Source organism: Bifidobacterium thermophilum (genome assembly GCF_037482445.1).
Lineage (GTDB): Bacteria > Actinomycetota > Actinomycetes > Actinomycetales > Bifidobacteriaceae > Bifidobacterium > Bifidobacterium thermophilum_B.
In genome coordinates this window covers 230,685-280,032 of record NZ_JBBHLY010000002.1, presented here as the reverse complement: position 1 = coordinate 280,032, position 49,348 = coordinate 230,685, and the positions used below count along the sequence as shown (strand labels likewise).

Annotated in this window: 32 protein-coding genes and 1 pseudogene (1 of these 33 running past the window's edge); 20 read left to right on the top strand and 13 right to left on the bottom strand. The window is 62.5% G+C overall.

All coding sequences use genetic code 11. The features are described from left to right. Positions 1 to 332 precede the first annotated feature (332 nt). The 4 genes from WD012_RS02775 (at position 333) to WD012_RS02760 (ending at position 6,508) form a co-directional block, all read left to right on the top strand. The gene (locus tag WD012_RS02775) at positions 333 to 2,099 is read left to right on the top strand and encodes a leucine-rich repeat domain-containing protein (protein ID WP_339562257.1); all 1,767 of its coding nucleotides are present in this window, start codon (positions 333 to 335) and stop codon (positions 2,097 to 2,099) included. A gap of 168 nt (positions 2,100 to 2,267) precedes the next feature. Next, positions 2,268 to 4,136, top strand: coding sequence for a glycosyltransferase family protein (locus WD012_RS02770; protein WP_339562256.1), 1,869 nt, complete (start codon positions 2,268 to 2,270; stop codon positions 4,134 to 4,136). A 170-nt stretch (positions 4,137 to 4,306) separates the two neighbouring features. Beyond that, a complete protein-coding gene (locus WD012_RS02765; RefSeq protein ID WP_339562255.1) occupies positions 4,307 to 5,143 on the top strand; it encodes an ABC transporter permease in 837 nt (278 codons plus the stop codon). Positions 5,144 to 5,155: 12 nt separating this feature from the next. Continuing rightward, positions 5,156 to 6,508 (top strand): ABC transporter ATP-binding protein, encoded by a 1,353-nt coding sequence (locus tag WD012_RS02760; protein WP_339562254.1) that lies wholly within the window; start codon positions 5,156 to 5,158, stop codon positions 6,506 to 6,508. Positions 6,509 to 6,625: 117 nt separating this feature from the next. Here the strand turns inward: WD012_RS02760 and WD012_RS02755 are convergent, their stop codons facing one another. The 4 genes from WD012_RS02755 to WD012_RS02740 all read right to left on the bottom strand — a co-directional run bounded on the left by WD012_RS02755 (position 6,626) and on the right by WD012_RS02740 (position 11,862). After that, positions 6,626 to 8,656 carry a glycosyltransferase gene (locus tag WD012_RS02755; protein ID WP_339562253.1) on the bottom strand — a complete coding sequence of 677 codons (2,031 nt, stop codon included), beginning with the start codon at positions 8,654 to 8,656 and terminating at the stop codon, positions 6,626 to 6,628. 79 nt (positions 8,657 to 8,735) lie between these two features. Further along, on the bottom strand, positions 8,736 to 9,818 hold the full coding sequence (locus WD012_RS02750; RefSeq protein ID WP_339562252.1) for an LTA synthase family protein: 1,083 nt from the start codon (positions 9,816 to 9,818) through the stop codon (positions 8,736 to 8,738). Continuing rightward, positions 9,773 to 11,191, bottom strand: coding sequence for an LTA synthase family protein (locus WD012_RS02745; protein WP_339562251.1), 1,419 nt, complete (start codon positions 11,189 to 11,191; stop codon positions 9,773 to 9,775). The genes WD012_RS02750 and WD012_RS02745 overlap by 46 nt, the downstream gene beginning before the upstream one ends. A 230-nt stretch (positions 11,192 to 11,421) precedes the next feature. Then, a complete protein-coding gene (locus WD012_RS02740) occupies positions 11,422 to 11,862 on the bottom strand; it encodes a hypothetical protein (RefSeq protein ID WP_339562250.1) in 441 nt (146 codons plus the stop codon). Between the two features lie 306 nt (positions 11,863 to 12,168). Between WD012_RS02740 and WD012_RS02735 the strand changes: the two genes are divergently transcribed. Next, positions 12,169 to 13,581: a tyrosine-protein kinase domain-containing protein gene (locus tag WD012_RS02735; protein ID WP_339562249.1), complete on the top strand. Its 1,413-nt coding sequence runs from the start codon at positions 12,169 to 12,171 to the stop codon at positions 13,579 to 13,581. A gap of 193 nt (positions 13,582 to 13,774) precedes the next feature. After that, entirely contained in the window at positions 13,775 to 15,748 is a 1,974-nt protein-coding gene (locus WD012_RS02730; RefSeq protein WP_339562248.1) for a hypothetical protein, read from the top strand. A 790-nt stretch (positions 15,749 to 16,538) separates the two neighbouring features. Here the strand turns inward: WD012_RS02730 and WD012_RS02725 are convergent. Beyond that, positions 16,539 to 17,549 carry an aggregation-promoting factor C-terminal-like domain-containing protein gene (locus WD012_RS02725; protein ID WP_339562247.1) on the bottom strand — a complete coding sequence of 337 codons (1,011 nt, stop codon included), beginning with the start codon at positions 17,547 to 17,549 and terminating at the stop codon, positions 16,539 to 16,541. Positions 17,550 to 18,044: 495 nt separating this feature from the next. Further along, positions 18,045 to 18,380: a thioredoxin gene (trxA, locus tag WD012_RS02720; RefSeq protein ID WP_339562246.1), complete on the bottom strand. Its 336-nt coding sequence runs from the start codon at positions 18,378 to 18,380 to the stop codon at positions 18,045 to 18,047. Between the two features lie 176 nt (positions 18,381 to 18,556). On the opposite strand from trxA, the gene WD012_RS02715 reads away from it, so the two are divergent. From WD012_RS02715 to WD012_RS02650, 14 genes and pseudogenes are all read left to right on the top strand, one after another. Beyond that, complete coding sequence (locus WD012_RS02715) at positions 18,557 to 19,183, top strand: DUF4916 domain-containing protein (RefSeq protein ID WP_339562245.1); 627 nt, start codon at positions 18,557 to 18,559, stop codon at positions 19,181 to 19,183. Positions 19,184 to 19,262: 79 nt separating this feature from the next. Next, positions 19,263 to 20,168 carry an alpha/beta fold hydrolase gene (locus tag WD012_RS02710; protein WP_339562244.1) on the top strand — a complete coding sequence of 302 codons (906 nt, stop codon included), beginning with the start codon at positions 19,263 to 19,265 and terminating at the stop codon, positions 20,166 to 20,168. Positions 20,169 to 20,170: 2 nt separating this feature from the next. Then, a complete protein-coding gene (gene nudC / locus WD012_RS02705; RefSeq protein WP_339562279.1) occupies positions 20,171 to 21,274 on the top strand; it encodes an NAD(+) diphosphatase in 1,104 nt (367 codons plus the stop codon). 106 nt (positions 21,275 to 21,380) lie between these two features. Continuing rightward, positions 21,381 to 23,051 carry a L,D-transpeptidase family protein gene (locus tag WD012_RS02700; protein WP_339562243.1) on the top strand — a complete coding sequence of 557 codons (1,671 nt, stop codon included), beginning with the start codon at positions 21,381 to 21,383 and terminating at the stop codon, positions 23,049 to 23,051. 245 nt (positions 23,052 to 23,296) lie between these two features. Then, positions 23,297 to 23,710, top strand: a complete 414-nt coding sequence (gene gcvH / locus WD012_RS02695) for a glycine cleavage system protein GcvH (RefSeq protein ID WP_339562242.1) — start codon at positions 23,297 to 23,299, stop codon at positions 23,708 to 23,710. A 308-nt stretch (positions 23,711 to 24,018) separates the two neighbouring features. Next, a complete protein-coding gene (locus tag WD012_RS02690) occupies positions 24,019 to 25,188 on the top strand; it encodes an App1 family protein (protein WP_339562278.1) in 1,170 nt (389 codons plus the stop codon). Between the two features lie 55 nt (positions 25,189 to 25,243). Next, complete coding sequence (locus WD012_RS02685) at positions 25,244 to 27,652, top strand: S9 family peptidase (protein ID WP_339562241.1); 2,409 nt, start codon at positions 25,244 to 25,246, stop codon at positions 27,650 to 27,652. Positions 27,653 to 27,837: 185 nt separating this feature from the next. Beyond that, positions 27,838 to 28,820, top strand: a pseudogene (locus WD012_RS02680) (3-isopropylmalate dehydrogenase). 180 nt (positions 28,821 to 29,000) lie between these two features. Further along, positions 29,001 to 29,642: a TM2 domain-containing protein gene (locus tag WD012_RS02675; RefSeq protein ID WP_339562240.1), complete on the top strand. Its 642-nt coding sequence runs from the start codon at positions 29,001 to 29,003 to the stop codon at positions 29,640 to 29,642. 22 nt (positions 29,643 to 29,664) lie between these two features. Continuing rightward, positions 29,665 to 30,780 (top strand): lipoate--protein ligase family protein, encoded by a 1,116-nt coding sequence (locus tag WD012_RS02670; protein WP_339562239.1) that lies wholly within the window; start codon positions 29,665 to 29,667, stop codon positions 30,778 to 30,780. A 70-nt stretch (positions 30,781 to 30,850) separates the two neighbouring features. Further along, complete coding sequence (locus WD012_RS02665; protein WP_339562238.1) at positions 30,851 to 31,570, top strand: Crp/Fnr family transcriptional regulator; 720 nt, start codon at positions 30,851 to 30,853, stop codon at positions 31,568 to 31,570. Positions 31,571 to 32,189: 619 nt separating this feature from the next. Then, positions 32,190 to 34,316 carry a transglycosylase domain-containing protein gene (locus tag WD012_RS02660; RefSeq protein WP_339562237.1) on the top strand — a complete coding sequence of 709 codons (2,127 nt, stop codon included), beginning with the start codon at positions 32,190 to 32,192 and terminating at the stop codon, positions 34,314 to 34,316. A 273-nt stretch (positions 34,317 to 34,589) separates the two neighbouring features. After that, positions 34,590 to 35,717: an NADH:flavin oxidoreductase/NADH oxidase gene (locus WD012_RS02655; RefSeq protein ID WP_339562236.1), complete on the top strand. Its 1,128-nt coding sequence runs from the start codon at positions 34,590 to 34,592 to the stop codon at positions 35,715 to 35,717. 143 nt (positions 35,718 to 35,860) lie between these two features. After that, positions 35,861 to 36,475, top strand: a complete 615-nt coding sequence (locus WD012_RS02650) for an FHA domain-containing protein (protein ID WP_339562235.1) — start codon at positions 35,861 to 35,863, stop codon at positions 36,473 to 36,475. A gap of 108 nt (positions 36,476 to 36,583) precedes the next feature. On the opposite strand, the gene WD012_RS02645 is transcribed toward WD012_RS02650, so the two are convergent. From WD012_RS02645 to WD012_RS02615, 7 genes are all read right to left on the bottom strand, one after another. Then, positions 36,584 to 37,351: a variant leucine-rich repeat-containing protein gene (locus tag WD012_RS02645; protein WP_339562234.1), complete on the bottom strand. Its 768-nt coding sequence runs from the start codon at positions 37,349 to 37,351 to the stop codon at positions 36,584 to 36,586. A 30-nt stretch (positions 37,352 to 37,381) separates the two neighbouring features. After that, positions 37,382 to 38,251, bottom strand: coding sequence for a PP2C family protein-serine/threonine phosphatase (locus tag WD012_RS02640; protein ID WP_339562233.1), 870 nt, complete (start codon positions 38,249 to 38,251; stop codon positions 37,382 to 37,384). Next, entirely contained in the window at positions 38,248 to 40,692 is a 2,445-nt protein-coding gene (locus WD012_RS02635; protein WP_339562232.1) for a transglutaminase TgpA family protein, read from the bottom strand. Before WD012_RS02635 ends, WD012_RS02640 begins: the two co-directional genes overlap by 4 nt. After that, positions 40,689 to 41,909 (bottom strand): DUF58 domain-containing protein, encoded by a 1,221-nt coding sequence (locus tag WD012_RS02630; protein WP_339562231.1) that lies wholly within the window; start codon positions 41,907 to 41,909, stop codon positions 40,689 to 40,691. The genes WD012_RS02635 and WD012_RS02630 overlap by 4 nt, the downstream gene beginning before the upstream one ends. A gap of 46 nt (positions 41,910 to 41,955) precedes the next feature. Then, positions 41,956 to 43,206 (bottom strand): AAA family ATPase, encoded by a 1,251-nt coding sequence (locus tag WD012_RS02625; protein WP_339562230.1) that lies wholly within the window; start codon positions 43,204 to 43,206, stop codon positions 41,956 to 41,958. Further along, on the bottom strand, positions 43,196 to 49,252 hold the full coding sequence (locus tag WD012_RS02620; RefSeq protein WP_422614346.1) for an Ig-like domain-containing protein: 6,057 nt from the start codon (positions 49,250 to 49,252) through the stop codon (positions 43,196 to 43,198). The genes WD012_RS02625 and WD012_RS02620 overlap by 11 nt, the downstream gene beginning before the upstream one ends. A gap of 87 nt (positions 49,253 to 49,339) precedes the next feature. Beyond that, positions 49,340 to 49,348 carry the final stretch of a serine/threonine-protein kinase gene (locus tag WD012_RS02615; protein ID WP_339562229.1) on the bottom strand. The gene runs 1,425 nt beyond the window's last position, so the window shows 9 of its 1,434 coding nt (coding positions 1,426-1,434); its start codon lies beyond the right edge, outside the window; its stop codon occupies positions 49,340 to 49,342.

The following is a 49,348-nucleotide window of genomic DNA, read 5'->3' as shown; positions in this document are numbered from 1 at the left end:
TCCTCCACCGGCTCGACAACCTCAAGAAGTAGCCGGCCGGCGTCAAGCCTGTCTGCAAAGGCCTCGCGGAAGCTGCCCAATATGCTTCCGCGAGGCCTTCTCATTCGTAATATCCGACCTGCGGGGTCTTGGCCCGCCGCCTCGGCAAGTAAGACAGACTCAGCTGTAGCATAGTTCGCAATATGAGTGATCGGCCACGCATGGCGTTGCCACAACGGGTTGCCACAGCGGTTGTTCCTCAATGCGTATGCGTTAAGGAGTCAGTCGTTGGAGGTAGCTTTATCGTGGGTTTATGTTGTGTCCGTTGAGAAAAGAGCGAGGAAGGATTGTCCATGAGAGCTGGACATAGTGCAGGACTTGTATTCCATATGGTGCCGGTTGTGATTGCGGTATGCATGTCGCTGGCGATGGCGCCAGCAGCATCCGCCGCAGACGTGGATGGTTCATCATGCTCGGTAGGAGTAAGTTCGATTGCCCAGTGCTTCCCGGATCGGAATCTTGCCGATGCGGTCGCTGAGGCTAATTCAAAAAGGCCGAGTGACGTATTCACCCAACAGATTATTGACAACACGACAACTTTGAGACACGCCGCTGAAGATTCAACGCACACGAATGTCGATGCCAGTAAGTCTATTACAAGCCTGAAGGGCATTCAGCGCCTGCAACGCGTCAGGGAAATCAGCTTATGGGGGGAAGGGATTCATGATTTATCACCGCTGTACAGTCTTCCTCAACTATCCATACTCTGGATTGGGAAATCTGACAAGATAGATGTCACGCAGATTTCACGGCTTACACAGTTAACTGAATTGCACCTTTATGCGGATCATATTTCCGATGTTTCTTCGCTGAACAGACTGGGCAAGGTAAACTCCCTGGATTTATCCGACAATGGCATAGCAAATGTGGCAGCGCTATCCAAGCTAACGAATCTGGTCTCGTTGAATCTGGGGGCCAATCAAATCTCTGACATATCTCCCTTGCAGAATTTGACGAAGCTGAATGATCTGGATCTCGGCGAGAACGATATTACCGACGTGACGCCGCTGTATGGATTGACGGGCTTGACCTCGCTTGATCTTTCAGGGAATGACATCACTGACATCCAACCGCTTCGACAGCTGTCGAAGCTTCAGATACTTTCGCTTGGTTCCAACAGGATTCGCGATGTCAAGGCGTTATCTGGGCTGTCCAATCTGATGCGGCTATCGCTCTCGGATAACGATGTTTCGGATATCACTCCGATCAGTCGCCTTACCAAATTGGTTGTTTTGGGACTGAGCGCGAATAGGATCGCCGATTTTTCTCCGGCTTCCAAACTGCCTCATGTCATTGATCATTACTTGTATTCTTCTCACCAGCGTATTGGAGCGGCAAGCATGTCGGTGAAGCTGGGTGGCTTGGTGAGTTTGCAGGCTGCTAAGGGGCGCGACGGCAGGTATATGCCGATAGCCGGTTCGTCTCCTAGCGGCGCGACACTGGATCAGAACACCGGCAAGGTGACTTGGCGGAACGTATCGGCCTCAGGAATCTACTCGTACACGTTCGGTGATAAGAACACGGATCCTGATTACACTGGCGGGGTTTCGGTGTGGGTGTCAGTGCCGGGGACTTCGGTCACACTTCGCGACGTCGCTGTCTCCGATGTTTCTTCGCACGGGCCGGATGTCCAGTGGCTGGCGAATGCCGGCATCTCGAGTGGGTATCCTGATGGCACGTTCCGTGGGATGCTGCCGGTGTATCGCCAGGATATGGCGGCGTTCCTTCGTCGTGAGGCAGGACGACACGGTGACGACATCGCGTCCAGTGCGGATGCGGATACAAAATTCAACGACGTGACGGAAGATACGCCGCATGTGATCGATATTTCATGGCTGGCCCGTACCGGTATCACGACAGGTTATTCCGATGGCACGTTCCGTGGAATGCTGCCGGTGTATCGTCAGGATATGGCTGCGTTCCTTCGTCGTGAGGCGGTGTTGATGGGTGTGCCGGACGCTTCCTCGTGGAAGCCGTCGGACGCGGATTGGAGGCGGTTCCGTGATGTGTCGCGGGATACGCCGGCCGCGTTCCTCCACCGGCTCGACGGGCTCAAGTAATCGATAACAGTTAGGGGCCGCAAACCGCAATGTGCGGCCCCTAACTTGCCGAGAAGGCGATTGCCTCCAATTCTCACAGCTGGGTGTTGAGATGATGAATCCAGTATTAGGGGTCCCTTACTCCTATGATAAAGATTGTATTTGATTCGTAACCGAGTAGAGGTATCAATGCCAACCATCAAGTTCGCCAACATTCTGTTGGAAAAAAGCTCCCAATCGCTGAGCTACCCCTCGCTATATTGCCGCGCCGACGGAGAAATCGTGAAGGACAAGACCAGCGGAGAGTGGACGCTCTATGATGCCGGCAGCTACGATTTCACCACCTACTTCAACTCACTGTCAGTGGCAAAGCTGCAAAAATATACGCGGGCGACATCCGGCAAGCTGCATCTGGAACTAAAAGGTGCGGCCACCCGCATCCAGCAGACCAAGGGCGGTGTGTTCTCGGCGCATTCGGAGCCGGTCGGAGAACCATTCGCTTTGCCGTCTAGCGACACATGGCAGACTCTGGACATTGACCTGCAAATCGATGACGATGCCGTAATCGTCGGCTTCATCATCGATACCGAGGGAGCTGTGCAGATCCGCAACAGCTACTATCAACTTGAGATCGATGGTGACTTCCGGCCGGTCGAACTGGCGCTTGCCACCACGACCTTCAAGAAGGAAAGCTTTATCGAGCGTAATATCGCCCTGATCAAGGAACATATCTTCGCATCCGGGGAAGATATCGCCGATCATTTCCACATGTACGTTATCGATAATGGTCGTACGCTCGATGTAGACAAACTGAGCGACGAGCATGTCACTATTCGGCCGAACCAGAATGTCGGCGGAGCCGGCGGCTTCACCCGTGGCATGATTGAAGCCATGGAACAGCGCGTTCCCGCTACCAACATCTTGCTGATGGACGATGACGTCGCGGTTTCGCCGGAGAGCATCAAACGCACGTACAACCTGCTTCGCATTCTCAAGCCGAAGTATCATGATGCGATGATCAGCGGTGCCATGCTCAACTATGAGATTGGCGAAGACCAGTGGGAAGACACCGGTTATATGACAGATGAAGGTACGTTCTGCCCGGCGAAGCCTCCACTGCGTCTGACCAAGTTCGAGGATGTCGTGTTCAACGAGGTCTTCGTGCTGCCAAAGCATATCAAGAAGGAACAGAGGTATGCGGCATGGTGGTACTGCTGCATACCGATCAGCGTCATCAAGAAGGAAGGCCTTCCGCTGCCCGTGTTCGTCCGCTGCGACGATGCGGAATACGGCACTCGCTGCCAGCGTGAATTGATTACCATGAACGGCCTGTGCATCTGGCATATGTCTTTCCATGTGCGGTACAACGCAGCCGTGGAACGGTACCAGACCACGCGCAACACGATGATCGCCCAATGCACGACCGGCTTCGCCAAGAAGTCCGACTTCATGTACGAATTGCACAACAACATCAGGCTTGAGCTTAAGAAGTTCGGCTATGCCAATGCCGAGCTTTGCCTCGACGCTTTCGAGGACTTCCTCAAAGGGCCGCAATTCATCAGCCAGAAGGGTGTGGCCGAGGAAACCTTCATGCGTGCCAACAAGCGCAAAGAACAGCTGGTTTCGTTCGATGAATTGCAGAAGCAAGCCGAACAGATGCGCATCGCAGGTTTCCATATCAGCCAAATCAACCGTCAATTGGTTGACGGCGATAAGCCGCGCTCCTATGTACAGCGGCTGCAGGACTACACCACTGATAACGGCCAGCGTTTTGTGAAAACCGAGGGTGAAGGCTATGCGGTCATCCCGTTGATCGGATGGGCATATCCCGCCGGTGCGATTCGTGGCAAGAAGTACCTCATCGTCATCGACTGGTACAACAAGAAGGGTGCCATTCGCGTGAAGGACTCCGCGCGATACAACGCCATTCTCAAGCGCTATAAGCGCGACCTGCGTTATTACAAGCATAATATCGACCGTTTGCGTGCTGAATATTCACAGGCTCGTCCGAAGCTGACGTCTGTGGAGTTCTGGAAAGACTACCTCGATATGAACTGACACCATGCCGGCTGTTTGGAGCTACCCGAGTAGTGATAACAGCCGGCATGATAAAACGGCCGTGCCCGCTAGCACGGCCGTTTTTCATTACGCTAAATCCGCGGGCGGGGGAAGTGAAGGTTTTCCGCCGCTATCTTGCCTCAGATACCCTCCTGATAGGATGACTTGTTGTGAAATCAGTAATTGAACGTTTGCAGGACCGATACCGGTATGCGCTAGTGGTGTTGCGCGGGCTGGTGAAGACCGATTTCAAACTGCGTTATCAAGGCTCCTTCCTCGGAGTCGCATGGTCCGTGCTCAAACCCTTGATGCTGTTCGCCGTAATGTATCTGGTGTTCGGCAAGTTTCTGCGGATGACCGACGGCACCCCCACATATCCGGTGGTATTGCTGCTCGGCATCTGCTCATGGAATTTCTTCGCGGAAGCCACCACGGTCGGTCTGCATTCAATCGTCGACCGCGGTGATTTGCTTCGGAAAATCCATTTTCCCAATTACATCGTCGTTGTCTCCGCAACATGCGGATCCATGATCAGTCTCGCCATCAATTACGTCGTGGTCCTGGTGTTCGCGATTTTCAGCGGGGTGCATTTCACGTGGCGGGTTCTGTGGCTACCGCTCAATGTGCTGCAACTTTGGGCGCTGGCCTTGGCTGTGGCTTTGCTGTTCAGCACCATGTACGCGTACTACCGGGATATCGCGCACATCTGGGAAGTTCTGCAACAACTGGTCTTCTACGGCATGCCGATTATCTATCCGCTGACCTATGTGACCAATAAGGGCGGATTCTATGCGCGTGTAGCCCGTCTCGAGCTGTTGAACCCCATTGCCCAGTCTATTCAGGACATCAGGCATAACTTCCTCGCGCCTGAGACCCAGCCAACGATTTGGAATCAATTCGCCAGCTGGTGGGTGCCATTGATACCTCTGGGATTGACTGTGCTGTTGCTCTGGCTGGGCATTTCCGTGTTCCGGTCAAACAGCAGGAAATTCGCAGAGGTCATGTAAGGAGGGGAATAGATGGCTAGTGTACAGCATTTGGATGATCGCACGGTGAAGAGGCGCTCCTATAAGGAAGCCCCTGTTGTACTGTCCGTCGACCATGTCAGCAAGGCATTCAAGCTGCCGACCGAGCAGGCGACCGGCCTCAAGCAGGCGTTCATTAACTGGACCAGAGGCATCAAGGGCTACAAGATGCAGCATGTACTCAAGGACATCACCTTCGATGTGCATCAAGGAGAGTTCTTCGGCATCGTCGGCCGTAACGGCGGCGGCAAGTCCACGCTGTTGAAAATCATCTCGCAAATCTACTACCCCAATCAGGGGACAGTGGATGTGCACGGCAAACTGGTTCCGTTCATTGAACTCGGCGTTGGTTTCAATCCAGAGCTTACCGGCCGTGAGAATGTCTATTTGAACGGTTGCCTGCTGGGCTTCACCCGTGAACAGGTGGATGCCATGTACGATGACATCGTAGAATTCGCCGAGCTGGAAGACTTCATGGACCAGAAGCTCAAGAACTATTCTTCCGGCATGCAGGTCAGGCTCGCTTTCTCGGTGGCTATCAAAGCACAGGGAGACATCCTGGTGCTTGACGAGGTCCTTGCTGTAGGCGATGAGGCATTCCAGCGTAAATGCAACGATTTCTTCACTGAAATCAAGAAAGATCCGACAAAGACCGTCATTCTTGTGACCCACGATATGGGGGCGGTGAAGAAGTACTGTACCCGGGCCATGATGATCGAAGACGGGCACGTCGCCGCGATCGGTGATACGGAAAGCGTCGCGGATCAGTATACGCTTGCAAACCTCGAAGCCGAAAAGAAAAAAGAGAACCTCGAAGCCAAGCGTGATCTTGCACACGGCGAATACCCTGAGGGGCTCAACAAACGTTGCCCTGTCTTACGTACTTTCCCCATTTCCAAACCCATGGTCACCAGTGACGATATCTTCCGTTTCGGCGTTGAATACCAGTTTGACGAGCCCGGGGACTTCTATCTCGCCATCTCGATGAACGATATCCGGCGTGGTGGTATCACATACGATACGGGTGCGAAGGTGTTCAAGATGAAACAGCACGGCCACCACACTGTGGAATTCCAAGTGCCGATGAAACTATTCAACAGCGGTGAATTCAGGTTGTTCACCTCGTTGCGTGTTCCCAGCGCCACGAATCCGGATTTCACCGATATGGTTGCGGTGGCGACCGGGAACAATGCCTGTACTGTAGTGGTGCGTAATGAAACCGGTGATCCGTACGCATTGCTGAATCACAAGGCGATGTTGGTTACTCCCGCCGATGGCGAAACGAACGTGGAGATTGTATCTAAGCAGGCGTTGATGCAGACTAAGCCAACGCACCCAAAGAGGTGAATGGCATCGCCTAGTCCGAAGCGCTAGAGGATGAGACTCGAAACACAGCTTGCACACACAATGGGGGTGTCCCACAGAAATACTGTGGGACACCCCCATTGCCAGTTTTGTTCGAGGTCACTCCTGGGCGGGATTATCCTTGAAAATCTTCTCCCACGTTTCAAAACTGGTGAACCGCGGATCAGTATATGCGTCATGTAGACGCTTCCAATTCCGATACAACGCGGAACCCAGACGGATCGCCTCCCTGACATCACGGCGGAACAGGCGATCGTCGCGGCGCATCCAAGTAACGGAGTTACCGTCAGAAGAAGTCACCAATGCGGAATCGACCCCGTTATACGCGTTCCAAGTGGATTCACGGGTCGGAACCGCGACGTCCGGAGTCTGAGCCTTACGTCCATCGCGCGGCAACAACATCGCTTTGCCAAAGGCGATTGCGCAATCGATTGCGCGCTGTCTTGCAGTCATCGGTGCTGTACTCGGCGGGACGAAACGGCGTTTCGGCTCCGGGAACGCGTCGAAATCAGAAACGGATCGCGTATCCGGGAAAGAAGTACGGTACTGTCTGATTTCAGCCATCAGCGTCGGATAGATATCGATGAGATGCTTCGGACCACGCAGCACATCTTTCAATGCCATATGGTGCAACGCGATGCCTGAATAGACAAGATGAAGACCCATATTGATATCCGCTGAAACCACATTGAGCAGCGTGGAACGAGCCGGCCGCGGATAATGCATCAAAGCGAACACCCAACGGTTACGTTGCACAAAATACTCCTCCCACGTGCGGGAAGGATCTTTGTCATGCCACCCCTGATGCCACACCGCGACACCGGGGAGCGACACCGTCGGGTAGCCATGTTCCTTGGCACGGAACGAATAATCGATATCGTCATACTTGATGAACACCGGAATCGCGAGTCCGATTTCGCGAATAACCGATGTAGGAATCAGACACATCCACCAACCGTTGTACCCTGCATCGAAACGCTGATGGCACTCGGGGGAGTCTCGTAACGGGTCCGTGGCGAAATCATGGGAGCCCAAGGCGTTCCTCACAGGCATGCGACGCGCGTCGATATCCTCGCCTTGAGCCCACAACACCGTACGATTATCCAGATGCAGCATGCCGCCGCCCACCAACAGCGGTCGTTTCGCGTAATCCGCGAACTGCACGGCGCGCACAATCGCCTCTGGCTCGCTGATCGCGTCATCGTCCAGCAGCAGCACATACTCGCTGTTGCCAGCCTTGCAAGTCTCATACATGCCACGGGAGAAACCGCCGGATCCGCCGAGGTTACCCTGCCGCAGATACGTGAGCTGGCCGCCCAAGTCCTTGGCAACCGCATCGAAATCCGGCTGATTGCATACCAAATCGGTGCCTTGGTCGGTGCAATAGATGGTGTCGAGGCGCTCGCGGACGGACGCTTCCCCGGCAATCGCCTTGAGCTGGTTCATGCAGTAGGGTGCCCGGTTGAAGGTGGTGATGGCAATCGACAGTGTGGTGCGGTCTTTCGCTCTGCGTTCCTCGACTGGCACCTGCCAACCGGCATCACTGACCGTGAGTGTGGAATCCGGCGCTGCTTGGGCGTCGAACCAGAAGAATCCGCCGTCCATGAGGCCTTTCATATCGAATATGCCAGAAACCGCAGTGGGGGCGTCGGCGTCGATGTCGATGCTGCCTGCAGGGGTGATCAGGCCGCGGCCGTTCGACCGGAAGAGGTTGATCTGTCCCTTGCCTGCCGCTGTGGCTACGAACCGTACGTGGCTCACCGCAGTCCACCGGCGCCAGTAGGAGGCGGGGAAGGCATTGAAATATGTGCACAGGGAGGCGTGGCCGCCCTGATGAACCTGCAACTCGGTGCGGGACAAGCATGTGAAGGAGTTCTCGGGGGCTGATGTGTCTGTGGTACCTTCGCGAAGCAGACGCACCAAGTCACGGCGATTCATACGTGTGGTGTCCACGCGAAGCTGGTTGATGCGAACGTCTTGGGCGCCGGCGTCAATATGCGGACGAGTCCACTCGATGGCGTACAAGGGGAGTGTCAGATCCTCGTCTTTGGTCGGGAACACCACGCGGTTGACGGTTTCCCACGCTGGTGCTTTCTGAGAGTCTACGGTAGTGATGTCGGACTGCGTCATGCCGACCAGTATACAAAGCGTCGCGTATTACCGGTGTCGTATACGAGTGGTTCGCGATGATTGAACGTTCCCTGTGAAATCACTTCATGACTGTCATGAAGTCAGTGTTCTTGAGATACTGTTTGCCGGCGGTGAGATCATATTGGATGAGTTGATAGTCGTGAAGCAGCTCTTTCTGTTGCGCACTCAGATTCTTTTGCAGGATGCGATTGCCCTCAGCGTCCAGATACACCGGTTGATTGGAATCTCCTGCAGAAGCGGGAACGGACATGGCCGGTATCGCCGCATGCATGTCGGTCAGGAACGCGAGATATGGCGAGACTTTGGCGTTGAGATGTTGTGCAGCTTGTGCCATGAAGTAGTTCGAGGATGTATACGCGCTCGCTGCTTCATCGAGCTTTGTAGAGGCCGAAGCGGAGGCGGTGTTTGACCAGATGAAATAGTCGGTTTCATGCAAGTCGATTTGATATTTCTTGTGCGCATTGGCAGCTGAATAGATGCCGGGCAGATGATCGCCATAGAAGATAACGGTTATTGGGCGGTTGATACCGTTAAGTTGATTGAGAAAGTCGGCGGTCGCTTGATCGGTATAATTCACGCCTTTCGCATAAGTTTCTATTGCCATTCTGTCACCCTCGTTGATGTTTGTCGAGGTATCTCCAGCTTCCTTGAATTGATTGTCAGCGTACCAATCGTTGTAGGGCATATGGTTCTGCATGGTAACCAGTTGCAGGAACTGACTGGAGTCTGGGTTGGCACTGACATAATTGAGGACCGCGGTGTAGAATGACGAATCCGATGCCTGTTCGGCTGAGTCAATCGGACTGAGATTTTTCAGCAGCGGTTTCTTATCGACAGCATAGAACTTTGAGAATCCGAATTTCTGATAGTTTGTGTCACGAAAATACATGGTTCTCAAGTATGCATGGAAGGCCAGCGAGCTGGATGTTCCATATGCTCGGTTCCAAATCTGGTTGAATGTTGGAGTCCACGTTTGCTTCGGCACCAATTGCTGGTATGGAACGGTCAACGAAGGATCAAAATTGGACAGGCTCAAGCCGGTCAGCGCTTGGTATTCAATGTTCGCAGTACCTCCACCATATCCAGGAGAGAGCATCAAGCCTGACGTAGTGGTTGATTTGATGGCGCGAATATTCGGCATAGGATCTTCCGCGAAGGAAACTCCAGGAACGCGAGTGGGGTCTGAAAGGACTCTGACAGAATGAGAATCACAGTGCTGTCCGTAAGATTAGAGGTTCGTCCTTTGTTTATTGTTTCCGCTTCATTCTGATATTTATCAGCTAGTTGATACATGCTGGCTTTGCTGTAATCTTCTGGTTTCGTCATCGTCTTCACATGTGCGAGACGCAGAAAATTCACTGCAGGGCCGTTAATCTGTGCGTCTTCGAGCGCCTTCCATAAATGAGGAACATCCGAAAGACTGGCAGAAAAATTGCGGGCCCACGACCCTGCTGTCCCCATGCCCCACGTAAACGACACGCACAGCACCACGCTGAGTATGGCGGTTGCCCACCTGCACACCATGGCGGTGATGTTCTTGACGCTGACGAATTCCGAACGCTTCCACGTGTACGGAATCAGCCCGCGGCGCCGGTCGAGGAACTGCAACACCACGCACACCACAATCAGCCAGATCACCCCGGTTACGGCGGAGTTGATGAGGATCATGTCTTTCTTCGTGGTGAATGACATGATGCTGTCGCCGTTGCCACCTGTGATGAACTGCAGGTCGGCCGGAATGATCGGCTCGTTGCGCAGCTCCACCTTGATTTTGTCGGCGATGGCGAACACGGTCATCAACGTGCCGAAGACCGCGGTCGCCACCCAGAACCGGTTGATGACCAGGATCACCGTGAGATAGAGCACGCCCAGCACAATGAAGTTCAGCCACGCCTGGTAGCTCTGGTGCAGCCAGATCTGGCTGACGAAACTCGTGAGCTGCCCGGCGACGGAATTCAGCGCCTTGGTCTGGTCGTCTACGACCTGCCCCTTTGCGTACGTCGGCTCGGTGTAGACGCTCCATTGCAGTCCGATGACGCTTGCCGCGGTCACCACAATGAACACAATGGTGTAGAACGCGAAGGAGAAGCGCATCCGCTTGTCCCAGATGCGGGTCTTGAAGAACTGCCAGGCGGCAATGAATGCCTTGAATCCGCGGGTCGCGGTCACGCGCTGCCATTGTGTCGCAATCCGGGTTTTGATGGGGGAGAAGACGCGCGACCACCATGAGCGGGCGGGTGTGATTATTGCTGCTGCAGTGGTTCGGAATAGTGTCGCCGCGCGTTTCGAAAGCGCATTCGAAGCATCAGCGTCTTTGGATGAGGGAACTGCCTCGTCCGGCTGTTCGGTGGAAGAATGGTCCACCGCTTCAGTTTGATTGGAAACCTTACGGGGGGTGTTTTCAATAGGGGCATTACCGGTGTTGTCCTGCCGGGCGCAGGTGTCGTCTGGTGCGGATTGCGGCTGGAGCTCCTCGTCGGGTGTCGATTGTCCGAGTTCAGATGATTCCGCCATACGCACTACTCCTGTTGCCGGTCACCATTGCGATACGCAGCATATCGTAGCGGCCCGGGATAGACAATATACGCCTTGGAAAATAAGCGGATAACAGGCGGAAAGAATACTGAACGGCCGCTGCGAAAATCTTCGACGATGGAGACTGTCGCAGCGGCGGATGCTGTTCCGGTCGCGGCGGGCGGGGGATTTACGGGGCGTGCGAAGAGGGGCCGGCACCCCTTCGCTGTCTATTTTGCGGTTGCGATCGTCTTCTTGCGCCCGCGCCGCTTCATGACCCCGGCCGTGGACTGGTCCAGATCGAAGACCGCCGCCTTGTTGGCGTCATCTTTCTCGCCGGGAACCGTATGGTAGGCGACATGGTCCTCGTCGACATCCTCGAACGTGAAGAAACCGGTGACCGCGTCAACGACCGACAGGTCTCGGATGCTGACGGACAGGATGTTCTTCTTGCCAGGCTTGCAGAATTTCACCGCGTTGCGGTCGTGTCCGGTGCATGGCTCGATGGCGACCTGCCTGGTTTCTGGATTGACGTAGATCTTGACGAATTCGGGGTACTCAAGGTATGCGACGGTTGCCTTGTTGAAGCGCACGATGGTCTTGGTGACAGTCATGCTCGGCTTGCCTGCAATCTTGCGGATGGTGACTTCTTTGAATCCTTGTAATGCCATCGATGTTGTGCTCCTTATAGTCGGTATACGGTATTATCGCATTTCAAGCATATATCATATGCATATATCGTGTGAAATCCTATATTTCAATATTGTGCATTTATTAGCACTCTTCTCTGCATGACTTGATACTAATCCGGTCTGGTATCGCGTCATATAATCCACATCTGTGCGATATGCTTGCAGCATAGTGAAAACACGGTGGATATCGGGTGAATGATGCGAGGGCGAGGCCTCGAATTCGGTGCCTAGTGGTAATATCGAAGAGTTTTGCAATAGGAGATTTCCGAAAGGATTGGGGAACCATTGACCATCGCCGATTTGCTCCAGGCTGTCCGTAAACACCTGGTTGCCGCTATCGCCGCATTCATCGTTGTCGTAGGTCTCGTTGCGGCATATACCTTTCTGACCCCGCCGAAGTACACGGCGACGGCCCAGCTCTTCGCCACCTACGCCGCACAGAGTGAGACGCAGACCTCGTCCGACATGAACTCCGGCGCATCCTACCTGTCCACGCAGATCAAGACGTACCCGCAGCTGGTGAAAACTGAGGCCGTGCTCCGACCCGTCATCAAGGAGCTCGGCCTTGACATGACGACCAGCGAGCTTGCCGCGGAAGTCACCGCGACCAACCCCAGCAGCACCTTCATGGTCGATGTCTCGGTCGAGGACGGTGACGCCGCACGCTCGGCGTCCATCGCGAACAGCGTCGCCGAAAGCCTGTCCAAGCAGGTCACATCATCCCTGTACACGGATGAGTCGACGAAATCCCCGATCCAGCTCACCCTTGTCCAGAAGGCATCCACGCCCCAGTCGCCAAGCTCGCCGAAGACCGCGCTGTACATGGTTGCAGGCGTTGTGCTCGGCATCATCTGCGGTATCGGGATCGCCCTCCTGCTTGACATGCTCAACACCAAGGTCGAGGGCGCATCCGATGTGCGTGAGCTGACCCACGCCTCGTCGCTTGGCTCCATTCAACGGTCCAATCTACTTGGGGAATCCCGTCCGGTCGTCATCTCGCAGACCAGCAGCAAGGAAGCCGAGGAATTCCGCCGCATCCGCACCAATATCGCGTTCCTTGCCCCCAACACCAAGGAACACGGTCACCTGCTGGTGATCTCCTCCACTAGGCCGAGCGAAGGCAAGACCACGGTCTCGTCGAATATCGCGGCCGCCATCGCCGAAGCCGGCAAGAGCGTCCTGCTCATCGACGCAGACCTGCGCCACCCATCTGTTGCCAAGAAGCTCGGCATCGAAGGCCAGGTCGGTCTGTCCCACATCCTTTCCGCACAGGCGACCCCGCGCGACGTCGTGCAGAAATACTGGAAGCAGAACCTCCACGTCCTTCCTGCGGGCAAGCGCCCGGCGAATGCCAGTGTGCTGCTCAACTCCGAAATCATGACCGACATGGTCGATCAGGCACTCACCCAATACGACTACGTAATCATTGATACTGCACCGCTGTCCGTCTCCGACGATGCTGTGGTGTTCGGACGCATGGCCGACGGTATCATCCTTGTCGTCGGCCGTGGGGTCGCCGACAAGAAGGAGCTCGAGGAGGAAACCACCTCGCTCAAGGAAGTTGAAGTGCCGATTCTTGGCTTCATCCTCAACTACGCTGACGAAAAGAAGCATTCCGGCAAGAACGGCAACTACTACTATTACTACTATGAGGATTCGCATAGTGAGCATGGCGCCGGACGACACGGCGGCAAGTGAGGCTGTGATCCCATCGGCTGACGCATGAGTAGAGGGGGGCGGCAGGAACCCAAGGTTCCCGTCGCCTCTCGCGCGTATGCGGCAGTCGACGGGGGTACGGGGATTGCCTTACCATGGATACAGACGCCGTACAACACGCTCGCATGATGATGGGTTGAGGATTGACGGATCAGAACGGACAGGAGTGGAACCAATGACAGGACAGGAGCAACAACCCGTGGACAAGAACCTGCTGTTCCCCATCGCCCCGTCATCCGCGGACACCCCTGCGACAACTGGCGGGCCTGCAGAGAAGCCCAGCACGCCCGCGCCCAAGTCCCAGCCTGCGCCCGATGAGCCGTCCGGCATGCATGACGCTGTTGCGGGGGTCTCCCACACGCAGGGAGCGGAAGCCGGTACTGCCACGGCGGGCCAGGAGCGACAGACAACGCCGGAAACGTCCGACGAATCGGGGATCCTGCCCGGGGACATCGTCGACACGAACTGGAATATCCCACTCATCACCTTCCCGACCTGGGGGTCGCTGCTGGAGGGGAACGCAGAACAGGGCGGCCATGTGCAGGATGGGTCGAAGCAATCCGGCGGCAGGCAATCCGCAGGACAGACAGCGGAGCCTACAGTATTCACACCGTTCGAAGCCCCCTCGACAAAACAGCAAACGCCTGACGGCAAAGAACAGTCGCAACGATCCAAGACCGAGCAGTGGCTGACCGCCGCCGCCCAGGATCGTGGTGCACAGGAGACACAGCAAATCAACGCCGTCCAGCCGGACCGCGACATTGCTGCCAAGCCGACAGTCGCATTGGCGGCTTCTCCTGCCGCTCCGGTTTCTTCCGCTGCATCGGAAGAAACCGGAGTTCCGGCCGCGAGCCCTACGCAGCCCGCTGAGCGGACTGAACCAGGTACCCTGCTGGCACCCCCAGCGCCGACCGAACAGGATCTGCGACACGAACGGACTGCCAACGCCGAAACCGAGACCATGACACCGATCTCGTCAGCTGCGGTCGTTGCCGGCACCGCAGCCATCGCCGCGAACGTGGCGGCCCCGGGAGCAGTCAAGACAACCGCCGCCCGCACCCTGCACGCCCCCGATGAGACACCAGCACCCGCCAACGATGCGGTCAAGTCATTGAGCGAGGAATTGCAAGAAGAAGGCGCTGGCGTCTCCCAGCCGGTCCGGTCGGCGCAAACCGGGGACAACGAGAAACAAAACAAGGGCGGGCGTGCACGGAGCCGGGCCATCGTCACGGTCTTCGTCATCATCACCATCGCGGCAGCCGCCGCGGGACTGTACTATCTCACCGGTCTCATCCGCACCAACCGTGACCGCAGCAGCGCCTACGCCAGCTGTACGCAGGCCTACAGCGCCTACAAGGAAGAGTCCGAGACCCTGGCCCAGACGCTGAAGACAACAAAAACCCAGCAAAAGGTCGGGACCGACCAAGTGGCCGACGTCATGACCGTAGAACGGCTCAAAACCGCAGTAGACAAGGCGAAATCCGTCGGCAAGCCCGTGGCCTGCTCCACGTCGATGAGCACCGACGCCATGCGGAAGGCCGCTGAAACCAACAAGACGCTCGCCAGCCAGCTGACCACGGCCAATTCCACCATCAAGGCTGCTGCCAAGGAAGTCAAAGCCAGCGTCGCAACCAAGCAGGACAACGACTATAACACCGCAGTCGATACGCTGAAGACCTCCACCAGCGAGGCGACCACCCTGCTGGCCAACAGCGAAGGTGTCGTCGCTGACGACCAGACGCGCACGACTCTGCAATCCGCCATCGATGCGGCCAATGCCCTGCTGCAGAAAGACAAGCCCGCACTCGCGGACGTCCAGAAAGCACAATCCGACCTGCAAAGCGCCTCCGACGCGGTCAACGAGTCGATGGAAACCTACAAGACCCAACGGGCTGCCGCTGATGCCGCTGCCGCCGCGTCCGCCGCAGAGGCCCAGGCCCGGCAACAGTCGCAACAGCAGCAGTCGCAGCGGCGGTATTCTTCCTCGTCGACATTGGGAACCGGCGGAAGTACGACCCAGAATCCTCAGAACCAGTCGACTGAAGAACCGGACAACAATACGTCGGGAAACACCGCTCCATCGGAGAATCCTACTCCAGACAATCCGCAGTCCGAATCACCAAGCCCAAGCGCTTCCGCTACAGAGTGACATTTGATGCTCATGTTGTGTGCTCGTTCGCACGCAGGATGAGCGCGTACATACCCGTATGTGTGTCTCATCGGCGAGGTGCTGCCGGCGATTCCCGGTCTAGGGTTTGACTAGAGGTTTGGTCTGGAATTTCCGCGGACACGCAATCAACCCGGGAAATACATGGTGTGGCAAGGATACCGGGGAATCGGGCTGCTCCGGCTCGGTTGTGCTGGGAGAAGATCGGCGGTATTCCGCGGTTTCGTGATTACCGGTCTGCGGTATCGCCCCATCCGGATGCCGGCAGTCGCTCCATGCTTGGCGTATGCGCGGTCGATTCGCATCGTGTGGAAAGGATACCGTGCTCCAGAGCGTGCCAAGATCAAGGATCCTGTGCACGAATCCGCGGTATTCTGCGGTTTTCCTAGCGCCGATTAACCCACTGCATCGGCCCGGCCCATGGTTTCCTGTCCATACCGTGCGATTCGGCCCGGGAAACCGCCACCGCGGAGCATCGATCGGTACGTGAGGGAGCGGCACGGGGAAGAACACGCGGCAGATGGGTGTACACGGCAGGGAGAGACAAGCAGCGGCGATGAAGAAGCGAGCATATACGCGTCCGAACACGATATGACATTGCGACATGACCAGCGTGGCACCGTCATGCACTCCATGAGCTGTCCGCCGCCCCGCAGCAAAGGCCAGAAACGGGGAATCGCGGAACGCCGAGCAAAATCCTGCCGCCGGAATAACAGAACCGGCACCCGGGGCATTCCCGGATGCCGGTCTGGAAGATAACCGTGCAGCGGTATCAGTAGCTATGCGCGCTCAGCCAGTGTGCGTACGCACCCTGTACGGAGCCATAGCGCGAATTGCAGTAGCCCCAGAACCACTTGAGCTGTGTCTGATAGTTGGTGGCCCAGTCCGCACCCGCCGACGCCATCTTGCTGCCGGGCAGCGCCTGGGGAAGGCCATATGCGCCGGAGCTGGCGTTGGTGGCGTTCACACGCCAACCGGACTCATGGGTGATGATGTAGACGGTCGCGGTGAAATCGGCCTCGCTGCCGCCGTTGGCGATGAGATAGTCATGCGCCCACTGCTGCATCTCGCCCACCGGGGTGGTGGTGCCGATATCGGTGCTGGCTGCGGCGGAAGAACCCGACGTGGTGGTCTTGGCGGTGCCCGTGCCCACGAGGATGACCTTGTCGACCGGGGCGGTTTTCACATATGAGGCGAATACGTTGGACGATACGACCTTGCCACCGGCGCGCTGCACCAGGCTGGTGGTCTCCATCACGCCTTCCTTGCCCTCGGTCTCGACCTTCTCGGTGCCCTTCGGCAGGTCCGCGGTTTCCTTGCGTACGACGTTGAACGCGATGGCGTCATCGGAGGTTTCCAGGTCGGCGCCGGCGCGTTCGATGGTGATGACCGTGGATTCGCTGACCTTCGTGGTCAGCGAGGGGGAGACCGTGTCGGTCGGCTCAAGCGTGATGTTGCCGGCTTCAAGGACGGACTTCACATCGGTGAAATCCTTGCCCAGCACCACACGGGATTTGCCGTTGATCTTGACGGTGATATACGTGGTGTCGGCGTCGGCGCCTTTGAGGCTGCTGCGCGTGGTGCCGCGGGAGACTTCCTGCGCGTTGGTGTCGGTCGCCGAGTAGGAGGTGACGGTGGACTGGTGGTGTTCGGCGGCATAGTAATTGCGTGATGCGATGCCGGTGCCCGCGAGGATGCCCACTGCGGCGATGACCGCCATGATCCTGACGCGCTGACGTTTCGTCAACGCCTGGAGAGTGGACTTCTTACGGTGGTTAGCCATGTCGCTCCTTGATCGACCTACAGATACCGTGTGACAGATGCGAAAACCGCTACATCCCACGCGCCGACTGCTCAACACTGCCGCCGTCGGGTTGTGCACACATCCTCCATGTTACAGCGATGGGGCGAAACATCAAATCCGGGCATATGGTATCGCCGCTGGAAAAGAAACGAAAACCGTGCGAAAACCCCATGATGCCAAGGCTCCCGGCATCCCTGCCGCCGCTGCGACGCGCCCGGTCGGCAGACGTGCGATTTCTCTGCGCGTGGAATCGCGGATTTCCTCTTTTCAAACTGGTTACGCTGGCAGGCCGTTGTACATGGCCAGTTCGAAAAGAACGGCGATACGCCTGCACGACGTGCCGTGGCTTCCTTGATGCCTTGTGTAATACGGACCGTCGCCGCCCCGTCATGCCCACGCGTATAACAGAGCCCGTGGCGCGACATGCGCCACGGGCTCTAGGGCGGCCAACATCAGTGGGGCCGACGAGGAATGTCAGTTCTCCTCGGGCTGATACGTCTTGGCCTGGCCGATCAGATCCTCCAGATCGGAGGCACGCAGGGCGCCGGCCTGCTTGAAGATGACCTTGCCGCCCTTGACGACCATGAGCGTCGGCACCGCCTGGATTTGCGCGGCCGCGGCAAGCTCCTGGTTCTGGTCGATATCGACCTTCGCGAAGGTGATATCCGGATGCGTGTTGCTCGCGTTCTCATAGACCGGGCCGAACGCCTTGCATGGGCCGCACCAGGTGGCCCAGAAATCGACGAATACGAGGTCGTTGTCGTTGATGGTCTGTTCGAAGGTCTGCGTGGTGACTGCGGTGGTTGCCATAATGGGCTCCTTACTTCTCCGCCCGCGGTGCGGGACGGTGGATACGGTCTTGCGTGGTGTTCCAAGCATTGCACACCACTGCCGGAAGTCTACCCCTGTGCGCCCAGAGCCGAACCGGATATTTCGCCTGGAGACACCGGTCCCGCGGATTCCCGGGGTGGGGCGATAATGGAGGCATGCCAGTGTTGAATGACGAAGTGCCAGACGAAGGCGATTACGACGCCAACCGCCGCAGAGGCGAGTTCGACCACATCACCCCGGAGGATTTCATCCGCGGTTCGGGGCATGGCAACCCTCCCGGCTGGCTTGATTCCGGCGAGATCAATCGCATCCGCCGTGAAACCCCTATGCCATATGTGGTGGTGGTGCCGGTGCGCGTCGACGATCTGGGCCGGGTATCCAGCGTCGGCTCGCTGCTGTGCGTCAGTGAGGACGGGTCGGTCGAGCGCACGCTGATCGCGGGTCGCGTGCTCTACCACGAGTCACTGCGCGAGGCCATCGCCCGCAACATCTCGAAAGATCTCGGCGATATCGCGCTGCCGGTCCTGCCCCAGTCCCTGCAGCCGTTCACCGTGGCGGAATTCTTCCCCACCCCCGGCATCTCGCCGTTCCACGACCCGCGCCAGCATGCGATCGCCCTATGCTACGTGGTGCCCATCCCCGGCGACTGCAAGCCGCAGGACGAGACCCTAGACGTGGAATGGTGCGACGTGCACGGCAGCAAGCTGGAAACATGCATCGACCAGATGGCCAACGGATACGGCGAAATCGTACGCCGCGCCCTCGCATGGGTGGGGGCGTAGCCGTGCCCTCACCCAAGACAGCGGATACCTCTGCCGCCACGGCCACCTCGGAATCCCGGATACCAGGAACGGAGCAACGATGACACAGACGCCGACCAAGGCATATGAGCCCATCACCCTGCACAACACGGTGTACCGCAGCGGCGATGCCATACCGCTGGTACTTGTCCACGCCTTCCCCGTGGACCACCGCATGTGGGACGAGTGCGCAGCCCGGATCGCCGGTATCGCCGACAAGACAGGCCTCGAACGCTTCCCGATCTGGGCCCCCGACATGCCCGGCGCCGGCAACGGCCCGATCCCCGGCATACCGCAGAGCGGCCGCCAGTCGGCAGACGGCGCCTACATCGACGCGCTTGACCTCATGACCGACGCCTACGCCGCACTCGTCAGGAACGCCGGATACGACCGGGCGGTCTGGGCGGGACTGTCGATGGGCGGATACGTGGCCCTGGACATGCAACGCAGGCACCCGCAGATGGTCGCCGGACTCGCCCTATGCGACACGAAGGCGTCCGCCGACGACGACGCGGCCCGGTTGAACCGGCTGCGCATCGCCGACCAATGCGAACACGACCACACCATCGACCCGATCATGCACTTCGCCCTGCCGCAAGACGGCGACTCCACCATCAAACGCTCCGACGCGTTCATCAGCCTCATGACCGGCTGGATCGAGGACCAGAAGCCGCAAGGTGTCGCATGGCGGCAGCGCATGGCCGCAGGAAGGCCGGACCTGAACGACCAACTGGCCGCCGTGACCGCCCCGGCCGCAATCGTCAGCGGCGAATGCGACCCCTCGAGCCCGCCCAGCCAGATGCGCCCGCTCGCCCAGGCGATGACACGCACGCACGTCACATTCACCCAGATACCCGATTGCGGGCATTTCAGCGCGGTCGAGCATCCGCACACCGTCGCCCAGGCCCTCGTGGACCTCATGGCACGCGTACAACACGACGAACGAACCGAGGATGACCACCAGTGAGCATGTTTTCCCCTCTCGCCCTGACCCAGACCCTGCCCTTCCTGCCGCTGGCGCAGGGCGACATCGACTATCAGGTGGAACGCCGCGACGACCCCGACCTGTTCGAATCCGTACTCGGATCCCCGCAGACCACGGTTATGCTGGTCGACGGCGGCAAGATCGCGGTCCCCAAAGGCCAGGGCGCGCTCGCCGAATACGAGAACGTCGCGCTGCGCCTGGCCACGCTGCCCGGCGCCTACGTGCTGCCGGAACTCGCCGCCCACCCGCAGGCCGTCCCGATATTCCTCGGGTCCTACGGCGGCGCCCGCGGCGAACGGGTCGTCGCCATCGACGTGACCAGACTGCCGGCGCCCGCCGGCGCCACAGGCGACGGCATACCTGATTCGGCATTCGAAGGGGCTGATGACGCGTTCGGCGCCACCAGCGGATCGACGGCCACCCGACGGCCCCACACCGCCCCGTCACTGCTGGAACAGGCACGGGAACGGTTCGACTGGGTGGATCTGCGCGGGTTCGCACCGCACGCATCATCACGCGAAGCCGGACAAGCCACCACCGCCGCAACGCTGAGCGTATGGCATATGCGCCAACGCCACTGCCCGACATGTGGTGCCCCCGTCACCGCCGCGATGGGCGGATGGGCCCAACGCTGCACCAACGAGGACGACGGGCACCGCCTGCTGTTCCCCCGCATCGAACCGGCCGTCATCGTATCCGTCGTCGATTCGCAGGACCGGCTCCTGCTCCAGCACAACAACGCCTGGCAGACCACGACCATGTACTCGGTATCCGCAGGCTTCGTCGAAGCCGGGGAGAACCTCGAACACGCCTGCCGCAGGGAAACCCGCGAAGAAACAGGCATCGAACTGGGCGAGGTCAGATACCTGGGGTCGCAGCCATGGCCGTTCCCCGCCTCGCTCATGGTCGCGTTCAAGGCGCGCGCCCTGAGCACGGATATCCGCGTGGACGGCGAGGAAACCGGCGACGCCCGATGGTTCACCCGCGACGAGTACACGCAGGCGCTCGCCTCCGGGCGTGTCACACCTCCCGTGAAGGCAGCCATAGCGCGCTACATGATCGAGGAATGGTACGGTCACGAACTGTGACGACGGCATCGGATGTGATATGCCACACGTATGGGGGAAGAGGGGGGTGAAATGGTCATATGATGCGGCTAAAGTCGTGCTGGAGTAAAAGAGGAAAGGCAAGAACGTGACGAATACTTCTGACGGTTTTATGCCGCGATACGGCGCCGGGAGCCAGGGCATGGCGAACTACGGCCGTATCCCGGCACAGCCTGACGCCCCGGGGGATGTATGGAAAGGCATGGGCGGCATCGAACCCAATGATGATACACTCTCCGGCATGGAAATCCCGCTGTACGCGGTCTCCGACGGCGGTGCGGCGGATGCGGGCGCCGAGATGGACGAGGCGCTGCGCCCGCCGCACCGGCGTGTATGGCTGATCGTGCTGCTGTCCATCCTTGGCGCGATTGTGGTCGCCGCCATCGCGGGATTCTTCACCGCACGCTGGTATTACCAGGACAAGGCGGCACCGGGCGTCACCTTCGCGGGGGCATCCGTGGCCGGGCAGGACCGTACGCAGCTTGCCGGGACCGTCAAGCAGGCGGTCGATGCCACCAAGATCACCGTCACCGATGCGCAGGGCAACACGCTCACCGCCTCGCTCAAGGATCTCGGTGTCACCGTGGACGAGCAGCAGACCGTCTCCGCGCTGCTGTCCGCCAAGAGCGGTAATCCGTTCACCCGCATCAACCCATTCGCCAGGCAGAACGTGAAGCTGTCCGCCACCGTCGACAAGCTTGCGTTGAGCGAATACCTGACCGGCAAGCTGATCACGCCCGACCAGCAGGCCGTCGCCTCCACGGTCTCGTACGACGACGCCTCCTCGAAGTTCGTGGTCACCGCCGGCCGCGGCGGGCAGACACCGGTCGTGGACAACGTGACGACAGCCGTCGACCAGGCGATCGACCAGCCGGGAAGCACCCGCACCGCGACCGTCAGCTACACGCAGACCGACATGCCCATCAGCGAGGCCGCTGCCGCGCAGGCTGCCGACCAGGCGAATGCAGGGCTCGCGCTGAACATCACCATCAGCAACGGTGACGCGACCACCTACAAGGTGCCCGCGGCGACCATCGCCTCGTGGACCACCACGACCGCCGACCCGTCGAAGGGCACCATCACGGTGTCGTACAACAAGCAGGCCATCAGCGACTTCATGTCCGGCGAACTGGGGCAGCATCTCAACCAGACGAAAACCAACCAGGTCGATCTGGTGGATACGTCCGGCAATGTCATCATGACCAAGACCAAGGGCATCAACGGCGTGACGGTCAAGGACACGGCCACCATCGCCGACCAGGTGTACAGCGCGTTGAGCGGCAACCGTTCCGCGACGCTCACGGCAGCCAGCGACATCACGAAATTCGATACCGAACAGCAGAAAGTCACGTGGAAGATCGTGGTCGACCGGTCCAAGCAGACCGCCACCGTATACAACAACGACCAGGTGGTCCAGACCTTCAACGTGTGCACCGGCAAGACCGGCAAGCATGAGACCACGCCCGGCAACTACTTCATCTACCTGAAGTACAAGGTCCAGGACATGCGCGGTTCCAACGACGACGGTTCCCAATACCTGACCCCGGGCGTGAAGTGGGTCAGCTATTTCAACGGCGGGCAGGGCTTCCACACCGCCAGCTGGAACGCGTCCGGCATCGCCTCCGGCGACCCGACCGGGCACGGTTCGCACGGTTGCGTGAACATGAACGAGGCCGACGCGAAATGGATCTACGACAACTGTCCCGAAGGCACACTCGTGCAGGTGGTCGGCGACCAGCCGACAGCCCCGGTGCGTTGAGCTCCGCGTGGGGATGGATTCCCCGCGCGCACCCGACCTTCTGCCGAACCTTCTGCCGACGCTGACGGATGTCCCGCGTCGGCGGAAACAGAGGAAAAGAGCCGGGCTGTCTGCCGGCGAATCCCCGGCGGAAGATGTCCCGGCGGGGAATGCCGCCCGGGTCGGTGCCGCGGTGCCCGTGTGTCCATGTGCCCGTATGTCCGTGCGTCCGTGTGGCTGTTGGCTTCATGCGATACGCTGAAACCATGAGCAACACCGAACAGGAAGATGAGCGCCCGAACCTCGAGGTCCCGGACCATCTGGAATATTCCGACGAGCATGTGTGGGTCGACGCGAGCGTGGAGCCCGCGGCGGTCGGCATCACCGAATACGCGGCCAACCAGTTGGGCGACCTGGTATTCGTCGACCTGCCGGAGGTAGGCACCCGGGTCGAGGCGGGAGACGAGATCGTCGAACTGGAATCATCGAAGGCCGTCGAGCCTCTGGTCAGCCCGGTCGCGGGCACGATCCGGTACGTGAACCATGAGGCCGCCGACGATCCCGGCATCATCAACGGCGACCCGTACGGCGAGGGCTGGATTCTCAAAATCGAGCTCGACGACGACGAGCCGGACCTGCTGTCCGCCGAGGAGTACGCGGCGATCCTACGGCGCCTGTAAGGCGTTGCCGTCATCTTCTGCCGACGCCGAGACACCCGTCAGCGTCGGCAGAAGCAGAAGATTGGCCGGTTCTGCCCGGTATGCGTCGGCGAACGGGGCGCGAATGAGTTTGCCGGACGGTCTGCAAACGGTTGCACGATCGGCCCACGATCGGCCGGGGATGGCCGGGCATATCGGGAATATCCCTGAGCCGTCCCTGAATTCCTCCCGAACATACCCGTGACACAGCGGCGCTGTTCATACCCCGACCGTATGATGGGGGCATGAGCAGCACTACACAATTCCCACACAATAGGAATGATGACGACATGCCGACCGTGCCAATCCCCGCACGCCGCGTCGTCACCACCTTCGATGCTGCCTCAAAACACGAGCGGATCGACACCAAACCCCTGCCCGTAAGGATCTTCCGCCGCGTGGTCACCGGCGTGTTCAGCCTGTGGGCGAAGATCTCGACGGCGATTGTGACCAACCTGCACTGGCGGCAGCAGGTCGAGCCATATGTCGGCTACGGCACCAGCGATTTCTCCCGGCTGATCTGCCGGACGGTGTACGAGCCGCTGCGCCGGCAGCCGGGCACGCTGATGCGCGGATGGCGGGGCATGCTCGCGGTCCCCGCACCCCACGTGAGGGTCAGGCTGTCCATCGACAACGTGCCGGTGGAAACCGTACAGGTCGGCACCAGCGAGGTCTACGACCGTGTCGACCGTGTACGCGAGCGCAGCAGCGAATTCGCCGTCTCCGATTCCGCCGGGTATCTCGACCTGGTCGCGGACCGCCGGCTTGAGCCGGGCGTCCACCACGTCTCCTACCAGGTGGACGGGCGGCATGCGGTCAACGCGAATCTGTTCACCATCGCCCCGCGGACGCGGGTCGGCGTGATCTCGGATGTGGACGACACCGTGATGATTACCCAGGCGCCCACCTTGTGGAAGGCGGCGTATAACCTGCTGCTGCTCAACCCGCAGAAGCGCGCGTCGGTGCCCGGCATGGCCGTGCTGTTCAACCGGATCGCCGATATCTTCCCGGACGCCCCGTTCTTCTACCTGTCCACGTCGCCGTGGAACGTGGAGAGCTCGATCCGCCATTTCATCGACAATTACGGGTTCCCCGCCGGCCCGCTGCTGCTGCGTGACCTGGACCCCAGGCCCAAGACCTTCATCCCGTCGGGCGTGCAGCACAAGCTGGAGTACGCCGAGCAGCTGATGGGCGATTTCCCCGACATGAAGTTCATCCTCATCGGCGATGACGGGCAGAAGGACCCGACCACGTACGCGACCATCGCGAAACGGTATCCGGGGCGTGTCCTGGCGATCGCGATCAGGCAGCTCAGCCCGCGTGAATCCTCCCCGTTCGGCCCGGTGCGCGGTATGACGCAATCCCAGCCCGCCCCGGTGACGGACGTGCCGGTGTTCACGGGGACGACCGGCGCCAATCTCATGAAGACGATGCTGCCGTATCTGCGGCACCTCGCGTGACCGGGAGGGAACGCGCCGTCGGGCGCGGCCCGCGTCATGCCTTACGATGGTGCCTATGACCGACGAACAGCGTGAATCCGGAATATCGCAGGGGATTGTCACCGATGGCGAGCCGCCGTACACCAGGCGGGCATCGCATCGCAGGGCCGTGCACGGCGACGTGTTCGACGACCCGTATGAGTGGATGCGCGACAAGGATTCGCCGCAGCTCGCCGCCTACGTCAAGGCGCAGAACGCGTATTGCGAGCGTCGTATGGCGCCGTTGCAGGGGTTGCGCGAGACCCTGTTCAAGGAGTTCACCTCGCATGTGCAGGAGACGGACATGTCGGTTCCGGTGCGGGTGAACGGCTACTGGTATTTCTCCCGTACCCGTGAGGGCAGCCAGTATGCGGTGTCGTGCAGGATCCCGGTGCGCGGCGAGGATGACTGGGACCCGCCGCAGGTCGACCGTGAGGCGCTGCCCGGGTCCATGCCGGGCGAGCAGGTGTATTTCGATGCGAACCGGGAATCGCAGGGGCATGATTTCTTCCGTGTCGGCGGCATGGATATCAGCCATGACGGGCGTTGGCTGCTGGTCGGCGTGGATACGGCGGGCGACGAGCGGTACGACTACCGGATCCGTGACCTGGAGACCGGCGAGGAGCTTGCCGAGGTGTTCGAGGGGATTTCGAACGCGTGCTTCACGCCTGACGGATCGTGGGTGTTCTATACCGTGCTTGATGACGCGTGGCGGCCGTGCGCGGTGGTCCGGCACCGGGTCGGTACGCCGGTCGCCGACGATGTCGAGGTGTTCCGCGAGCATGACGAGCGGTTCTGGGCCGGGGTCGGCTTGAGTTTCGACGAGCGGCATGTGGTGATCGGCACGGGGTCGAAGACCACGAGCGAGGTGCTCATGCTGCCGGTCGACGACCCGACCGGGCGGTTCGTCCCGTTCATCCCTCGGCGGGAGGGCATCGAATACGATGTGAGTTTCGCCTGTTTCGAAGGTGCCGGCGAGCACGGGGAGGATATCCCGGTGGCGGTGGTGGACCATAACGCCGAAAACCCGAACTTCCAGATCGATGTCATCGACATGCGCACGCACAAGCCGCCCTACCGCCTGGGGGAGGGCGTGTGCGTGGCGGCAGGGTCGCCGTACGGGTGCGAGCAGGGGGACCGGGTGCTGGCGGGCGCGTCGGGCCATCCGGTCGGCACGCCGTACCATGATCCGCGCAATCCCGCGATCTTGCAGGGCGCCCGTGGATTGTCCATTGACGGGATCGCGCTGCACCGGCATTTCGTGGCGTTGTCATACCGTGCCGACAGCCTGCCGCATCTGGCGGTGATGACCAAGGATGAGGCGGCGCGGGATTTCCTGGCGGGCCGCCCGTGGCGTTTCCGCGAACTGGTGCCTCCCGCGCTCGGCGCGTCTGCCGACGGCGGCGAGGGGGGCGAAGCACGGCTGTATTCGATCGGTACGGCCGGCAACCCTTCGTACGACGCCCCGCGCATGCGCTACTCGTTCACCGGGTATACGCGTCCCGGCGAACTGCATGAGGTCGATCCGCGTACCGGCGCCGACACGCTGCTCAAACGCGCGCAGGTGCTGGGTGATTTCGACGCGTCCCGGTATGCGGAGCATCGCATCTGGGTCGAGGCGCGTGACGGGGAAAGCATTCCGGTGTCGCTGGTGTGGCGTCGCGACCGGCTGTCCGCGGCGCCGGGCATGCCGGAGCGGTTCGGCATCCGGGCCGACGGCTCGTCCCCGATGTTCATCCTCGGGTATGGCGCGTATGAGGTCAGTTCGGACCCCGGGTTCTCGGTGGCGCGTCTCAGCCTGCTCGATCGCGGCGTGCTGTATGCGGTCGTACACACCCGCGGCGGTGGGGAGATGGGCCGCGCCTGGTATGAGCAGGGGCGGAGGCTCAACAAGAAGCACACCTTCGAGGATTTCGTCGACGCGACCCGGGCCCTGCAACGCATGGGGCTCGCCTCGCCGGCGCGTACGGTGGCCGAAGGCGGCTCGGCGGGCGGCCTGCTCATGGGCGCGATCGCGAATATGGCTCCGGAATGTTACGCGGGCATCGAGGCGGACGTGCCGTTCGTGGACGCGCTGACCTCGATCCTCGACCCGTCCCTGCCGCTGACCGTCACCGAATGGGACGAGTGGGGCGACCCGCTGCACAACCGCGACGTGTACGAGTACATGAAATCGTATTCACCCTATGAGAACGCGCCGGTGCCCGGGGACGCGAGGGCGCGCGTGTTCCCGAGGATCTTCGTGACCACGTCGATGAACGATACGCGCGTACTGTACGTCGAACCGCTCAAATGGGTGGCGCGGCTCCAAGCCGCCGGCGTGGACGCCATCGAGAAGATCGAGACCGGGGCCGGCCACGGCGGAACCTCGGGCAGGTACCGGCAGTGGCGGGAGATTTCCTACGAGAACGCGTGGTGCCTGGCGACGATGGGTATCACCGAATAGGCGGCATCGCGTACGGCTGCCGTACAGTCGTTCCCGTCGGACAGCCGGTTTCGCCCTGGTGGACAATACGCCGCTGGGACGCGGTATCCGGCCGCAATGCGGACACGCTTTCAGCATGCGGACGCGTGTCCAGTACTCGAAACGCTTGCGTCCTTGACCCGGGTGAACCGACTAGTGTCGCCACCATGAGCACAACCAAGACATATCGGATTGCCGTCATCCCGGGCGATGGCATCGGCAAGGAAGTCACCCCCGTCGCCCAGGCCGCGCTTGAGAAGGCCGCGGACGGCGTGGCGTCGTTCACCTACGAGAACTTCGACCTCGGCGCCGAGCGCTACCTGCGCGACGGCGCCATCCTGCCGGACGAGGACCTCGAACGCATCAAGGGCACGGACGCGATCCTGCTCGGCGCGGTCGGCGACCCGCGCATCAAGGCGGGCATCCTCGAGCGTGGCCTGCTGCTCAAGCTGCGTTTCTCGCTTGACCAGTACATCAACCTGCGTCCGTCCAAGCTGTACCGCGGCGTCACTTCGCCGCTCGCCAACCCGGGCGACATCGACTTCGTCGTCGTGCGCGAAGGAACCGAAGGCCTGTACTGCGGTGCCGGCGGCGCAGTCCGTCGCGGCACGCCGAACGAAGTGGCCACCGAGGTGTCCATCAACACGGCGTTTGGTGTCGAGCGCGTGGTCCGTTACGCCTTCCAGCTCGCCATGAAGCGCAAGAAGCATGTCACGCTCGTGCACAAGAAGAACGTGCTCGTCAACGCGGGCGACATGTGGCAACGGATCGTCGACAAGGTCGGCGAGGAATTCCCGCAGGTCACGCACGACTATCTGCATATCGACGCGACCACGATCTTCCTTGTGTCGAACCCCTCGCGCTTCGACGTGATCCTCACTGACAACCTCTTCGGCGACATTCTCACCGATGAGGCGGGTGCCGTCGCCCGATGTTCGAGCCGATCCATGGGTCGGCACCGGATATCGCGGGCAAGGGGATCGCCAACCCGACGGCCGCCGTGCTGTCAAGCGCGATGCTCCTGCGCCACCTCGGATTCGACGATGCCGCCGCGAAAATCGACCATGCGGTCGAAGCGGATATCGCCGAACTCGGGTCGACCAAGCGCACCACCGAAGAAGTGGGACGCGACATCTTGGCGCGCATCTGATACCTCTCACGCCACAAGCGTGTGAGCGCCGCCCTGCAATCCTGTGCAACGGAAGAAGTCAACAACAGCACGGGGATGCAGGGCGGTTTATTTTCACATCCTAATCATCCCCGTCGCCACGGGGCTGCGGCCGGCGGAACGCTGGTGGCATGGCCGGCACGGGTATGCGATACTGGGGGTATGGAAGAAAACAACCCGCACAATACGCCCGCCCCCGAGCTGCCCAACCGCGATGCGGCGCAGCAGCCGCAGTACACGTCCGCCGCACCGCAGCAGCAGGCGCAGCCGCAATACGGCCAGACCTCGCAAAACGCCCAGCCATCGCAGTATGCGCAGCCACAGTACGCGCAGTATTCCCAGCCCGCATCGCAGGAATACACCTATGGGCAGGGCAATATCCAAAACCAGGACACCTACCAGTACGGCGCCCAGCCAGCAGCACAGACCGGCACGCAGGCCGGCGGATACCAGTACCAGCAGGCCTACGGGCAGCCGTACGAGCAGCCATACGGGCAGGCCTACCAGAACGCGCAAGGCTACCCCTACCCTCCGGCGACCGCCGCGGGATACGGCTACGTCGGCCAGAAATCCAAGATCGCCGCCGGCCTGCTGGGCATCTTCCTCGGCTGCTTCGGCGCACACAACTTCTACCTTGGATACACCGGCAAGGCGGTCGCGCAGCTGCTGCTGACCATCCTCACCCTCGGCTTCGCGTCCGTCATCACCGGCATCTGGGCGCTGATCGAAGCGATCCTCATCCTGAGCTCCTCCACCGGCAGCGACTGGCATCGCGACGCCCAGGGATACGAGCTGCGCGACTGACGGCCACACCGGAACACCAACGATGCGCGGCGAATACAAGACCCCTGGCGGCAAGCTCGTCGGGGTCACCGTCTCATGCGACCCGGCCGGCTTCGTCACCTCGTGCAGCATCGACGGCGACTTCTTCATGGAAGGCGACGAATCAGGCCAGCGTGCCCTGATCACCGCACTCGAGGAGGCCCTGTGCCACGGCGGCGACCTTGCCGCCGTATTCGCCGGGCATCCTGACGTGCGCATGATCGGCGCCGATGCCGACGCTATCACCATCGCATTCCACAGGGCCGTCGGCACCGAAACGGGCCGGCACGACCCGCCGGCATACCGCCATGGCGACCCCGCCGGCATCCGGACGGGCACCGGCACGGACCGCCGCATCCTCGACCAGGTCGAACGCAAGGCCGAACGTCGCCGCCGCGCCCGCTGGCAGGCGCTCAGTCCGGACATCATCCGCGACATCCCCCGCACGCCGCAAGAACAGATGGACCTCGACATCCGTATGGCCGAACGCGTCGCACGCGGCGAACTACGGCCCACGCTGCGTTTCTGGGAATGGGCGGCGCCCGCCGTCGTCATCGGCCGCTTCCAGTCGATCGAGGACGAGGTGAACCTCGAACAGGCCAGACAGGCGGGATTCACCGTCGTCCGCCGATGCACCGGCGGCGGCGCGATGTTCATCGAACCCGGCAACACCATCACCTACTCCTTGTACGCGCCCCGGGACTTCGTCGCCGGCATGGGCATCGAGGAATCCTACCGGCAATGCGACCAATGGGTGATCGACGCGCTGCACGACCTCGGCATCGACGCCGCATTCACCGGCATCAACGACATCTCCTCCAGCGCCGGCAAGATCGCCGGAGCCGCACAACGCCGGTTCCCGCCGGCTGGCGGCGGACCGGGCGCCGTACTCCACCACGTGACCATGGCCTACGATATCGACGCCGACGCCATGGGCCGCATCCTGAACACCTCACGCGAAAAACTCTCCGACAAGGCGGTCAAATCGGCACGCCGCCGCGTCGACCCGCTGCGCTCGCAGACCGGGCTCGACCGCGACGAGCTGATCGGCCGGCTCGCCGCCGCCGCATCAGGCGGGCGCCCCGCCCATCCTGGTCTGCCCGCCGAACCGGCATCCTGAAGGTCCCGGCGCGTGCGAGGATACAATAGGTGCCGAAGACAACCCACGCGAAGGCGGCAAGGAGGAGCCCATGGTCATGCCCAAGCCCAATGCGATGCCGGAGCCTGACAACATCCTGCTGCGCACCGCGCTGTTCAAGCAGGTGTCCCAGCAGCAGGCCGCTCGGTTGCTGCCGTACCTGCAACGCGCGCAATTCGGCAAGGGGGGCGTGATCTTCGCCGAAGGGGACACCGACCATCGCATGTACCTGCTCGAACGCGGCCGGGTCAAACTCACCCGCCGGTCGAGCGACGGCCGCGTCCAGCTGCTCAGCATCCACGCGCCGGGGGAGGTGCTCGGCGAGATCCCGGTATTCGACCCGGAAGGCGGGCCCCGCACGGCCTCCGCGATCGCGATCTGCAGCCCTACCCAGGTGGTGTGGCTCGAGCATGACGCGCTGTTCGCATGGCTCGACCAGTATCCGCGCGTCGCCGTCGACATGCTTCAGGTGCTCGCCGGCCGTATGCGTGCGAACAACGAGCGCATCAGCGACCTCGTGTTCATGGACGTGCCGGGCAGGCTCGCCAAGACGCTCATCAACCTCGCATCCCGGTTCGGCGTGCCGGTCGAGGCGGGGGTGAAGATCCCGCACGACCTGACGCAGGAGGAGCTCGCCCAGCTGGTCGGCTCGTCACGGGAGACCGTCAACAAGGCGCTGACCGAGTTCGCCAACCGCAGGTGGATCGCGCGCGAGGGGCGCAGCATCGTCATCTACCAGCCCGGCGCCCTGATCCGCCGCTCCAAGCGCTGATGCCCAAGCGAGCTGTCAGGATAGTGCTGCGGCCCCATCGTGCTGATCAGCAAGGACAGGGGTCATGCGGTATGTGGGAGAACGGCCGCGCACCGGCTATTGGGCGATAAACTTCCGAGTTGTCGTGGGAGTTTATCGCATGTGCGGCGATTCGTCGGACTTCTCCCGATTATGGTTCCGGGGGCGGTTTTCAAGAACCGCGCAATTCCAACGTTTCTGTTGGGAGATGAGCGGTATCGGCAAGGGATTCCGATAAACTCCCGCACCCGGAGCGGGAGATTACCGCCCGGCAAGCCGATTCGTGCCGAACTCCCGCACGGGGCTGTCACAGGGCCGCCACGGGCCCGCGAAGCCATGTACGTCGTTTACGCCAGACAATCTACGCCAGACAATCCTTCAGCGTATACGGTTCGGCGAAACCGTACGATGCGTCACAAGCCCCGCCTCTGCCGCGGCGTCATCGCGGACTGTCTCGACCCATGCCGCTTTCGTGAGGCTGCGGGCTTGTTTTTGGCTTGTTTTCAGGCTTTTCCACATATGCGGACGTTTGTGCGAATACCGTGGCGGTGTACGTCCGCACCCATGCCAAAGGTACAGGCGACACCATAGAATGGGGCTCATGCCCAAGAAGAACTCCCTGACTGCACGACGTGCGCTCGCCCTCCTGCTCGCGTACCTGACCCTGTGTATCTCCGGGGGCGTCGTCGTGAGCCTCATGGTGATGCCCGCCGTGTTCGGGGCGAACAACATGGCCAAGGCGCTCTCGCCGTCCCTGACCGTCGAGGGCATCGATTTCGATGTGACCAGCCTGCCGCAGAAATCCACGCTGTACGCGTCCGACGGCAAGACGGTGATCGCCTCGTTCTACGCGCAGAACCGCGAGGTCGTGCCGATCAAGAACATCTCCGTCTATATGCAGCGCGCGGTGGTGGCGCGTGAGGACCGCCGGTTCTTCGAACACGCCGGCGTCGACGTCCAGGGCGTGTTGCGCGCGTTCGTCCAGACGTATGTAGCCAAGGGCGACACCCAGGGCGGTTCGTCCCTGACCCAGCAGTATGTCAAGAACGTGCTCATGGTCAAAGCCCGCGAGGACGACGACCCAATCGCCGAATACCATGCCTCCGAGGACACCGTGGCGCGCAAGCTGCGTGAAATGCTCATCGCCGTGCAGATGGAGAAGAAATACTCCAAATACGAGATCCTGCAAGGCTACCTGAACATCGCCCAGTTCGGCTCGGGCAGCCTGTACGGCGTGGAAGCCGCGGCGAAACGCTACTTCAACACGACCGCGGCGAAACTCACGGTGGTGCAGGCCGCCACCATCGCCGCGATCACCAAGAACCCCGAAAAATACGACCCGTCGATCGAGGCGAACCAGAAGACCGCCGAGGAGCAGCGCAACATCGTGCTCGACCTCATGCTCCAGGAGAAGTTCATCACCCAGGCGCAACACGACGAGGCGAAGGCGACGCCGCTCAAGGACACGCTCGACATCCAGTCGGTGCAGCAAGGCTGCCAGGTGGCCGGCGACGCCGCGTTCTTCTGCAGCTACGTGACCAACCAGATCCTCAACTCCAAGGAGTTCGGCAAGACCGCGCAGGCGCGCCAGAAACTGCTCAACGAGGGCGGCCTGGAAATCTACACCACGATGGACGTCAACGCGAACAACGCGGCCATGAAAGCGGCACGCGACACCATCCCCGCGGATGACCCGACCGGCTTCGAGGTGACCATCGCCGCCATCAAGCCCGGCACCGGCGAAGTGCTCGGCTTCGGCATCAACAGGACCTATGACGCGACCGACGCGGCCAAGACCGACCCCACGCGTACCTCGATCAACTACGCGGTCGACCAGAAGGACGGCGGCGGCATCGGCTTCAACGTCGGCTCGACCTGGAAGCCCATCAACATGGTCGCCTGGATGCTGCAAGGCCATTCCATCAACGAATCCCTGCGCACCTACACACGGTATGCGAACAGCTCGTTCAACTGCGCGAAATTCGCAGGGAAGGGCACCTGGTCGCTGCACAACTCCGAAGGCGGCACGACCAGCCCGGAAACCCCGCTGCAGGGCCTGATCAAATCGCATAACACCACCCAGGCGTCCATGGCGCAGGTGATCGGCCTGTGCTCCATCGCCGACGCCGCCAAGACACTGGGCTACCACAACGCGATCCTCGGACAGGAGGACGTCTACTCGGCGAACTCCTTCAACCCCCCGATGATCATCGGCTCGGTCCAGGCGTCCCCGCTGACCATGGCGAACGTGTACGCCACCATCGCCGCGAACGGCGTGGAATGCACGCCGATCGCCATCAAGAAGGTCATCAAGCAGAACGGCAAGAAGATCAAGGTACCGAGCGCCAACTGCCATCAGGCCATCTCGCCGGAAATCGCCCAGACCACGGCGTACGCGCTCAACCAGGGCGTGCTCAAGGGCGAGGCGAAAGCCGCCCAGCTGGACAACAACCGCAAGACCTTCGCCAAGACCGGAACCAACGAACAGACCTACATGCTGACCGCGGGCTTCGCGCCGAATACGGTCGCGGCGTTCGTGGCGGTCGGCAACGCGGAGACCCAAGGCGACTTCTACGGCAAGACCATCAACGGCGTCACCCACAGCACGTGGTACGGCATGTACATCGCGACCCCCGCATGGAAGGAGTTCATGAACACGTACCTGGCCGCCATCAACGCACCCAACGACGACAGTTATGGTACGCCCTCGGGCCAGTACACCAAGTAAGGCGGCTGGGGCATCGGCATGACGGCCATCACCGGGAGGCGGCAATGCGGCGACGCGTGCCGCCTTCTGCCGTAACCGCAGGGTGTCGCCATGCCCGGGCGGCACGCCCCGGCATCCGTCGATGCCTGTTCGTCCGCTGTTCACCGAAACAGGCGCCCTGCCGCGGCCAGACACCGTACAATGCAAAAGGAGACACATGGGACCAAGGGCTGACGGAACACCGCGCAAGGCATGCGCCGGGTTGAATCCGCCACCCCATGGAAAGGAGACGACATGACCAAAGACAGCAAAGACAAGGAACCCGAGGAGCGTACGGACAGCAGGCTGTTCGAACCCTTCACACTGCGCGGCCTGAGGATGCGCAACCGCATCTGGCTGCCGCCGATGGACACGTATTCGGTGTACGCGCAGGACGGCAAGCCGACGCCGTTCCACTACCAGCATTACGTCTCGCGCGCGATCGGCGGGTTCGGCATGGTCATCGTCGAATCCACCGCGGTCAGTCCGGAAGGCCGCATCTCCCCGTGCGATGTCGGCCTGTGGAACGACGACCAGATCCAGGCATGGCGCTGGATCGTCGACGGGGCGAAGGCGACCGGGGCGCACATCGGCGTGCAGCTCAACCATGCCGGCCGCAAGGGCAATACGGGTAGCTTCTCGCTGGGCTATATCCACGAGAACGTGCCGCAGGACAAGGGCGGCTGGCAGACGGTCGCGCCGAGCCCCATCCCGTATGCGAAACTCGATACGCCGCGTGAGCTGGGCCGCGACGACATCCACGGGGTGGTCTCGCAGTTCCGTGACGCGGCGGCCCGGGCTGTCGCAGCCGGATTCGATATGGTTGAAATCCACGCCGCCCATGGCTATCTGCTTTCGGAGTTTTTGGATCCGCTGACCAACACGCGCGAGGACGAATACGGCGGCTCCCTGGAGAACCGTATGCGGATCGTCGTCGAGGTCGTGGACGCGGTCCGCGAAGTGCTGCCGGATTACATGCCGCTGGTCGTGCGCGTGTCCGCCACCGATTGGGCTGCCGGCGGCTGGGACCTGGTGCAGACCGAGGAACTGTCCCGCGTACTCAAGGAACATGGTGTGGACCTCATCGACGTGTCGACCGGCAGCATCATCCCGCATGTGAACGTACCGGTCAAGCCGGGCTGGCAGGTGCCGTTCGCCGCGGCGATCCGCAAGGAGGCGCAGATCCCCGTGAGCGCGGTCGGCCTGATCACCAAACCGAAGCAGGCGGAGAAGATCGTACGCAAAGACAAGGCGGATGTCGTGGAAATCGGCCGGGCGGCGCTGCGCGACCCGTACTGGCCATTGCGTGCGGCATACAAGCTTGGCGTGCCCGCCGACCAGGCACCCTACGCCGACCAGTACCGTCGCGGCGCCTTCCACTGACACCCGTCACGGCCGGCGAACCGGTCCCGGGGCGGGCGGCAGCCTGACACGCATGCCGAGCGCCCCGGGGGCTGTCGTGCTCACCTCTCTGAACCGGGAAACGGGACGGCCTGCACGGCAGACGTCCGCCTATAATCGGAATCATGAGTGTGCTACCATATCCACCCCCGCCGGAACCCGGCTGGTATGACGATGACACCACAGTGATGCCGCAGCAGGCCGCCGCAACTCAAGCCGCCATGGATGTTATGGGCGCCCCGGATGTCACAGCCGCCCCGGAGGCCGCGTCCGCCGAACAGACCGCTGATGCCGCTGATGCCGCGAATACCGCGGATCTCGCGGCGGAACCCCGGACGGCAAGCCAGGACGACGACGATATCGACTGGGAAGGCACCGTACTGTCTTCGGCTTTCACCGCACAGGCCCCGAAGCAGGAATACACGCTCTATAACGAGCAGACCGGCCAGCGCGTCATCGTGGACACGGGCGTGCTGTTGGGACGCAAGCCCTCACAGGACCTGCCCCAGGGCGTCAAGGCGGTCAAGCTGGAAGACCCGACCCGTACCATCTCCCGCAACCACGCGGCCATCAGCTTCGACAAGGACGGCGCGCTGTGGATCGAGGACTACGATTCGCTCAACGGCACGTACATCATCCGCGACGACACCGAAACCAAGGTGGAGCATGAGCGCATGAGGCTCGAAGCCCCATGCACCATCCGCATCGGCGACCAGTTCTTCTCGTTCGAACAGCGCTGACATCCAGACCGGCAAGACGGGAATCCGGCGGTCAGGAACACTGGCAGGAAACACTGAAGGGGGTGCCTCGAAACGCCGAGGCACCCCCTTCAATGTGTATCCGCGGCCTTACTGACGCGAACGGATGGCGGCGTTGATCGCCGAATCATTGAACTGGGCGAGCCACTGGAGCAGTTCCGGGTAGATATTCGGATTGCGGGCGAGCGCAGGGCGAAGCTCGGGCGCCTCGCCGGCGATGTGCGCCATGAGCATCTGGTCGGTCGTGGTCATCGCGAGTTGCGCGGTGTATCCGTTCGGCTGCGCCGCATCGGCGTTCGGGGCTTCAGGTGCCTCCTGCGTGGCCGTGGCCTGCTGGGCGACCTCCTGCTGTCCCTGGGTGTCGTCTGCCGGCTGGGACTGGAAGGAATCGGCTTCCTGCCAGGATTGTACCTGGGCGGCGTACTCGTCTGCCTGCGATGTGGCGGCTTCCGCCGGGGCGGCATCAGTGGCCGTATCAGCGGCGGTATCCGTGGCGGCGAATGCGGCGTGCCCGCTCTGGGGCTCATCCGCCTGGCTCGCACTGGCGGAAGCCGACGCCGGCTGGTCGTCCGCCGACAGTGCGGCAGCGTACTGTTCCGCGGGCTGTTCCGCCGCCGGTTCGGTGGCAGGTCGCTGCCGGATACCGGTCTGCGGGACCGGCCAGCCCATGGCCATGAGCTGCTGGCGGGCACGCTCGTCACCGAACTCGGCGACCCAGCGCTTCAACCCCGGGTACGCCCTGGGATTCGCGACGACATTCGCGCCGAACTCGGGGTTCTCATACGCGATCTTCGCGAGGAATACCGGATCGGCGTTCGGATCCTGCACCGCCGCGACCGCGGCATCGAAGTCAACCATGGTGTGCTCTCCTTATTGTCTTGCCTTCCATTATTTTAGCGACGACACGGCCCGAAGCGTGTGCAACGTGCCATCCAACGCGTCATCGATGTCCTCGTGCTCGCCGATCCTGCCGGCATGCCATCCGGCGTCCGGCGGATTCGCGGCATGCATGTCCACGACCAGGACGGAGATGTTGTCGCTGCCGCCCGCCTGCAACGCGGCGTCGACCAGCGCATCCGCCGCGGCCTGGGGGTCCGCATCCGCCGCGGCCAGTGCGGCGATCCGATCATGGCCGACCTGCGCGTGCAGGCCGTCGGAACAGATGATGAACCGGCCGGATGCGGGCGCGGCATACCAATCGGGGCGGATACCGTCAGGCGACCCGATGCACTGCGTGATGATATTGCGCGGGATACGCCGGCTTGCCTCCTCGGGCGTCATCGTCCCGGCGTCGACGGCGGCCTGGCGCTTCGAATGGTCGCGTGTGATGCACACCAGGGAGTCGGCCAGCCAGGCGCCGCCGCTGCCGGCCTCCATATGGTAGGTGCGTGAATCGCCCACATTGACGACATAGCAGCGCGTGTCCGCACTGCCGCCGTCCGGGCCGAGACGCGTCGGCAGGACCACACCGGTGACCGTGGTACCGGCGATTCCGCCCAGCTCCCCGCCCAACGCGAGGACATCATCCTGGGCCTGCCGCAGCGCGGCGCCGATATCGTCCAGCCCGCGTCGAGGTCGCTCGGCCAGCTGCGCCAGACGCCAGACGGCATCCGCGCTCGCGCGCTCACCGCCCTTGCCGCCGCCCATGCCGTCACATACGGCGTACACGCCGTTGCCGGCATAGAGATTGTCCTGGTTGGTTTTGCGTACCAGGCCGACATTCGTGTCCAGCCCGACCGTGACCGTGAGCAGGCTCATGAGTCCCTTCCTTTCCTGGTGCCGCCCCGGGCATGGAATACACCCGCAAGCGAGAGTCTGGCACGCCACCGGCGCAGCAGGGGCATGGATTTGAGCATGATGCCGCGCTCCTTGAGTACGTCGCGCCAGTACTGTTCCGCCTGGCCGGCGTCGACAGGCCGGCCGGAGAATGAGACATAGTCGGCTTGCCGGCCCAAGGTCCCGAGCACGCCGGAATCGAGCCCCATCTGGGTGGCGATGGCTTGCGCCTGCTCGCTTCTGGTGCCTCGGATATCGAGGCCGCTCTGCAACGCGAGCGCCGTGACGGCCTGCCATCCGGCGGCGACCCGTTGCGAAGCGCTGCCATGCCGGCGCGAACGCGTCAGCGCGACCGCCTTGATGGCCAGCAGCAGCGCCACGACGATGAGCAGCACCCACAGCGGGCTGCCGTAGATGGCGACCGCCCGGATGATGCGCACGGCGCGCTGCCAGGACGCGTTGCGCGGAGGTTCATCGGCCATGCTGCCGCCGATCGACGACTTGCTGGTGGCCTGGTTGTCATCGCGCAGGGGGTCGGTGAGCGGGACCGGGGGCTGGCGTACCAGGGTCTTGGGGTTCGGGGGCGTCAGGTTCTGGTTCTCGTCAGGGACCTTCGTTTCCTTGGGCGTCGGGTAGAACGCCACCCAGCCGTAGCCGTCGAGCCTGATCTCCACCCATGCGGTCACATCGTTGCCGGTGAATTCGGTGACCGTCCGTCCGCCGTGCTTCCTGGTGCGGCTGTCGCTGATATCGCCCTCGTCGTTCTTCGGCACGAAACCCAGCACGACGCGGCTCGGCAGCCCGAGGCTACGGGCCATGAGCGCCATCGCGGAGGCATACTGCTCGCTGTCGCCGACCATGGCGGAGCCGGCGAGCAGCTGGTCGATACGATAGTTGCCGTGGCCGGCGTTCGAGGGGTAGTCGCCGCTCAGGCCGTGCGAGAACCATCCGGTCTCCTTGAGCTTGTCCGCAAGGGCCTGTGCCGCCTCGCCGCCGCCCGCCTGTCCGCCGGCGATGGCGGTGGCGAGCTTGTCCACGCTGTCGGGCACGTCCTCGGCCTTGGGCTGGCTGATCCGGGAGGCGGCCGCTTTGGCGATCTCCTTGTCGGTCGGGGTGTCCGGGATTACGCCGGTTTCCGTATACGACAGGCCTGCGCGCGTGCGGGCGGGGTAGATGGAGGACATGGTGTCGGTGTTGTAGTAGAACGAGTCGGCGTCCGACGCCTTGGAGAAGGTCACGCTGGATGCCGCACCGGCCAGCGGCAGCCAGTAATCGTCCAACCCGTCGTCCACGGTGAAGGCGGCGGTGAACCGCTTGCCTTGCGCGGTATTGCGGATGCTCGTGCCGACACGGCGGTAGCTGGAGGAGTCCGCCGCCATCGCCGTATCGGACAGGTTCCACACGTTGCCGTCGAAACGGTCCATCACGGCGAGCCGCACCGTGGACCCGGCGGGCAGGTCGGTGACCGTCAGCAGCACGTCGTCCTTGTGGTTCTTGATGTAGGAGCGCATGCCGCTCAACGGGCTCGAATACTCGTAGGGGCTCAGCGGCGGCTCGTAATGGTCGCGCAGGATCGTACGATGCTGCCCGACCATGAGGCACCCGCCGACCGCCAGCGAGGCGGCCAGCAGCATGATGATCGCCGTGCTGAGCCACCGGCCCAACTCCAGCAGGTTCCAGCGCGCCCCGATCCACACCACCAGGACGATGGCGGTGACGGTCCCTACGGCGATACGCTGGAAACCGGTCTGGGAGCCGAGCAGCGCGCAGACGGCGAGATCCGCCGCCACGGGGATGACGGCGAGCATGGTCAGCCGCCCGTCGCGCGCCACGGCGACGATGCCGGTCAGCAGCGCCGCCCACAGGCAGATCGTCCACACGGCCAGCAGCGACCCGTCGCCCGTGCCGGTCGGCGGATCGACCGCCAGAAGGTACTTGAATGAGCCGAGCATGCGCGTCCACCCCTGCCTGAGCGTGCGTACCGTGGGGATGACATGCGCGATGGTGGTGTCGTTGAGGATAAGCACGGGCCCGACCACCAGCTGGGCGAGCGCCATGAACAGGATCTGCCACCATAGGCGCAGCGCGGGGATGAGCCCGGCGAACGCGATGAGCGAGCCGATCAGGGTCGCGGGAATCGCGGCTGCCGCCCATAACAGCGCGGAGCCGTACACGTCGATGAGGTTGCTTGCGGCGAGCAGGGTCAGTACGGCGGCGACCAGCAGGCTCGCGGCCTGTGCGGCATGGGGCCGGCGGGCGGATGGCAGGGGCGGTTTGCCGGTGTCCCGTGATATCCAGATCGCCGAATGCGTGGCATCCGCCCACGTGCCGGTTTCGGTCGAGGTCGAGGTGACGGTCGAGGTCACGCCCAACCCCGTAGTACCGGTGAAGTCGGCGTCGGCGGTATTCATGTCGGTGCTCATGCCAGTACCCCCATGATGATCGGCAGGTCGGTGAGGTCTCCCACGGTGGCCAGCGTGAACCCGGCATACCGTGTGATGCCGCGCGGCTGGCCGGGCGCGGTCTGCAACACCACGCAGGTCGCGCTGGCAGGCAGGGCCAGGGTCATGCGCTTGATGACGTCGATGGGCTTGAGACCGCCTACGGTGAAGAAATAGAAGGTCGCGTCAGGCGCGTGGACGAGCGTGCCCTGCGAAAGATTGGGATTGTCGTCGATATCGGGGGTGATGGCGCTGCACCCGTCAAGGAACTCGGTGGCATGCCGTGGCGTGGTGTGCATGATGCCGGCGTGGGCGGTGACCGGCCGGCCCTGCTGCAGGCATTGCACGCCGATGGACGCGTGGACGGACACGGCGAGCTCGAATTCCCCGGCGTCTCGGTAATCGTTGGGGTCGACGCCGATGGTCAGGGCGGTGTCGGTACGCCGGGTGGCCTCATATTGGCGGATCATGAGCGAACCGGTTTTCGCGGAGCTCAGCCAATGCACGTTGCGCACGTCATCGCCGGGCTCGTATTCGCGAAGGCCATAGAAATCGAGGTCGTCATCGACGATCTCGCCGCTCGGCTGCCCCTCCAGGTCGCGGGGGATGCCGGCGTTCAGGGTGTCGAGCATCACGGTGCGCGGGTGGATGAACACGTCGATATGCTCGGCGAGCCGCCGTTCACGCCTGATCAGGCCGAACGGGTCGCCCTTGCGGATGGACAGGGGGCCGACAGGCAGGACACCCCTTGCGACAGCGGTGAATTGCACACTGGTATGGCGTGACTGGCCGGCGGCGAGGATCGGGATGGTGAACCGCTCATGATGCCCGCCGATCGGCAGGTCGCCACGCGCCGAGGCGGTCGGCGTACGGCCGGGATTGTCCACATTCACATCGACATCCACGGTATCCGACACGGCGACCCTCCTGCGGGACACGGCGATTGAGGCCTTGAACGCGGTGTTGCCCAGCGACATCGCGATTGCGCAGACCACCATGGTCGCGAACACCACCACCATGGCGAGCAGCTCATGCCATCCCAGCCGGGCGAACGCCACACCCGAGGCGATGGCGAGAACGATGACGAGCCAACCGAGCGGGGACACGGTCGACGTGACCAGCCGCCCGGCCCGGCGCCCGATGCGGCGTAGGGAGCGTTGGAACGCCCCCGTACGCCGTGTTGTGTGCAATTGCCGCATTCCTTGACCTTTCCGGTTGTGTATGCGTGTGCCCTGCCGGCACGGTTCAGGCGTTGGCGCCCAGGGTCGGGGCGGGAACGTCGTCGAGAATCTGCCCGATCGCCTGCTCGGGGGTCGCCCCCGCGAACGTGGATTCGGCGGTGAGCGTGATGCGGTGCGCGAGCACCACCACGGCGAGGCCTTTCACATCATCCGGCACCACGTACCCGCGGTTGTCGGAGGCCGCCCACACGCGCGCGCAACGGGCGAGCGCCAGCGCGCCTCGCATGGAGGACCCGACCTGGATGCGCTCGTTGTGACGGGTCGCCTCCACCAGACGCACGATGTATTCGAGGATGGCATCGTCAAGATGCACGCGCTCGCTGATGCGACGCATGCGCAGCACGTCGTCGCCGGTGAGTACCGGATGCACGGTGGCGGCACGGTCGGTGACGTTGACCTGCCTGAGGATATCGACGCTCGCCTCGTGGCTCGGGTAGCCGATGGCCGTCTTGATGAGGAAGCGGTCCATCTGCGCTTCGGGCAGCTTGTACGTGCCGAGCTGCTCGATGGGGTTCTGGGTGGCGATGACCATGAACGGCTGCGGTACCGGGTGGGTGACGCCGTCGACGGTGACGTTCTGCTCTTCCATGACCTCGAGCAGCGCCGACTGTGTTTTCGGCGAGGCGCGGTTGATCTCGTCGGCCAGCACGATGGACGCGAAGATCGGGCCTTCACGGTATTCGAACTCGCCGCGCTTCTGGTCGTAGTAGGTGACGCCGACCACGTCGGACGGCAGCAGGTCCGGCGTGAACTGGATGCGCTTGAACGGCATGTCGATCGAGTTGGCCAGGCCTCGGGCCAGCTGGGTTTTTCCTGTTCCGGGGTTGTCTTCGAGCAGGATATGCCCGCCGACCACCAGGGCGGTGGCACACTGGCGGATCGGCGTCTCCTTGCCGACCACCACCTGGGAGACGTTGTCGACGAGCCTGGAGAACATGCCATGGAATTCGGTGATGTCCGCAGGCGGCGCGGACATCAGGCCGGCGGCGGCCGGACGCGGGCGTACGGGCTGTGCGGGTTGCGGCTGTGAGGAGTGCGCTGTAGCCGCGGGCGCTGCCGGGCGCGTGGTGGCGTGCGTGCCCAGCAGCGTGCTTTCCGCATCGTCATCCGGCCCATGCCCGGGCAGTGACGGCTGCCCGCCGAGTGTCGGGATGGCCGGCTGCCGCGGCACGTGCGGCTGCGCTGGTATGCGCGGCTGCTGCGGCATGTGGCCGAGGGAACCCAACTGGGTTGCGTCGCTGTTGTCAGTGCTCATGGGGTGCTCCTTGCTGTCGGGTTGTCATTGCTGCGATGGTACGGGTTCCGCCCCACGCCGTGGGCCCTGCCTGCATGCGCGGGAACAGGGCGTCCTGGCGGCGTGGGAACGGCACGGTGATCGAAGCGGCGTTCGCGCTCTTCTTCGTGGCCGCGCCGGTACCGGTACTTGGGCTCGGGTCGGGCTTCGGCGTGGGCGTGCGATACCGGTCCCTGTCCAGCAGCCGCCCGCCGTCGGCCTCGCAGCTCAACGCCGGGTCGGTGCCTGTCACCTTCACCTTCCACGTGTAGTCGGCCCCCGCCGGCAGCAGGTCCTTGACGTCCAGCGAATGCGTACCGGGCGTCCACGTGACATCGTGCGACTTGCCGTTGGCGCTGAACGTAATCGCGACGGTCCCGGACTGGCCGTACATGGTCACCGCGCCGCCGTCCACATCGATGATGTTCGCGTCCTTCGCGTTCCAGCGCAGGACCGGTACGCTGACCGCCGCCTGCTGTTTGTTCACGTACGGCTGGGCCATGGCGTCGGTGACCGCCTCGCTCGCCGCGCCGTTGAACATCTGCGCGACACTGCCCGCGGTGCATGACTGCCATGGGGCGAGCCGGAAGTCGTACGCGTGCTCTGAGGCCTGCGCCACGTAGGGGACGAAGCCGGCCGCCTGTACGGTGAACCCGTCGGCGTGGCCGCGCCTGACCCATTCGACCTTGCACGTGTCCCCCTTGCCGGTGACCTTGACCGAGGCCGGCGTCTCCACCGTGTAATGCGGCGTGAACGTCACGGTGGCCGGGTCGCTGCGCGTCGCCTTGGTGCCGACGACCGTCGCATGGACGGTATATTGCCTGGTGTTCAGGTCACGTTCCGCAATGTCGAAGGTCTTCGACCCGGAGCATGCGACGGTCAGGTCCAGGTCGCCGGACAGTTCGATGGCCTTGCACCCGGCGTTGCGGGTGTTGCCGACCGATTCGACGGTGACCGTTCCCACGGTGTCATCGTTCGTCAGGGTGATGTGCGGGGCGTCGGGTTTGCCCCAGGGTTTCGCGTCGCCGGACTCCTTGGACGGCTGGCTCCAGTTCACCTTGTTGTGCGCCTGGACGCTCGCCTTGTAGGAGACGCCGTCGATGATGGCGTTGTCGTCGAAGGTGAACGTGGCGCTGGTGCCGGTCGTCTCCTGGGGGGCGGGCGCGTTCGTGCCGCTCAGCGTGACACGGTAGCCGTCGACCGAGGAGAAGTTGCCGCTCGGTGCCTTCCACGTGACGGTGATGGAACGCTCCCCGCCCTCGATGCCCACGTCGGTCGGCGCGTCCGGCAGCTTGTCCGGCGTGCCGTCCACGGCGTTGGATTCCTTGGACCAGCCGACCTCGTTCCTGGCCTGCACCCTGAACGTGTAGGTCTTGCCGTTGCTCAGCCCGTCAATCGTGCATGAGGTAGCAGCCCCGCATGAGCGTTCGCCGGAGCCTGCGCCGCTCCAGGTGACCTTGTATTCGGTGATCGGGCTGCCGTTGGCCGCCCCCGCGGTCCAGCTCAGGTCGATCCTGCCGTCCTGCGGCTTGGTGGACACGGCCGACAGCAGCGGCGCGTCGGGCTTGTCGCTCACGGAGACGTTGATGGTGCCGGTCGTCTCACGTTCCCGCGTCTGGGTGGCGTCACGCACAGTGACGACCACGGTGTTGCTGCTCGCGCCGATATCGGAGGCCGCCGTGATGGAGACCACGCCGCTGGACGGGCAGGACACGGTGAATTTCGCGCTCTTGTCCGCCGTGCAGCCGGTGACGGCCAGTGCAGTGTCCGGGAACGGGTTGTACGCGTCAGACAGGATGTTCACCTGTTCGGTGGAGCCGGCCTTGATCTTCACGCTCTTGCCGGCCACGCGCGCCAGCGGCCTGTTGGATGCGGTGACGCGCACCGTCACGCCGGCGTTCACCGTGCCTTTCGCGTAGGTGATGTTCACCGGCACGCTCACCGTGGTGCCCGGGGCGGTGGTCTTGGCCGCCGACACGGTCAGCTTGCCCGCGGCACCCACCTTGGCCTCGATGCCGCCGGCGCTCGTCCCGCCCGAATACGTGTACTGCTTCTCGTCGTCGTACAGGCCGGAGGACGAATGGGTCAGCGCCGTCAGATCGATGGTGGTGGCGCTTTCCCCGGCTGCTACGTCGATGGTGGGGGAGGAGAACGTCGGGGCGGGCACGTCACGGCCGATCACGGTGATCGGCAGCGTGAGCACCGCGGAATTGACGATTTTCACGGTATCGTCCTTGCCGCGTTTGCCGTCCGTCGCGGTGAAGGTGATGGAGGCCGGGCCCGCGTAATCCTTCGGGGCGGTGAACTGCAACGTCTGGTCGTTGACATACAGGTCGCTGTTCGCGGCCTTGGTGGCGCTCACCGAATCGGCGCCGTCCACATAGGCGGTCTTGCCCGCCCCCACGCGCACATAATCGGCGATGTTGATGGTGATGGTCTCACGCGCGTTGACTTTCAACGCCGGGGCTTTCGGGCGCAACGTCGGCGGGAAGACGCCGTACGCCGGCACTTGGATGAACGCGGTGGACGTGATGCCGTACGTCGTGTTCGTCACGGTGTACGGCACGGCACGCGCCTCATCGGTCAGGTCCACGGTGATGGTCGTGGAACCCTTGCCGCCCTTGACGTGCGCATGGTCGGCGGCGGAAGGGTCCACGCCCACGCTCAGCTCGTCGGCCGTGCCCGAAGGGTTGGCGATCCACTGCGAGACATCCACGTCCACGGACTTCCTGTCGATGGTCGCGGCGGCGGGCACGCGGTAATCGTAGGCGGTCGGCGGGTCGATGGGCGCGTTCGCGTCGACGTTCACCGTCAAGGTCGCGGTATCGGACAGGCCGGCCTTGTTCTTCACGGTGTACACCGCGTAATACGTGCCCGGCTGTCTGGGGGTGGTGAACGAAAGCATGTTGTCGTTCACCGTGATGCCGGCGATGCCCTGCGATTCCACGTGGTCGGCGACGGTCAGGTCCGTGCTGTCGCCGGAGATGTCGTTTTGCGCCACCGGCACGGTGGTCGCCGTATCCGGGCGCAGCGTGACCTCGTCGTCGCGCGCGTAGACGCCGGAATCGGTGCCTGAGGAGAAGACGCCGACACGTACCTGCGCGGTCGCCCGCTGCCCGGTCCAATCCTCCACGGCGTAGGAGAAGGTGTCGGTGCCCGAGGAATCCGCGTACGCCTCGTACACCAGGTACGTGGCGCCCACCTCGGTGATGCGCCCGAGTTTCGGCGCCTTGTTGCCCAGACCGAGCAGCTGCACGTCATCGCCGTCCGGGTCGATGCCGGTGAGGGTGACCGGGATCCGGACCTTCTGCCCGGCCGCGACCTGCGCCTCGACGTCGGATGGTGTCGGGGCCGCCTTGTTGGACGCGTCCTTCTCATGCACGTTGATGGTGATCGTGGCGGACGCCGCGTTGCCGAGGTTGTCTTTCACTGTGTAGGTGATGGGGAAGGAACCGGTCTGCTTGGAGGCCTGATAGCGCACGGTATTGCCGGAGACGAACACCAGGCCCTTGAACGTGTCCTTGTCGACCTCAAGATTGTTCTGCAGCTTCACCGTGGTGCCGTCGGAGTAGGTGACGTGGTCGAGCACATCCACCGACACGATGCCGCCGGTGCGCACCTGCGCGGTGATATTGCCCGCTTTCGGCACGGAGTTCGAACTGGTCAGCGCCGGCGGCTGCAAGGTGATCACGCCGGTCGACGACCCGGCCGCGTTGGCCACGGTGTAGGTGAGCTGCACCGGTTGGGTCGGCACACGCCGGGCGGTGATGTAGACCCGCTTGTTGCTGACGATGCCCGTCTTGATGCCGTTTTGCGAGTCCGCGGCGACGCTGGTCACCGACAGTACGCCGCCGAGCGGGTCGACGTCGTTGGCGAGCGGTTCGACGATCGCGGTATTGTCCGCGCCGAGGAGCGCGACATCGTTCGCGGCGACCGGCTTGGCGGCATCCCCCGTGACGGCCTGCACTTCCACCCGCACCAGGCCGGTGGCCGGGATGGACCCCTGCGTGATGGTGTACGGCACGTAGTAGGTGCCCGGATTGCTTGCGCTGAACGTGATCGACATGTCGGTCGCGTTCATGGTGGCGGACACGCCGGTGGGTGATTCCACCGCGGTCAGCTGCGCGGGCTCGACCGACGTACCGTGGACATACTGGCTGAGCGCGATGGTGGTACGCGTGTCGGGCGTGGTCTGCCTGACCACCGGGTCGATGGTGGCGGCGAGGGTGTTCGCCGGCTTCACGGAGAAGTAGATCATCCCGGTGCCGATCTGCTGGCCGTCGGATACGGTGACCTCGATGCCGGCACGCCCCGATGGCATCGAACCGGCGTTGAAGACGAGCTGGCCGTCGGCGCGCGTGGACACGGTCACCTGGTCGGTGTTCTGCGGGGCAGCCGACACCAGGGTCAGGGGGTCGCCGTCAGGGTCGCGGAAGCTTCCCAACGCGTTGACCGTGGTCGACGCCCCCTGCTCGACATCGACCTCGGGGGGCGTGTCGATCTGCAGCGGTGCACGGTTGGCCCCCGCGGTCAGGTCGAGCGACACGTTGGCGCTCGAGGTCTGCCCGCGCCCATCGGAGATCTCGTAGCTGAAGGTCACGGTCCCGGCCGCGGCGCCCGAGGCGTCAAGCTGAAGATACCGGCCGTCGTAAATCGGGGAGACCGTGATATCGGCGCCGTCCGGCGCGCTGACCGAATCGATGCGCAGCACCGAGCAGTCGGTCTGCTCGTCGTTGCGCAGCACGTCAAGGATCTGCTGTGATCCGGTGCGTGCGCCGAACGCATCATCCTGCGCCTTGATCTGCCCGGACTGCGAGGAGCAGGACTTGCTGAAATGCTGCTGGTTGTTGGCGCTGTCGTTGTTCTGCTCCTGCTGCCTGGACTGCTTGGTGTCCACCTTGTTCCACTGGATCTTGATGACTTTCGTGGATTCCCGCGGGTTCCAGACATTGCCGTTGATGACGTCGTTGAGGACGACCAGACGGTGGTTGGTGCGGAACACCAGCTGCGAGGTGGGGTTGACCGCCTGCAGCGACGTGAACTTCGCGCCGGAGCCGTCCGCATCGCACACCGTGACGTAGTTGTTGGCCCGCTGCGCCCACGCCGCGAACACGCATCCGCCGGTCGACACCGGCTGTGCGGCGTCACCCTTGCCGGAGTTCGGCAAGGGTACGGCCTTCTTGCTGCGCAGGTCGATGATGCTGATGCCGCGCGGCGTCGAGACCGCCACCCAGCCCTGCTGCCTGCCGTCGGTGGACGGGGCTTGCAGCGTCGCCCTGCCCGCCAGCCCGATATCGGCGCTGCCTGACGGCCAGAACACCTTGCCGCCGCCTGCCACCACCGGCGTATCGTCCACCACGGTGAACGATTCCGCGTTTGCCGCGCCCTCGATGACAGCCACCTTGCCGGGCGTGTCCTGCGGGCCGTCCATGCCTAGCACCGTGTGGTCGGACGCGCGATACCCGTACACCGTGCCGTCATGGGCCACCGCGATCGCACCGCCAGCCCCGAGCTTCATCTTCGGGCTGTCGGCGGCGGGGCTCATGGATTTCACGTCCGAGGCCGACCCCACCCACACGTTGCCGGTCCTGGTGTCGAACAGTGCCGCCGTGGAGCCCCCGACAACGGTCTCGATATCGGACGTGATGGTCGTGTTGCCGCTCTCACTGACCGTGGAAGCCGCGATATTGCTGGCTTTCGTGCCTTCGGACAGCACGGTGTCGCCGTCATGCTGGGCGATGTCGAAGCGCGCGGCCTTCGAGGCGACGCCGGCGTCGGCGTCCTTGTTCTTCACATTGAAGCGCGCGGCCTTATGGTCCTTGAGCGAGGTGACCCATACCGTGCCGTCATCAAGCTGCACGTGCGGCTGCGTCACCGAACTGACGATGATCGACCCCGCGACAATCCCCAACAGCAGGACCAGCATGACCACTGGCATGACCCACGTGCGCCCGCCGGCTGCCGCCATCCGGCGTATCGCCCCGAAACGCGGCCGGCGTCCCGGCGTATGCGCCGGCTGCCGCCCCATGGTGCTGCTCTTGCTCATCGGCTGGCCCTTTCCCTCAAACATGTGCTGAAACGCTGGCTTTCCGCTCGTATCTGGCTGTCATGGCTGTCATGGCCT

Coding starts and splice junctions, on each gene's coding strand:
- WD012_RS02625 (WP_339562230.1), bottom strand. CDS start 43,206: ATGAGCACTGACAACAGCGACGCAACCCAGTTGGGTTCCCTCGGCCAC.
- WD012_RS02710 (WP_339562244.1), top strand. CDS start 19,263: ATGACACAGACGCCGACCAAGGCATATGAGCCCATCACCCTGCACAAC.
- WD012_RS02645 (WP_339562234.1), bottom strand. CDS start 37,351: ATGGTTGACTTCGATGCCGCGGTCGCGGCGGTGCAGGATCCGAACGCC.
- nudC (WP_339562279.1), top strand. CDS start 20,171: ATGTTTTCCCCTCTCGCCCTGACCCAGACCCTGCCCTTCCTGCCGCTG.
- WD012_RS02725 (WP_339562247.1), bottom strand. CDS start 17,549: ATGGCTAACCACCGTAAGAAGTCCACTCTCCAGGCGTTGACGAAACGT.
- WD012_RS02620 (WP_422614346.1), bottom strand. CDS start 49,252: ATGGGGCGGCAGCCGGCGCATACGCCGGGACGCCGGCCGCGTTTCGGG.
- WD012_RS02655 (WP_339562236.1), top strand. CDS start 34,590: ATGACCAAAGACAGCAAAGACAAGGAACCCGAGGAGCGTACGGACAGC.
- WD012_RS02640 (WP_339562233.1), bottom strand. CDS start 38,251: ATGAGCCTGCTCACGGTCACGGTCGGGCTGGACACGAATGTCGGCCTG.
- WD012_RS02630 (WP_339562231.1), bottom strand. CDS start 41,909: ATGCGGCAATTGCACACAACACGGCGTACGGGGGCGTTCCAACGCTCC.
- WD012_RS02760 (WP_339562254.1), top strand. CDS start 5,156: ATGGCTAGTGTACAGCATTTGGATGATCGCACGGTGAAGAGGCGCTCC.
- WD012_RS02635 (WP_339562232.1), bottom strand. CDS start 40,692: ATGAGCACCGACATGAATACCGCCGACGCCGACTTCACCGGTACTACG.
- gcvH (WP_339562242.1), top strand. CDS start 23,297: ATGAGCAACACCGAACAGGAAGATGAGCGCCCGAACCTCGAGGTCCCG.
- WD012_RS02650 (WP_339562235.1), top strand. CDS start 35,861: ATGAGTGTGCTACCATATCCACCCCCGCCGGAACCCGGCTGGTATGAC.
- WD012_RS02685 (WP_339562241.1), top strand. CDS start 25,244: ATGACCGACGAACAGCGTGAATCCGGAATATCGCAGGGGATTGTCACC.
- WD012_RS02665 (WP_339562238.1), top strand. CDS start 30,851: ATGGTCATGCCCAAGCCCAATGCGATGCCGGAGCCTGACAACATCCTG.
- trxA (WP_339562246.1), bottom strand. CDS start 18,380: ATGGCAACCACCGCAGTCACCACGCAGACCTTCGAACAGACCATCAAC.
- WD012_RS02750 (WP_339562252.1), bottom strand. CDS start 9,818: ATGCCGAATATTCGCGCCATCAAATCAACCACTACGTCAGGCTTGATG.
- WD012_RS02745 (WP_339562251.1), bottom strand. CDS start 11,191: ATGGCGGAATCATCTGAACTCGGACAATCGACACCCGACGAGGAGCTC.
- WD012_RS02715 (WP_339562245.1), top strand. CDS start 18,557: ATGCCAGTGTTGAATGACGAAGTGCCAGACGAAGGCGATTACGACGCC.
- WD012_RS02670 (WP_339562239.1), top strand. CDS start 29,665: ATGCGCGGCGAATACAAGACCCCTGGCGGCAAGCTCGTCGGGGTCACC.
- WD012_RS02730 (WP_339562248.1), top strand. CDS start 13,775: ATGACAGGACAGGAGCAACAACCCGTGGACAAGAACCTGCTGTTCCCC.
- WD012_RS02660 (WP_339562237.1), top strand. CDS start 32,190: ATGCCCAAGAAGAACTCCCTGACTGCACGACGTGCGCTCGCCCTCCTG.
- WD012_RS02770 (WP_339562256.1), top strand. CDS start 2,268: ATGCCAACCATCAAGTTCGCCAACATTCTGTTGGAAAAAAGCTCCCAA.
- WD012_RS02775 (WP_339562257.1), top strand. CDS start 333: ATGAGAGCTGGACATAGTGCAGGACTTGTATTCCATATGGTGCCGGTT.
- WD012_RS02675 (WP_339562240.1), top strand. CDS start 29,001: ATGGAAGAAAACAACCCGCACAATACGCCCGCCCCCGAGCTGCCCAAC.
- WD012_RS02755 (WP_339562253.1), bottom strand. CDS start 8,656: ATGACGCAGTCCGACATCACTACCGTAGACTCTCAGAAAGCACCAGCG.
- WD012_RS02690 (WP_339562278.1), top strand. CDS start 24,019: ATGCCGACCGTGCCAATCCCCGCACGCCGCGTCGTCACCACCTTCGAT.
- WD012_RS02740 (WP_339562250.1), bottom strand. CDS start 11,862: ATGGCATTACAAGGATTCAAAGAAGTCACCATCCGCAAGATTGCAGGC.